The 57,671-nt window shown below is 35.1% G+C and carries 58 protein-coding genes and 1 other RNA gene (2 of these 59 cut by a window edge); 47 read left to right on the top strand and 12 right to left on the bottom strand.

Annotated features, from left to right (window positions below):
- The 4 genes from uvrA to CHSO_RS26640 form a co-directional block, all read left to right on the top strand.
- Nucleotides 1-1,662 carry the 3' portion of an excinuclease ABC subunit UvrA gene (gene uvrA / locus CHSO_RS14340; RefSeq protein WP_045497229.1) on the top strand. The gene continues 1,170 nt to the left of window position 1, outside the view, so the window shows 1,662 of its 2,832 coding nt (coding positions 1,171-2,832); its start codon lies off the left edge, out of view; the stop codon is at nucleotides 1,660-1,662.
- An 87-nt stretch (nucleotides 1,663-1,749) separates the two neighbouring features.
- Nucleotides 1,750-2,574 (top strand): hypothetical protein, encoded by an 825-nt coding sequence (locus CHSO_RS14335; protein WP_045497226.1) that lies wholly within the window; start codon nucleotides 1,750-1,752, stop codon nucleotides 2,572-2,574.
- 326 nt (nucleotides 2,575-2,900) lie between these two features.
- Nucleotides 2,901-3,305, top strand: a complete 405-nt coding sequence (locus CHSO_RS14330; RefSeq protein WP_045497223.1) for a hypothetical protein — start codon at nucleotides 2,901-2,903, stop codon at nucleotides 3,303-3,305.
- A 119-nt stretch (nucleotides 3,306-3,424) separates the two neighbouring features.
- Nucleotides 3,425-3,559, top strand: a complete 135-nt coding sequence (locus CHSO_RS26640; protein ID WP_084220996.1) for a bacteriocin-like protein — start codon at nucleotides 3,425-3,427, stop codon at nucleotides 3,557-3,559.
- Here CHSO_RS26640 and CHSO_RS14325 read toward each other — a convergent pair.
- On the bottom strand, nucleotides 3,547-4,137 hold the full coding sequence (locus CHSO_RS14325) for a DUF3828 domain-containing protein (RefSeq protein WP_045497220.1): 591 nt from the start codon (nucleotides 4,135-4,137) through the stop codon (nucleotides 3,547-3,549). The genes CHSO_RS26640 and CHSO_RS14325 overlap by 13 nt on opposite strands.
- A gap of 170 nt (nucleotides 4,138-4,307) precedes the next feature.
- Between CHSO_RS14325 and CHSO_RS14320 the strand changes: the two genes are divergently transcribed.
- The 6 genes from CHSO_RS14320 to CHSO_RS14295 all read left to right on the top strand — a co-directional run bounded on the left by CHSO_RS14320 (nucleotide 4,308) and on the right by CHSO_RS14295 (nucleotide 12,050).
- On the top strand, nucleotides 4,308-6,260 hold the full coding sequence (locus CHSO_RS14320; protein WP_045497213.1) for a type VI secretion system Vgr family protein: 1,953 nt from the start codon (nucleotides 4,308-4,310) through the stop codon (nucleotides 6,258-6,260).
- Nucleotides 6,261-6,270: 10 nt separating this feature from the next.
- Complete coding sequence (locus CHSO_RS14315) at nucleotides 6,271-8,184, top strand: phospholipase effector Tle1 domain-containing protein (protein WP_045497210.1); 1,914 nt, start codon at nucleotides 6,271-6,273, stop codon at nucleotides 8,182-8,184.
- Entirely contained in the window at nucleotides 8,159-9,355 is a 1,197-nt protein-coding gene (locus tag CHSO_RS14310; protein ID WP_171817649.1) for a DUF2931 family protein, read from the top strand. Before CHSO_RS14315 ends, CHSO_RS14310 begins: the two co-directional genes overlap by 26 nt.
- Before the next feature lie 9 nt (nucleotides 9,356-9,364).
- Entirely contained in the window at nucleotides 9,365-10,531 is a 1,167-nt protein-coding gene (locus tag CHSO_RS14305) for a DUF2931 family protein (protein WP_045497204.1), read from the top strand.
- A gap of 11 nt (nucleotides 10,532-10,542) precedes the next feature.
- Complete coding sequence (locus CHSO_RS14300) at nucleotides 10,543-11,694, top strand: DUF2931 family protein (RefSeq protein WP_171817648.1); 1,152 nt, start codon at nucleotides 10,543-10,545, stop codon at nucleotides 11,692-11,694.
- 164 nt (nucleotides 11,695-11,858) lie between these two features.
- A complete protein-coding gene (locus CHSO_RS14295) occupies nucleotides 11,859-12,050 on the top strand; it encodes a hypothetical protein (RefSeq protein ID WP_045497196.1) in 192 nt (63 codons plus the stop codon).
- Between the two features lie 49 nt (nucleotides 12,051-12,099).
- Here CHSO_RS14295 and CHSO_RS14290 read toward each other — a convergent pair whose 3' ends face one another.
- A complete protein-coding gene (locus CHSO_RS14290; RefSeq protein ID WP_045497192.1) occupies nucleotides 12,100-12,453 on the bottom strand; it encodes a winged helix-turn-helix transcriptional regulator in 354 nt (117 codons plus the stop codon).
- Nucleotides 12,454-12,633: 180 nt separating this feature from the next.
- Between CHSO_RS14290 and CHSO_RS14285 the strand changes: the two genes are divergently transcribed.
- The 5 genes from CHSO_RS14285 (at nucleotide 12,634) to CHSO_RS14265 (ending at nucleotide 14,789) form a co-directional block, all read left to right on the top strand.
- A complete protein-coding gene (locus tag CHSO_RS14285) occupies nucleotides 12,634-13,053 on the top strand; it encodes a DUF6640 family protein (protein WP_045497189.1) in 420 nt (139 codons plus the stop codon).
- Between the two features lie 116 nt (nucleotides 13,054-13,169).
- Nucleotides 13,170-13,682: a DUF421 domain-containing protein gene (locus CHSO_RS14280; RefSeq protein WP_045497188.1), complete on the top strand. Its 513-nt coding sequence runs from the start codon at nucleotides 13,170-13,172 to the stop codon at nucleotides 13,680-13,682.
- A 4-nt stretch (nucleotides 13,683-13,686) separates the two neighbouring features.
- Nucleotides 13,687-14,178, top strand: coding sequence for a GNAT family N-acetyltransferase (locus tag CHSO_RS14275; protein WP_045497185.1), 492 nt, complete (start codon nucleotides 13,687-13,689; stop codon nucleotides 14,176-14,178).
- Nucleotides 14,179-14,304: 126 nt separating this feature from the next.
- On the top strand, nucleotides 14,305-14,490 hold the full coding sequence (locus CHSO_RS14270; protein ID WP_045502608.1) for a hypothetical protein: 186 nt from the start codon (nucleotides 14,305-14,307) through the stop codon (nucleotides 14,488-14,490).
- A gap of 83 nt (nucleotides 14,491-14,573) precedes the next feature.
- Complete coding sequence (locus CHSO_RS14265; RefSeq protein WP_045497182.1) at nucleotides 14,574-14,789, top strand: hypothetical protein; 216 nt, start codon at nucleotides 14,574-14,576, stop codon at nucleotides 14,787-14,789.
- Nucleotides 14,790-14,834: 45 nt separating this feature from the next.
- Here CHSO_RS14265 and CHSO_RS14260 read toward each other — a convergent pair whose 3' ends face one another.
- The gene (locus CHSO_RS14260) at nucleotides 14,835-15,149 is read right to left on the bottom strand and encodes a DUF4286 family protein (protein WP_045497180.1); all 315 of its coding nucleotides are present in this window, start codon (nucleotides 15,147-15,149) and stop codon (nucleotides 14,835-14,837) included.
- A gap of 148 nt (nucleotides 15,150-15,297) precedes the next feature.
- On the opposite strand from CHSO_RS14260, the gene gyrA reads away from it, so the two are divergent.
- Both gyrA and CHSO_RS14250 read left to right on the top strand, forming a co-directional pair.
- Nucleotides 15,298-17,907: a DNA gyrase subunit A gene (gene gyrA, locus CHSO_RS14255; protein WP_045497179.1), complete on the top strand. Its 2,610-nt coding sequence runs from the start codon at nucleotides 15,298-15,300 to the stop codon at nucleotides 17,905-17,907.
- 27 nt (nucleotides 17,908-17,934) lie between these two features.
- Nucleotides 17,935-18,969 carry a hypothetical protein gene (locus tag CHSO_RS14250; protein ID WP_045497175.1) on the top strand — a complete coding sequence of 345 codons (1,035 nt, stop codon included), beginning with the start codon at nucleotides 17,935-17,937 and terminating at the stop codon, nucleotides 18,967-18,969.
- A 155-nt stretch (nucleotides 18,970-19,124) separates the two neighbouring features.
- On the opposite strand, the gene CHSO_RS14245 is transcribed toward CHSO_RS14250, so the two are convergent.
- Entirely contained in the window at nucleotides 19,125-20,462 is a 1,338-nt protein-coding gene (locus CHSO_RS14245) for an IS1182 family transposase (RefSeq protein WP_045494754.1), read from the bottom strand.
- A 223-nt stretch (nucleotides 20,463-20,685) separates the two neighbouring features.
- Here CHSO_RS14245 and CHSO_RS14240 point away from each other — a divergent pair, with 223 nt between their 5' ends.
- From CHSO_RS14240 to CHSO_RS14225, 4 genes are all read left to right on the top strand, one after another.
- Nucleotides 20,686-21,522: a 1,4-dihydroxy-2-naphthoyl-CoA synthase gene (locus CHSO_RS14240; protein ID WP_045497172.1), complete on the top strand. Its 837-nt coding sequence runs from the start codon at nucleotides 20,686-20,688 to the stop codon at nucleotides 21,520-21,522.
- A gap of 72 nt (nucleotides 21,523-21,594) precedes the next feature.
- Complete coding sequence (gene menA, locus CHSO_RS14235; protein ID WP_045497163.1) at nucleotides 21,595-22,524, top strand: 1,4-dihydroxy-2-naphthoate octaprenyltransferase; 930 nt, start codon at nucleotides 21,595-21,597, stop codon at nucleotides 22,522-22,524.
- Nucleotides 22,525-22,541: 17 nt separating this feature from the next.
- On the top strand, nucleotides 22,542-22,988 hold the full coding sequence (locus tag CHSO_RS14230) for an SRPBCC family protein (protein WP_045497160.1): 447 nt from the start codon (nucleotides 22,542-22,544) through the stop codon (nucleotides 22,986-22,988).
- 141 nt (nucleotides 22,989-23,129) lie between these two features.
- Nucleotides 23,130-23,816 (top strand): metal-dependent hydrolase, encoded by a 687-nt coding sequence (locus tag CHSO_RS14225; protein WP_045497157.1) that lies wholly within the window; start codon nucleotides 23,130-23,132, stop codon nucleotides 23,814-23,816.
- A gap of 117 nt (nucleotides 23,817-23,933) precedes the next feature.
- On the opposite strand, the gene ffs is transcribed toward CHSO_RS14225, so the two are convergent.
- Nucleotides 23,934-24,031: signal recognition particle sRNA small type (gene ffs, locus CHSO_RS25385), an RNA gene on the bottom strand.
- Nucleotides 24,032-24,162: 131 nt separating this feature from the next.
- Here ffs and CHSO_RS14220 point away from each other — a divergent pair.
- The 21 genes from CHSO_RS14220 (at nucleotide 24,163) to CHSO_RS25075 (ending at nucleotide 45,585) form a co-directional block, all read left to right on the top strand.
- Complete coding sequence (locus tag CHSO_RS14220; RefSeq protein ID WP_045502605.1) at nucleotides 24,163-24,765, top strand: DUF4199 domain-containing protein; 603 nt, start codon at nucleotides 24,163-24,165, stop codon at nucleotides 24,763-24,765.
- Nucleotides 24,766-24,781: 16 nt separating this feature from the next.
- The gene (locus tag CHSO_RS14215; protein ID WP_045497155.1) at nucleotides 24,782-25,732 is read left to right on the top strand and encodes a glycosyltransferase family 2 protein; all 951 of its coding nucleotides are present in this window, start codon (nucleotides 24,782-24,784) and stop codon (nucleotides 25,730-25,732) included.
- Nucleotides 25,732-26,133, top strand: coding sequence for a rhomboid family intramembrane serine protease (locus tag CHSO_RS14210; protein ID WP_045497153.1), 402 nt, complete (start codon nucleotides 25,732-25,734; stop codon nucleotides 26,131-26,133). The genes CHSO_RS14215 and CHSO_RS14210 overlap by 1 nt, the downstream gene beginning before the upstream one ends.
- A gap of 110 nt (nucleotides 26,134-26,243) precedes the next feature.
- Nucleotides 26,244-27,212, top strand: a complete 969-nt coding sequence (locus tag CHSO_RS14205) for a hypothetical protein (protein ID WP_045497150.1) — start codon at nucleotides 26,244-26,246, stop codon at nucleotides 27,210-27,212.
- 273 nt (nucleotides 27,213-27,485) lie between these two features.
- Nucleotides 27,486-28,718, top strand: a complete 1,233-nt coding sequence (locus CHSO_RS25380) for a DUF4280 domain-containing protein (RefSeq protein ID WP_084220995.1) — start codon at nucleotides 27,486-27,488, stop codon at nucleotides 28,716-28,718.
- Nucleotides 28,719-28,723: 5 nt separating this feature from the next.
- Nucleotides 28,724-29,356 carry a hypothetical protein gene (locus CHSO_RS14195; RefSeq protein WP_045497146.1) on the top strand — a complete coding sequence of 211 codons (633 nt, stop codon included), beginning with the start codon at nucleotides 28,724-28,726 and terminating at the stop codon, nucleotides 29,354-29,356.
- 98 nt (nucleotides 29,357-29,454) lie between these two features.
- Nucleotides 29,455-30,423 carry a hypothetical protein gene (locus CHSO_RS14190; protein ID WP_045497145.1) on the top strand — a complete coding sequence of 323 codons (969 nt, stop codon included), beginning with the start codon at nucleotides 29,455-29,457 and terminating at the stop codon, nucleotides 30,421-30,423.
- Nucleotides 30,424-30,443: 20 nt separating this feature from the next.
- On the top strand, nucleotides 30,444-31,448 hold the full coding sequence (locus CHSO_RS14185) for a hypothetical protein (protein WP_045497143.1): 1,005 nt from the start codon (nucleotides 30,444-30,446) through the stop codon (nucleotides 31,446-31,448).
- A 35-nt stretch (nucleotides 31,449-31,483) separates the two neighbouring features.
- Nucleotides 31,484-32,773: a T6SS phospholipase effector Tle1-like catalytic domain-containing protein gene (locus tag CHSO_RS14180; RefSeq protein ID WP_232509075.1), complete on the top strand. Its 1,290-nt coding sequence runs from the start codon at nucleotides 31,484-31,486 to the stop codon at nucleotides 32,771-32,773.
- A gap of 55 nt (nucleotides 32,774-32,828) precedes the next feature.
- Nucleotides 32,829-33,887 carry a DUF2931 family protein gene (locus tag CHSO_RS14175; RefSeq protein WP_084220993.1) on the top strand — a complete coding sequence of 353 codons (1,059 nt, stop codon included), beginning with the start codon at nucleotides 32,829-32,831 and terminating at the stop codon, nucleotides 33,885-33,887.
- A gap of 28 nt (nucleotides 33,888-33,915) precedes the next feature.
- A complete protein-coding gene (locus tag CHSO_RS14170) occupies nucleotides 33,916-34,938 on the top strand; it encodes a DUF2931 family protein (protein WP_045497135.1) in 1,023 nt (340 codons plus the stop codon).
- 383 nt (nucleotides 34,939-35,321) lie between these two features.
- Complete coding sequence (locus CHSO_RS14165; protein ID WP_045497129.1) at nucleotides 35,322-36,023, top strand: GIN domain-containing protein; 702 nt, start codon at nucleotides 35,322-35,324, stop codon at nucleotides 36,021-36,023.
- A 449-nt stretch (nucleotides 36,024-36,472) separates the two neighbouring features.
- Entirely contained in the window at nucleotides 36,473-38,188 is a 1,716-nt protein-coding gene (locus CHSO_RS14160; protein WP_045497126.1) for a phospho-sugar mutase, read from the top strand.
- 18 nt (nucleotides 38,189-38,206) lie between these two features.
- The gene (locus tag CHSO_RS14155) at nucleotides 38,207-39,103 is read left to right on the top strand and encodes a hypothetical protein (RefSeq protein ID WP_045497123.1); all 897 of its coding nucleotides are present in this window, start codon (nucleotides 38,207-38,209) and stop codon (nucleotides 39,101-39,103) included.
- A 27-nt stretch (nucleotides 39,104-39,130) separates the two neighbouring features.
- A complete protein-coding gene (locus tag CHSO_RS14150) occupies nucleotides 39,131-40,384 on the top strand; it encodes a pyridoxal phosphate-dependent aminotransferase (RefSeq protein ID WP_045497122.1) in 1,254 nt (417 codons plus the stop codon).
- A gap of 151 nt (nucleotides 40,385-40,535) precedes the next feature.
- The gene (locus CHSO_RS14145; protein WP_045497120.1) at nucleotides 40,536-41,126 is read left to right on the top strand and encodes a hypothetical protein; all 591 of its coding nucleotides are present in this window, start codon (nucleotides 40,536-40,538) and stop codon (nucleotides 41,124-41,126) included.
- A gap of 132 nt (nucleotides 41,127-41,258) precedes the next feature.
- Nucleotides 41,259-42,248, top strand: coding sequence for a phosphatase PAP2 family protein (locus CHSO_RS14140; RefSeq protein WP_045497118.1), 990 nt, complete (start codon nucleotides 41,259-41,261; stop codon nucleotides 42,246-42,248).
- Nucleotides 42,249-42,480: 232 nt separating this feature from the next.
- Nucleotides 42,481-43,203, top strand: a complete 723-nt coding sequence (gene kdsB, locus CHSO_RS14135; protein ID WP_045497115.1) for a 3-deoxy-manno-octulosonate cytidylyltransferase — start codon at nucleotides 42,481-42,483, stop codon at nucleotides 43,201-43,203.
- 168 nt (nucleotides 43,204-43,371) lie between these two features.
- Complete coding sequence (locus CHSO_RS14130) at nucleotides 43,372-44,037, top strand: hypothetical protein (RefSeq protein ID WP_045497112.1); 666 nt, start codon at nucleotides 43,372-43,374, stop codon at nucleotides 44,035-44,037.
- Nucleotides 44,038-44,074: 37 nt separating this feature from the next.
- Nucleotides 44,075-44,650 (top strand): glutathione peroxidase, encoded by a 576-nt coding sequence (locus tag CHSO_RS14125; protein ID WP_045497109.1) that lies wholly within the window; start codon nucleotides 44,075-44,077, stop codon nucleotides 44,648-44,650.
- Between the two features lie 62 nt (nucleotides 44,651-44,712).
- On the top strand, nucleotides 44,713-45,585 hold the full coding sequence (locus CHSO_RS25075) for a tetratricopeptide repeat protein (protein ID WP_052480605.1): 873 nt from the start codon (nucleotides 44,713-44,715) through the stop codon (nucleotides 45,583-45,585).
- Nucleotides 45,586-45,628: 43 nt separating this feature from the next.
- On the opposite strand, the gene CHSO_RS14115 is transcribed toward CHSO_RS25075, so the two are convergent.
- The gene (locus CHSO_RS14115; protein ID WP_045502596.1) at nucleotides 45,629-46,288 is read right to left on the bottom strand and encodes an NAD(P)H-binding protein; all 660 of its coding nucleotides are present in this window, start codon (nucleotides 46,286-46,288) and stop codon (nucleotides 45,629-45,631) included.
- A 162-nt stretch (nucleotides 46,289-46,450) separates the two neighbouring features.
- On the opposite strand from CHSO_RS14115, the gene CHSO_RS14110 reads away from it, so the two are divergent.
- Together CHSO_RS14110 and CHSO_RS14105 are read left to right on the top strand one after the other, a co-directional pair.
- A complete protein-coding gene (locus CHSO_RS14110; protein WP_045497106.1) occupies nucleotides 46,451-46,804 on the top strand; it encodes an MmcQ/YjbR family DNA-binding protein in 354 nt (117 codons plus the stop codon).
- A 101-nt stretch (nucleotides 46,805-46,905) separates the two neighbouring features.
- A complete protein-coding gene (locus CHSO_RS14105; protein ID WP_045497103.1) occupies nucleotides 46,906-47,388 on the top strand; it encodes a hypothetical protein in 483 nt (160 codons plus the stop codon).
- A 104-nt stretch (nucleotides 47,389-47,492) separates the two neighbouring features.
- Here CHSO_RS14105 and CHSO_RS14100 read toward each other — a convergent pair whose 3' ends face one another.
- Entirely contained in the window at nucleotides 47,493-48,413 is a 921-nt protein-coding gene (locus CHSO_RS14100) for a bifunctional riboflavin kinase/FAD synthetase (protein ID WP_045497101.1), read from the bottom strand.
- Nucleotides 48,414-48,620: 207 nt separating this feature from the next.
- Here CHSO_RS14100 and atpD point away from each other — a divergent pair, with 207 nt between their 5' ends.
- From atpD to CHSO_RS14085, 3 genes are all read left to right on the top strand, one after another.
- Nucleotides 48,621-50,129, top strand: a complete 1,509-nt coding sequence (atpD, locus tag CHSO_RS14095; protein WP_045497098.1) for a F0F1 ATP synthase subunit beta — start codon at nucleotides 48,621-48,623, stop codon at nucleotides 50,127-50,129.
- Nucleotides 50,130-50,210: 81 nt separating this feature from the next.
- The gene (locus tag CHSO_RS14090; protein ID WP_045497091.1) at nucleotides 50,211-50,492 is read left to right on the top strand and encodes a FoF1 ATP synthase subunit delta/epsilon; all 282 of its coding nucleotides are present in this window, start codon (nucleotides 50,211-50,213) and stop codon (nucleotides 50,490-50,492) included.
- 90 nt (nucleotides 50,493-50,582) lie between these two features.
- Entirely contained in the window at nucleotides 50,583-51,401 is an 819-nt protein-coding gene (locus CHSO_RS14085) for a hypothetical protein (protein ID WP_045497089.1), read from the top strand.
- A gap of 625 nt (nucleotides 51,402-52,026) precedes the next feature.
- Here CHSO_RS14085 and CHSO_RS14080 read toward each other — a convergent pair.
- The 5 genes from CHSO_RS14080 to CHSO_RS14060 form a co-directional block, all read right to left on the bottom strand.
- Complete coding sequence (locus CHSO_RS14080; RefSeq protein ID WP_045497086.1) at nucleotides 52,027-54,222, bottom strand: B12-binding domain-containing radical SAM protein; 2,196 nt, start codon at nucleotides 54,220-54,222, stop codon at nucleotides 52,027-52,029.
- 1,350 nt (nucleotides 54,223-55,572) lie between these two features.
- Nucleotides 55,573-56,313, bottom strand: coding sequence for a hypothetical protein (locus CHSO_RS14075; RefSeq protein ID WP_045497083.1), 741 nt, complete (start codon nucleotides 56,311-56,313; stop codon nucleotides 55,573-55,575).
- A gap of 72 nt (nucleotides 56,314-56,385) precedes the next feature.
- Complete coding sequence (locus CHSO_RS14070) at nucleotides 56,386-56,760, bottom strand: DUF4870 domain-containing protein (RefSeq protein ID WP_232509074.1); 375 nt, start codon at nucleotides 56,758-56,760, stop codon at nucleotides 56,386-56,388.
- Nucleotides 56,761-56,835: 75 nt separating this feature from the next.
- Nucleotides 56,836-57,573, bottom strand: coding sequence for a LytR/AlgR family response regulator transcription factor (locus CHSO_RS14065; RefSeq protein ID WP_045497077.1), 738 nt, complete (start codon nucleotides 57,571-57,573; stop codon nucleotides 56,836-56,838).
- Nucleotides 57,574-57,576: 3 nt separating this feature from the next.
- On the bottom strand, nucleotides 57,577-57,671 hold the 3' portion of the coding sequence (locus CHSO_RS14060) for a sensor histidine kinase (protein ID WP_232509073.1). It continues 1,852 nt past the right edge of the window; only the last 95 of its 1,947 coding nucleotides appear in the window; its start codon lies beyond the right edge, outside the window; its stop codon occupies nucleotides 57,577-57,579.

Genomic DNA, 57,671 nt, shown 5'->3' with positions numbered 1-57,671 from the left:
AGAGAATCCTATGAAGCTATTTTGCTGGAAAGACATTTCACTACGGAAGAAACATGTCCGGAATGTGGAGGAACCCGTCTTCAGCCTTCAAGTTTAAGTTTTAAAATTGACGGAAAGAATATTGCTGAGGTCAATGGATTAAGCTTAGCAGATTTGAAAGAATGGCTGGCAGACGTTAAAGATAAATTTTCAGAGAAGAATAAAATCATTGCTCACGAGATCTTAAAAGAAATCGAAACCAGACTTCAGTTCTTACTGGATGTAGGATTGGATTATCTGAGTTTGAGCAGAAGTTCAAAAACCCTTTCAGGAGGAGAATCACAAAGAATCCGTTTAGCAACACAAATTGGTTCTCAGCTTGTGAATGTTTTGTACATTTTAGATGAACCAAGTATTGGGCTTCACCAGAGAGATAACGAAAGACTGATCCATTCCCTAAAGAATCTTAGAGATATCGGTAACTCTGTTTTAGTAGTAGAGCACGATAAAGACATGATTCTGGAGGCCGATGAGGTATTGGATATTGGTCCAAGAGCCGGAAAATTTGGGGGAGAAATCCTTTGGCAGGGAAAACCAAAAGATCTTTTAAAAGCAGATACCATTACCGCTCAGTATATCAACGGAAAAAGAAAAATTGAAATTCCGGCTGAAAGAAGAGTAGGAAGCGGAAAAAATATCGTTCTGAAAGGAGCAACAGGAAATAACCTGAAAAATGTAACTCTGGATGTCCCTCTTGGAAAACTGGTAGTGGTAACGGGAATTTCAGGAAGTGGAAAATCTTCTTTAATTAACGGAACCTTATATCCAATCCTTAACAAACATTTTTACAGAGCAGTTCAGGAACCTTTACCATATAAAAAGATCGAAGGGCTTGATAATATTGATAAAATTGTAGATGTAGACCAAACTCCGATCGGAAGAACACCACGTTCAAATCCGGCAACGTATACGGGAATGTTTACAGACATCAGAAACCTTTTTGCAGAATTACCGGAAAGTAAGATCCGTGGGTATAAACCGGGAAGATTCTCTTTCAACGTAAAAGGTGGAAGATGCGAAACTTGCCAGGGTGGTGGATTAAAAGTAATCGAAATGAACTTCCTTCCGGATGTATACGTGCATTGTGAAACCTGCAACGGAAAACGTTTTAACAGAGAGACTCTTGAAGTTCGTTACAAAGGAAAATCCATTTCCGATGTACTGGACATGACGATTGATGAAGCGGTAGATTTCTTCCAACCGATTCCTAAGATTTTTGCTAAAGTGAAAACATTGCAGGATGTGGGATTAGGGTATATTACGCTGGGACAACAGTCTACAACCCTTTCAGGAGGAGAAGCTCAGCGTATTAAGCTGGCAACAGAACTTGCTAAAAGACAAACCGGAAATACCCTTTATATTCTTGATGAACCTACAACAGGGCTTCACTTTGAAGATGTAAAGATTCTGATGGAGGCCATTAATCAATTGGTAGAATTAGGAAACTCATTCATCATTATTGAACATAATATGGATGTGATTAAATTAGCAGACCATATTATTGACGTAGGTCCGGAAGGAGGAAAATATGGCGGACAGATTGTTGCACAGGGAACTCCGGAGGAAATTGTAAAGTCTAAGAAAAGCTTGACTGGGAAGTTTCTGAAGAGAGAATTGGAATAAAATATATAAACTTAAGTATACAAAAGAATTTGCGAAAGCAGATTCTTTTTTTATTTTTATCCCCAATCAAATCCAAGCTATTTAATCATGAAAAAATATATCATTCTGGCAGTGCTTCCACTTCTTTTATCCTGTAAAAAAGATAAAACGACAACTACTGCAGCTACAGAAACTACAGCTCAAAAAAAAGATAGTGTTAGTGTAGTTGAACCGGACTTCAAACTGGATAAGAATTCTGTTTTTGGGGTGTTTCAGCTTACCCATAAAGATATAGCGATCTGTATTCCCGTTCAGTTTGGTGACCAGGACGATCCGTTATCAAAAAAATATGAAAATTTCCTTGTCAAAGATTCTATTCCGTGGATGTATGGCAGGGAGATGAAGGATTATAAATATTACGATACCCTATCTGTAGGCCCACTGTACTACAACAAAAGGTTTGAAGATACCTTTAAAAAAGAAATGAAAGACTCTTATTTTGTGTATGGAACCAAGTCTTTTCAGAACTGTACCATAAAGCGCGTAGTGTTCCAGTCTACAGAATGTGGAAACGATTATATCGCTTACATCCTGAATGTTGATAAAAATATTGTTGGAAACCCGCTTATTGCTTCAGAAAAAGAGATTCCACTGAAATATAGTAATAATTACTCGGAAATTAATCGATCCATCAAAAAATCGGCAGCGAAAGGAAGTACAGAAAACAATTACGGGTTCGGAAACTACAACCCAATCGTTTACGGAAATTATAAGAATCTCTATTTCACGTACTATGATGATTTTAAATGGTATGATAAAAAAGCAGGATCTAATTGCCAGTTTCCAGAAAGGGCCATTTTTGAATTAGATAAAGGGAAAGTAAAACTGCTTTGGAGTTCTGAAATGGATCTTCTCGGTTTGCCTTGTCTTTAATCTTATGATCCATAAACTGGATAATCTACATCTATGCATTTTAAAATATAAACCGCTTATTGTAGGCGGTTCTTTTGTTAAGAATACGCTCTTTTTGATATTAAATTGAGACTGATTTAGCTTATTTATTAGAAATTTAAGCAGATAAATTATGGTTCAATATTAAATTTTCATGTATTATTTAAAAATAAAACACTGTAAATCATAATGTTATCATTCAATGTTAACTTAATGTTAACTCAAAGTGAATTTAATATGAATTATTTTTAATAACTTTGGTTTAGAGATACAAATCAATTTATTATAATATTTAAAACCAGATAGTTATGAAAAATAAAATTCAAATATTGATAGCTTCCCTTTTCGTTACCGGATTAGCTGCTGTAATGAATCAAGCTAAAGCACAAACTACAGATAAAAATACAATACAGGCAATTCAGTTGAGCAAAAGCGAGACATTTAGCGATATAAGAAATAAGCTAATAGCAAACTTTGATCTGGATAATCCTGAATATAAACAAGGGACTGTAAATTCAGTTGTAAAATTTGATATTGCAAGAAACGGAAAAATTGTAAACGTCCATTCTAAGGGTGATTGTAATACAGTAAGTAAAGAAATTGAAACGGTCTTGAGCGAATTGGATTATAAAGTAGATCGTAATAAGTTGACGGATAATATGGTAGCTTACACTTATGTGATGCCTGTTACCGTAGAAATTCATAATCGATAATATTTATAGACTAATGAATTCTGTTAAAAAGTGTGAATAATGAAAATTATAAGTATTAAACTGTAATAATACATAAAAATATTCGTTTTAATTTTACAAAACCATAAAATTAAAGCTATATGAAAAATTTAAAGAAACTGACTAAAGTAGATTTGAAGTCAGTGTACGGAGGACAGCCAAAACAATATTGTACATATTGCGAGTGGGCAAATAAAGTGTTTTGCAGCGAAATTCCAATCGTTCAGTGTCCATAAAAAATCAAGCCGCTTTTGAAGCGGCTTTTATATTGTTTTGTATATTGGATGAAATCGATTAGGCTCTTTTTAAGATCCTTCGAATGGTTAATTTTTTTATCAAAAATAATATTATCAATTTTCCATCCTTTATCAGAATCAATAAGTTGTATTCTATCAGTCCATGATACCTTTGGAGAGGCCATATTATATTCAAATAGTATAAGCGCTTCTGCTGTTTTGTTGTGAACAGTAATACTTTTGATGGTGTAGCCAGTATATCCTTCATATAAACTTGAAAATATAGCACCTTCAAAGATCAAAGGCTTCTCATCCGGATGATCGCTGTTTTTAACTTTCTCAATATCAGCTTTTGAAGCATTGATTGCAGTTTCTAATATATTTTTCAATTCCGGAGAAAATAGATCCTTCGAAATAGGCTGATGATACACTGCTTCATTAGATTTTCCATATTGATTGTAAAGCTGATTTACTTTTTCTGTAATCAGTTTTTTTTCAGTGGATGGAGGAGGTGTTGTTTTACTGCAGGCAATAAAACAGAAGATGAAGCTTGCATATAGAAAAAGTGGTCGTATCATATATAGAGAATATTATTTTTTTGAAAACTCAAAAGATGTACCAAATCATTAGTTGCTGGCTATTTTTGAAGTATTCTATAAAATAACTGTATATCCCTTTGTTTGGATTTAATTTTAAAATATTTTTTATATTTGTAATCATTATATCCAGAATAACACAAAAATAAGGCATGAAAAAAAATACGACTTCAGAACGCGTATCCTTTAATGATGGATACCGTGCACCTGATAATGCTCAGGCAGTAAAAGAAAATAATACAGCAGGAATCAACCGCATTGTCAAACTTTCTGCAGTAATCAACGGAGAAATCATTTCAAGTTTTAAACATTTTAAGTTAAAGCAAAGCACTGTAACCCATCACGAATTTGAGTTAACGCTGGCTCATGATGCCTTATCTGAAAAACAAGGACATCAGTTGGAACAGGCCAATACATTCTTAGGAAAACGTCTGACCATTAAAATTGCTTATAAAGATTTTGAAACAAAAAATAGCCCTGAGAGAGTTTTTGTGGGAATCATTACCAAAGTAGGTTTTAGTCAGGAAGCTCATAGTTTGGGAAATATTGTTTTAAAAGGCTTCAGTCCTACCATTCTTTTGGATGGTGCTCCCCATACCCAGAGCTTTGGAGGATCTCAGCCTGTGAATACAGGAATTATAGCCGATGAGGTAATCAAACAGGGGATAGATCCGTTCTGGTATGATTTTAGGGTAAATGCCAAAGCCTCGTCGCAAATTGTCTACAGCTCCCAGTACAATGAAACACATTATAATTATTTATGCAGATTGGCAGAAGCTTATGGGGAACAGTTTTTCTATGACGGAGAAGTTCTGCATTTCGGAAATATGCCCGCTCCGGCAACTCCTCTTGAATTAATAAGCGGAAGTAATGCCTCAAATATTCATACTGAACTTAGAGCACTTCATACCCAGCCTGGTTATTATGGATATAACAGCAGTAAAAATGCCATGCTGACTTCAGGAGAAACCCCTTTAAAGCATATGGGAAGTCTTGCCAAAACCGCTTATACAAATAATGAAAACATTTTTAAGACCCCTTCACTTCAGCCGGCTCCCATTAAGGCAGCTACCGATATGGATGTGGTGAATTCCCAGACGGGTGCATGGGGCAGTAAAGGGGTAGATGTGTTTGTAGTATCCGGTGATACCACAATACCGTTTCTATATCCGGGCTGTACAGCAGATCTTTATCTGAGAAAGCCAGATTCCAGCAAAACAGGGTATTTCACAAAACTCATGATGACAGAAGTTACCCATGAAATAGATACTTTAGGACATTATAAAGGAAGTTTTGAAGCCATAGCCTCAGATACTGGATATATTCCCAAACCTGAATTTACAACTCCTTTTGCAGAAACACAGCCGGCAGTAGTGATCTCCAACGAAGATCCTTTGGGACAGGGACGTGTACAAGTAAAATTTCTGTGGCAGCTTAATGAAACTACAGACTTTATCAGAGTGATGAGCCCGGATGCAGGCGGAACAGATCAGATCACTCAAAACAGAGGCTATGTAGCCATTCCTGAAGTAGGAGATCAGGTAATGGTAGGATTTGTACATAACCATCCGGATCGTCCTTTCGTGATGGGCGGAATGTTTCACGGCGGAGTTGCCCTTGGCGGTGGAGTGAATAACCATTTAAAATCTATTCAGACCAGAAGCGGTATTCGTATTCTGATGAATGATGCAGAAGGAAGTGTGAATATTGTAGATCCAAGTGGTAACAACTATTTCATGGACGGCAAAGGAAACATCACTGTATCTGCACCTAATGATATCAACTTCAATGCAGGAGGAAACCTCAATATCAATGTGGGACAAAATATGTCTACCAGCGTTGGGATGAATAAAACAGATACTGTGACAATGAACCATAGTGAAAGTGTGGGCATGATAAAAACCTCTTCTGTGATAGGAGATTCCCAGGTTTTCATTACAGGAAAACTCACTGAATTTATAGAAGGAGATGTGCACAGTGAAGTAAAACAGGAGCGTAATGAAATTTCAAGAAAAGAAATGAATTTCAGTACAGAAGAAAATTTTACAAGCCATACGAAAAGTTCAATCTTTATGAATAGCGGCGAAAAAGGTCATAATCACTAATATTTTTCCTATGAGCAGAACAAGAATTGTTAACGGGAAATATACCAAAGTAACCGAAAAAGGGTATAACCTATACTCTGAAGGAAATACCAATATTAATGCATTAGGTTTGAATAATCTGAATGCAGATAAAGATATTCATCATGGATCCGCAGTGGAAAAAGCTCCGGCATATCAGCCTAAAGACTCTGTCAATGTTTTTATCGGGATGTTTTTTGATGGCACAGGAAATAACAGGTATAATTCTGATAAAACCTATTACAGTAAGATTAATTCCGGAGAAACCTATTATAAAAATGATACCGTTCCCCAGGAATATTACGAAACCATAAAAGATCCCAAAACCGGAAAGCAGAAAAAGATTAAAATCTCAGACCGCGACAGCTACTGGAATCCCTATTCTAATGTTGCAAAACTTTTTGACCTCTATAAAGAGAAATTAGAAGCAGCCAAAGATGATGAATATCCGGAATATGGAGAATATGCTATTTTGAAACAGTATGTAGAAGGAATAGGAACGAAACAGGATAAGGAAGACGATATTGCAGGTTCCTGTGCAGGGAGAGGAGATTGGGGAGTAATTGGCAGGGTAGAGGAAGGGATTAAAACTGTAATAGAAAATGAGTTTAAGGGTATTTCTAAAAATAAAAAAATTAATAAGATTGTATTTGACGTTTTCGGATTCAGCCGGGGAGCTGCAGCAGCAAGACATTTTTGTAATGAAGTCAAAAAGTCTGCAAAATACGATACGGCGATGCGGGATGAAATGGATATTAAAATGGGACGCCCCAAGATCTCTTATGTTTCAGAACATGCAGGTGGTCTCTTTGGAAAAAGACTGCGCAAAGCAGGATATCAACCAGTGGGAGAGACCTTTACCATAGAAATCCGTTTTCTGGGGGTATTTGATACAGTGGTTTCCGATATGGTCGTGAAAGAAAATATAGGATATAAAGTAGCGGGAGTTTTGATTAAAAATCCTTTAACTGTTCCTTATAGTATTGCCGCATTTCTGGGACAAGCTTCGCTTCAGGACATTAAAACGAAAGTATCAGGATTGGGAATCAAAAAGATTTTCCATATTACCGCCCATAATGAATGGCGGAAAAATTTTGCATTAACTCCCACAGAAGAAGGCTATACTATATCGATGCTGGGCGCCCATTCGGATATAGGAGGCGGCTATGCCCATCTGGATAAATACACTGCCGTTTTGGATTATTTTGATGTGAAAGTAGGAGATGATAAAACCCTTAAAGAAAAGGAAAAAATAAGACAGTTTTATATCAATCAGCGCATCTCTACGGAAAAAGAGATTGCATTTAGAAATACGTACGATCATGTAAAAGAAACAACAATAACGAGTGCAGGAGTGGGAACACGGGAGATCAAAGCAGAGCCGGATTTCCCGGATAAAGAAAAAACAGTATCCAAAAGTTCCTATTACCAAATATTTCAAACCAAAGAATCAGACCATTATATTCTGGAAGATTCCCGATATATTTCTAATAAATACAGTTTAGTGGCCATGTATATGATGTTGCAGAAAGGAATAGATAATAAAGTACCTTTTTATAAAGACTATAAAGAAGCTATAGCTAAAGGTAATAAAGTTGACCATCCTTTTGAACATGAAATCCCAGATACGGATAAATATAAAGACTTGAAGCAATATATGGATCTGATGCTGGAGGAAAGTAAAAAAGAAGGGGTTGGAAATTATACGGTCCCTTCAGAAATATATCAACATATCTGTAACCATTATATCCATCTTTCTGCTAACTTTGGAGGACTCGCTGCAATAGGTGTTAAAACGGGAGATCATCATCTTCTTGAAAACGTAGGTTTTGTCAACCAACCCGTAGTACCTAAAGTGGATAAAGATGGTAATATTTATTATGAAAGAGAAAAATGGTATCCTTAGATCGATAATAATGATAAACAGAATAAAAGATATAATAATAATTTCATTGGGTCTGTCTTTAGTAGTAAGTTGTCAGCCAAAGGATAAATTTGAATGGAATGCTGCATGGTCAGCACCTAAATTTTATGGAAATGGAGGTCCATTTGTTGAATTTTTTTATCAGGGAAAAAGTATCGCTGGAGCCTCTGCAAGTATTGGTGCAGATCCTGGTTGGGGCTTAACGAGTGGCGGTTATGCAGGGGGAGACATTTTTAAACCTGTTCCAGATAGTGTTTTTGTAAAATGGATTTGTGCTATAGATGGTTATCGTTATGAAGGTGGATCTAAGCTTCCCAAAGATAAAATGTTAGACTTGTTTAAAAATGGCAGAGATTCTAAGGAAGAAAAATATAGTCAGATTATTGCAGGCTTTGCCCCAGGGGGAAATGTAACAGTTTGGATGTCTGGGCAAGGAAATAATAAAGAAATAATAAACTTTAAAGCCGAAAACAAAGGAGTTTGGAAAGAAAGTGAAGAGGCAGAAAAGATTGAAAAAGAGATTCTTTCTTCAGAAAAATTTATTAATTCAGAAGTTAACATATATCGTTATCTGCATGGTGTACCTTATTCAGTTTGGGAAAAAGGCGAAAAGACGTACAAATATGATATAGGATTTAGCAGTGAAGAGAATCGTGATTTTTACGAATCAGTTACAGCTTTTTCAAAAGACGGTAGTTATATATTTCTAAATGAGAATCAATTTATTATTCCTTACAAGGATTGGTTATCTAATCATATTATGGACGGTGTGAAAGAAGGCAAGCTGCCTGTTCATACAGTAGTTCAATGGATCTCAGAAGATGATAAACAATGGTATAAAGGAGAGATTGTTTTCCCTGTTGATTTTCAAAATACTTTTGAATCGTTTTATCAGAAGAATAAAAATGTTCATATTGTGTACGTAATGGATAAGTTGAATGCTTCTGGAAATTACACATTTGGAACAATCTGGCTACAAAGTTCAACTTCAAAAGAATGTATTATGAAATTCCGATTAGCTAAACTCAATAATGAGACGAGAAAATATGATGTTTCAAAATATACTCTTCCCAAAGGTTTTGTAGTTCCGAAATGGGAAGGCAGAATCCCCCTTCAAAAGCCAACAGATTTAGAATATTGGCAGGAAGAATAACGTTTTTCAATGAGGAATAAAATAAAAAACATAGTATTATTCTTACCAAATTTATTATTAATAATAAGCTGTGGGCCTAAGGATAAATTCGAATGGAATGCAGGAATTTCCGCACCCATATATTATGGAGCATCAGGTCCGTTTGTAGAATATTTTTATAAAGGAAAAAGTATTGCTGGGGCTTCTTCTGGGGGAATAGAACCTGGTTGGGGTTTAACGAGTGGAGGGTATACAGGTGGTGATATTTACAAATCCGTTCCGGATAGTATATCAGTAAGTTGGATTTGTGATGCAGATGGAATTCAATATAAAGTTGGTCATAAATTACCAAGAGAAAAAATGCTCAACTTGTTTAAAAATAGAGTAGTAGATTCTTATGGTGAAAAATTAGCTTATAGTCAGATAGTTGCAGGTTTTGCCCCAGGAGGGAATGTAACAGTTTGGATGAGAAGAGGAGGTTCAGGTACCGAGGTTACTCATTTTAAGGCAAAGAATATAGGAATATGGAAAGAAAACGATAAGAGTTATAAGAAATATGTTGAAGAACATGAAAAGGTATCCGAAGGATTTAAAATTGCCAATATATATAGGTATTTTCATGGTATTCCATATTCAGTTTGGGAAAAAGGCGAAAAGACGTACAAATATGATATAGGATTTAGCAGTGAAGAGAATCGTGATTTTTACGAATCAGTTACAGCTTTTTCAAAAGACGGTAGTTATATATTTCTAAATGAGAATCAATTTATTATTCCTTACAAGGATTGGTTATCTAATCATATTATGGACGGTGTGAAAGAAGGCAAGCTGCCTGTTCATACAGTAGTTCAATGGATCTCAGAAGATGATAAACAATGGTATAAAGGAGAGATTGTTTTCCCTGTTGATTTTCAAAATACTTTTGAATCGTTTTATCAGAAGAATAAAAATGTTCATATTGTGTACGTAATGGATAAGTTGAATGCTTCTGGAAATTACACGTTTGGAACAATCTGGCTACAAAGTTCAACTTCAAAAGAACGTATTATGAAATTCCGATTAGCTAAACTCAATAATGAGACGAGAAAATATGATGTTTCAAAATATACTATTCCCAAAGGTTTTGTAGTTCCGAAATGGGAAGGCAGAATCCCACTTCAAAAGCCAACAGATTTAGAATATTGGCAGGAAGAATAATGGTTTCTACGATGAAAAGAATAAAAAACATAGCATTATTGTTGCTAAGTTTATTGTTAATAATAAGCTGTGGGCCTAAGGATAAATTCGAATGGAATGCTGCATGGTCAGCACCTAAATTTTATGGAAATGGAGGTCCATTTGTTGAATTTTTTTATCAAGGGAAAAGTATTGCTGGTGCTTCGGCTAATATTGGAGCAGATCCTGGCTGGGGGACTACTAGCGGAGGTTATGCTAGAGGAGACATTTTTAAGCCTGTTCCGGATAGTGTTTTTGTGAAATGGATTTGCGCCATAGATGGTTATCGGTATGAAGGCGGATCTAAACTTCCTAGAGAAATGATGGTTGAATTATTTAAAAATGGCTGGAATTCTAAGGGAGAAAAAGAAAATTATACTCAGATTATCGCAGGTTTTGCTCCTGGAGGGAATGTAGCGGTTTGGATGTCTGGGCAAGGAAATAATAAAAAAATAATAAACTTTAAAGCCAAAAATAAAGGAATTTGGAAAGAAAGTGAAGAGGCAGAAAAGGTTGAAAAGGAGATTCTTTCTTCAGATAAATTTATTAATTCTGAAGTTAACATATATCATTATTTGCATGGAGTACCCTATTCAGCTTGGGAAAAAGGGGATAAACAATATAAATATGATCTAGGTTTTAGCAGTGAAGAAGATTATAAATATTCAATCACTTATTATTCAAAAGATGGAAGTGTTTATTTTTTAGATTCTACACCTTACTTTTTAAAATGGTCTAATCGTTTTGCCAGTTATCCCAAAAATCCTAATCCATCACATCAGTTAAAACTCCCTGTGCAAATGGATTTGATTTGGCATTCTTATGATAAAGAATCACGTTGGTTTGAAGGAAGTGTGGTTTTGCCACAAAATCTTCAGGGAACATTTGAAAAAGGCCATTATGATCGAATGATTGTGACAATTCCTAAAGATACTGGAGGTGACTTTGTTGAAGGGGTTGTTTATTTTGTTAACAAGCAGAAGCAGGATCAGGTGATGCGTTTTCGCTTAGGAAGATTTAATGATGAACAGAAAAAACTAATGTCTCCCAAATACACTCTTCCCAAAGGTTTTGTAGTTCCGAAATGGGAAGGCAGAATCCCCCTTCAAAAGCCAACAGATTTAGAATATTGGCAGGAAGAATAATTTTTTTTAATGATGAAAGAAATAAAAAACGCACAGATCAAAAACAACTATTTGAAAAGTACCTGAATCCGGAATTGATAGGAGTAGATGTTGAAACCTATTCTTTAGATTTATCTTCAGATACCAGTCTGTAACTCAGCGGGAAATATTTAGAGGGCTCAAGTATGTTGGCTTATTATGAGGATGAAAGCCTCATTCCTCCAGCTCACGCTCCAGGATATCTTAATCTTGTTTTTTATCTTAAGGGGAAACTAAAAGTAAAAGGAGAAGATGAGTATAAGTACAGTAAACATTTTGTAGCTTTCTATTTGGGAGAAAGTGGTGGCTGTAAAGACAAGTCGAATACTTATTATTGATTTATCAAAGATGTAGACTAGCTCAGCAGGATAAAAAGATAAAGAAAGACTACCAATCTTCAATGATTTTCTTTCTGTGAACTTTTCCCCAATCGATCATAGATATAAATACAGATCTTAAAGTGGTGGTATGCAGGGTAGGAGTGTACTCAATGATCGTAAGTAAATCATCCTGAATAGTTCTGTTAATAAGTTTATTTTGCTCCAGGTCTCTTAATTCCTTCGCTAAAACTTTTCCACTAATCTTAGGAATACTATTCTTTATTTCTTTGAAACGTTTATTACCATTCATGATAGAAAAGAGAACCAAGGTTTTCCATTTTCCATGGATTGCTTCCAGCGTATCCTGTAAATAAAGCATTCCTGCTTCACAATCCTTATGTGTTTCTTTTTTACTGTTCATCGCTCCAAGAATTTTGTAGTTGAGGTCTCATTTAGATTACCTTTTGGTAACCAGCTCATAAAGCATATACAAAAGTAAGTAACTTTATCTTATGAAAGGCTGAAGTGTAATTCTCAAACAGCCTTTTTTCCAAATTAAAAGATCTTATAACTTAACCCTAACAAAAATAATTTACTAAAAATGAAATCAATAACAACAGGGAAATTACTTGTAACATTCGTTGCTCTAGCCACTCTTTTTGGAGCATATATTGCTGATTGGAATCATACCCATATTTTCAATCCCCGCTGGCCTCCGCATGCAAAATTTCATAATGCGCAGACTATGCTCTTCGGTGCCGTACTGGGGCTCTTGTCATTGTGGTTTATTTGGGTTCAGAAAGGTGATAAATGGGATGTTTTTAGACTGTCAATCATCTTTGCCAGTCTTTATTGGATAATGCAGGCAATGTCTATTTTATTTCCGGGAACAGCCTTGTTTGATCCTGAGTTTTCCTACCCCGGTCAGTGGCCTATACAGTTCATCTTAGATGGTGCTATGTTTTTACTACTTATAATAGCCTATTTTTTAGAATCAAAACATTCAGATAGATTAAAATAATTCATTATTAAAAAAGTAGAAATCTGATTATTATTTCTTTAAGGATTAGCAAAAAATCAACTCAACTATAAGTAATGAATGATAAAAATCAATACATTTGAACAGATAAAAAAATTGTGGATTCTATTCTTAATGTTGCGGTTCGTTCCCTTTGCGTCTACCTTTTTATGGTAATCGCCATCCGTTTATTTGGAAAAAATCAGCTTTCGCAGCTCAATGCCGGAGATGTTGTTCTGCTGCTATTGATCTCGAATGCTGTTCAGAATGCAATGGTAGGACCGGATACTTCATTGCAGGGCGGTATTGTGGCAGCACTGGTTTTATTTGCCGCTAACTTCCTTTTGAAGAGACTCATGTTTTCCAGTCGCTCCTTTGAATCCTTTATGCAGGATGAACCCGTTATTTTAATAAGAGACGGAATTGCAGATCAGACAGCCTTAAATCGGGTGAAAATTACCGAAAGTGAACTGGAAGAAGCGATAAGAGAACATGGTATAGAAAATATCAAAGATGTTAAATTATCTGTATTAGAAGTAGATGGGAATATCAGTGTGGTCTCTCAGGATGAGAAAAGCAAACAAACCCATTATGCAAGAATAAAAAGAAAGAATAAAAGAAAATATCATTAATCCTATGAATTACGAATTAAGAGAAATGCTTCCCAATGATGAAGTAAGAGTACTGGATATCTTCAGGCAGGGGGTAGAAAGTGGTATTGCTACTTTGGAAACAGAAGTTCCTACTGCAGAAGCCTGGAGTATGGAATATTTCAATGACTGCCGTTGGGTGTTGGAAAATGAAAATAATGAAGTGGTAGGATGGTGTGCCTTAAAACCTGTGAGTAAAAGGGAAGCTTTTAAAGGGGTAGCAGAAGTAAGTATTTATTTCGATAATGAATACCAAGGCAAAGGATTGGGTTCGGTGCTGCTTAAAAAGATTATTCTGGATAGCGAAGACCATGGATTCTGGACATTGCAGACCAATCTCTTTTCCGAAAATGAAATGGCCATCAAATCTCATCAGAAAAATGGCTTCAGAATGGTGGGTATCCGTAAAAAAATAGGAAAACTTAACGGAGTATGGAAAGATCTGGTTATGATGGAAAAAAGAAGCGAGATCATTTGATGAGTAATCAGCTTGCGAAGGAGACAGATCATAGAATAGCAATTTTAAATACTCAACATTGAGTTTTTACCATTTGGCCTAAACCTTGTTATACTCTATCTATATAAGTTGGAAAAAGTAGAAATAATGAAAAATTTAATAAAGATTACAGGAGTTCTGGTAGTAATATCTATGCTTACCTCCTGTGTAGCATATGATAATGGCGGATATTATCAGACCAAGAAACTTCCACCGGGACAAGCCAAAAAAATATATGGCGGAAGCGCAAAAGACTATGCTCCGGGACAGGTTAAAAAGAGAGGCGGGTATTAAAAAGGGGGTAAAACGGAAATTAAACAACTTTTTTTGGCACTAAGCTTGATATATTTCGCTTCTAAGTTTGAAAAAGTGAAATAATGAAAAGTATGTTGGAAATCGTAACAGGAGGTGTAATAGCATTGGTGTTGTCATCTTGTGTTGTTCATGATAGAAGGGGAATGCCTCCCGGTCATGCAAAAAGAGTGTATGGTGGAAGTGCAAGATATTATGCACCCGGACATGTGAAAAAAGTATATATTTATGACGATCGCAGTCATCATCACAGAGGCCATGGCCACAGACATCACAGATAAAAATTAAAAAAGCACTGAAATTTTCAGTGCTTTTGCTTTGTATCATTACAGCCTCAATTTTTTCGGATTCAGAAGCGTATCAAAGATCAATACCTCCTGTCCGAATTGAGTTTCAATTCGTTCTGCTATATTTTTTAATTCACTTTCAAGAAAATCATTTCTCAGTTCATCATTATCAAAAATCAGAAGAAGATTATAATTCTTTCCTTCATCAATATAATCGCTGTGAACTTCAGATAAAATATACTGGTTAACATCCATCAGATTTTCAGTCATTAAAATCAGGGTTTCATCAATATAATTTTCCCATTCTTCCAGATTATTTTTCGTACAGTGGAAAGTTATACTTAATACGCTCATATTTTAAGAATTTTTAAGATTTTGTGGATAAATTCTAAGGCAAAAATCGGCATTTTTTTCGTAAATTAGCCCGTTAATAAAAATTCAAAATAAATAATTTTCAGACTTCCAGCTAAGGGTCTGACTATCATTATAATAAAATTTGTTTATGCAAAAAGAAGGAGAAAGACTAATTCCTATCAACATTGTTGATGAAATGAAGTCGTCTTATATCGATTATTCGATGTCTGTTATCGTTTCAAGAGCGCTACCGGATGTAAGAGACGGCTTGAAACCCGTTCATAGAAGAGTACTTTATGGTATGTATGGACTAGGGGTTTTTTCGAATAGAAAATATTTAAAATCTGCGAGAATTGTTGGGGACGTTTTGGGTAAATATCACCCGCACGGAGACTCCTCTGTTTATGACGCGATGGTGAGAATGGCTCAGGAATGGAGTTTACGTTATCCTCAGGTAGACGGACAAGGTAACTTCGGTTCCATGGATGGTGACCCGCCGGCAGCAATGCGTTATACTGAAGCAAGACTGAAAAAAATCTCAGATGAGGTTCTTTCTGACCTTGACAAAGAAACTGTTGACTTCCAGAATAACTTCGATGATAGCATGCAGGAGCCAACTGTAATGCCTACTAAGGTACCTAACCTTTTGGTAAATGGAGCTTCAGGTATTGCTGTTGGGATGGCAACAAACATGGCACCACACAACCTGTCTGAAGCTATAAATGCTATCTGTGCTTATATTGATAATAGAGAAATTACGATCGATGAGCTGATGCAGCATATTATTGCTCCGGATTTCCCTACAGGAGGTATTATTTATGGATACGACGGAGTAAGAGATGCATTCCATACCGGAAGAGGTAGAGTAGTTCTTAGAGCGAAAGTTAATTTCGAAGAAATCGGAAACAGAAATGCGATTATCGTAACAGAAGTTCCTTATCAGGTAAACAAGGCGGAAATGATCGCCAGAACTGCGGAACTTGTTAAGGATGAGAAAATTCCTGGGATCCACGAGATCAGAGATGAATCAGACAGAAACGGACTTCGTGTTGTTTATGAATTGAAAAACGATGCGATTCCAAATGTAGTTCTGAATCTTTTATATAAATATACAGCCCTTCAGACTTCTTTCAGCGTTAATAATATTGCGTTGGTACACGGAAGACCGGAACAGTTGAACCTTAAGGATATCATCCATCATTTTGTAGAGCACAGACATGAAGTGATCGTAAGAAGAACTCAGTTTGAGCTTAAAAAAGCAAAAGAAAGAGCACACATCCTTGAAGGTTTCATGAAGGTAATTGGAACTCAAGATTCTTTAGATAAAGCAATTTCAATTATTCGTCATAGTGCTAACCCTCAGGCAGCTAAAGAAGGCTTGATCGAAGCATTCGAACTTTCAGAAATTCAGGCTCAGGCAATTCTGGATCTTAGATTAGCTCGTTTAACAGGAATGGAGCTGGATAAGATCCGTGATGAGTACGACACTATTATGAAAGAGATCGCTAATTTAGAAGATATCTTAGCCAATGAGCCGAGAAGATTCCAGATTATTAAAGACGAATTGATCGAAATCAAAGAAAAATATGGTGATGAAAGAAGAACTGAAATTGATTACTCGGGAGGAGAAATGTCTATTGAAGATATCATCCCTAACGAATCTGTAGTTCTTACTATTTCTCACGCAGGATATGTGAAGAGAACTTCGCTTTCTGAATACAAAATTCAAAGTAGAGGTGGTGTAGGAAATAAAGCAGCTACAACAAGGGATTCGGACTTCCTTGAATATATTGTATCGGCAACCAACCACCAATACATGTTGTTCTTTACAGAAAAAGGTAGATGTTACTGGTTAAGAGTATTTGAAATTCCTGAAGGCTCGAAAACAGCAAAAGGAAGAGCAGTACAAAACCTTATCAACATTGAACCGGATGATAAGATCAAAGCATATATCAGAACTAACAACCTAAAAGACTCTGAGTATGTAAACCAAATGAGTGTAGTGATGGTAACTAAAAACGGTACGATCAAGAAAACATCATTGGAGGCTTATTCAAGACCAAGAGTAAATGGGGTAAATGCTATTGAAATTAGAGATAATGACCAATTATTAGGCGCTTACCTTACTAATGGTACTTCTCAGATCATGATTGCTACCAAAAATGGTAAATGTATCCGTTTCCCTGAAGAAAAAGTAAGAGAAGTAGGTAGAGGTTCTATTGGAGTTCGTGGTATTGCCATGGAAGACAATGATGAAGCTATTGGTATGATTGTTGTGAATGATGTGGAGAACGAAACAGTTCTTGTAGTATCTGAAAAAGGATATGGTAAGAGAACTGCAGTAGAAGACTACAGAATTACGAACAGAGGAGGAAAAGGAGTTATCACCCTAAACATTACCGAAAAAACAGGAAATCTGATTGCTATTCAAAACGTAACAGACGAAGATGGATTGATGATTATCAATAAATCCGGTGTTGCCATCAGAATGGGAATGGATGAAATGAGAGTGATGGGTAGAAATACACAAGGGGTAAAGCTAATCAACCTTAAGAAGAATGACGAAATTGCAGCTATTGCAAAAGTAGAAATGGATAAAGATGTAGAAGAAGACTCTGAAGAGATTGATGGAATTGAAGGAGAAGAATTAGCTGAAGGAGAAGTTCAGGAAGGAATGGAGTCTTTATTTGATAACCTTGAAAATGATAATGCAACACCTCAGGGTGAGGAAAATGAGAATTCTGATTCTGAAGAATAAATGTACAATTAATATAAAATAGTTATTATGAAGAAACTAATTTTAGGTATGGCTATCGTAGCGTCTGCTTTTGCATTTGGACAGAAAGGAGATGTAAATGCTCAGCTTCAGACTGCCAACAAAGCAGCTATGGATGCATATAACGCAAAAAATTATGCAGTTGCAGCGCCTAAGTTTGTAGAAATTTACGACTTATTGAAAGCCAATGGCCAGGACAACAAGATATATATGTATTATGCAGGACTTAGTCATGCATTAGCCAACAACAGCGATCCGGCTATTAAAATATATACAGACCTTGTGAATTCTGGATTTACAGGAGTAGAAACTACTTATACTGCTAAAGAAAAGAAGAGCGGGCAGGTAGTAAATTTAGATAAAGCTACCTGGGAGCTGATGAAAAAGAATTCTGAGTATTCAGATTTCAAAACAGAACAGTCTGCAGGAGTAGAAGTAGATTTATACGAAACTTTATCTTTATTGCTTCTGAATGCTAAAAAAGCAAATGAGGCTCTTGTAATCATCGAAAAAGGGTTAGCTAAATATCCAAACAATGCTAAGTTGAAAGAAAGCCAGACTACGGCTTATCTTCAGTCTGGAAATATGGATAAATTTGTTACCAATTTGAAAGATCAGTTAGCGAAGAATCCTAATGATGCAACCAACTGGTACAACCTTGGGGTAATGCAGGCAAAAACACCGGCTACGGTTAATGACGCTTTAGAATCATTCAAAAAAGCAGTTGAACTTAAGCCTGATTTTGCAAACGCGTATCAGAATCTTGTATACACTACCATTGGAGATGACTCTAAAATTGTAGCTGATATCAATGCATTGAGAAAAGACAAACCGGATGAGGCTTCTAAATTAATTGATGCAAGAAGAGAAAGATTTGCAAAAGCTTTACCATTTGCAGAAAGCTGGTATAAAGTAGATCCTAAAAATATTGATGCAGTAAGCACTTTGAAAGAGATTTACATTGTAACTAAAAATCTGGATAAAGTGAAAGAAATGAAAGCTAAACAAGTTGAGCTAGGCGCCGCCGCTGCACCAGCAAAATAATCATTTTATAACTTAATAATAAAAAGAGGCTGTCTCAAAAGACAGTCTCTTTTTTATTGCAATTTTTTGTGAGGGACTTAGTTTTGTATTTTAATTATTTAGGATTTAGTTTTTTGATGAGTTGTGGATGTATTTTTTTTAAAAAAGAGCAGATTTTACCCTGCAAGCGCTAATTTTCTTAGATTGTGAGCAATAGCAACCAGGCCGATTTCTATTTCGACTTTATTTTGTCCTCTAAGCATAAATCTTTTAAATCCTTTGTTATGTTTGATCTGAGCAAAAACAGGTTCTACATCGTGGCATCTTTGTTTTCTAAGCTTTACTCCACGTTTGGTATTAAGAAGCTTATGAGCCTTATGCCGGAGCTTTGAAAGTTTTGGATTAGAAGGTGAAGAAGTTATGGTTTTAGTTTTCTGGTCTTTATCAAAGTAATTATACTTGATATAGGCTTTGACTTTTCTCTTTTGAAGAAAAATATAATTCTCTTCTGATCCATATCCTGCATCAGTCACTATCTCCTTGGGAGTTTTACGATAAAGATGTTCAAAATTATCAATATGAGGGAGCAGTGTTTTAGTGTCCCCAGGATTAGGATGCAGCGTATAGTTAAGGATAAACTGATTCTCGGTACTGAGCTGAAGATTGTAAGCGGCTTTAAGCTGTCCGTTACCCATATGATCCTCTTTCATACGCATGAAAGAAGCATCAGAATCTGTTTTTGAATAGCTGTTCCTGCCCCGGAGAATTTCCTGCTGTTTCTCATATTTTTCAAGGTTATCCGGCCAGTTTTTTTTTGCATAATTAATCTTCTGACGGACTTTAGGACAGATTTTCTTCTTTCTCAAAGTAGAGTCTATCGTTTCTATAGCAGATTTTATTTTTTCTTTATCCATAGACTTAAAGGTTACCTCAGAAGTATCTTTCATTTCTTCCCCAGCTATTTCCTGAGTGTAATTCCACAAATCTTCAAGCTGGGACTCTATACGTTCTTTATTCTTTTTGATCGCCTTTCCCCATACAAATGTATAACGATTGGCATTGGCTTCTATTTTGGTACCATCGGTAAAAATAGTCTGAAGGCTTACCAGCCCTTCTTTCTCTAAATACACTACAATTTGTGCGAAGATCTCTTTGAGTTCTCCTTTTAATCTTTCACTTCTAAAACGGTTCAAAGTATTATGATCAGGACGATTCATGGCACTGAGCCACATAAAATGAACATTTTCTTTGAGAGCCTGTTCCAGCTTTCTGCTAGAATAAATATTACACAAATAGCCATACACCAATACTTTCAAAAGCATTTTCGGGTGATACACCGATGTGCCCCCTGGTTTATAATTACGGATTAAATTACTGATATCCAGACCGTCTATAACTTCTGAAACAATTCGTACAGGATGATTAGCTTCTATTAACTCCGATAAATTCGGAGGAAATAGAAAATTTTGCTTGGGATTGTAATCTTTAAAGACTACCTTTGAATTACTTAACACACAGCAAATTAATCAATTTGCAAATATTAGGAAAGCAAAAGCTTTCCTTTTTTTATGCTTGCAAAAAAAGACTGCCTCACTTTTGAGACAGCCTCTTTTGTTTTTTTTTGTAAAATATCATTTATTATGTATTATCCATTGCTCATTATTTATCATTTACTGTCTAAATTTCATCCCTAGAAATTCTCTGTAATTCCGTATCTTTGAGAAAAATTTTACCAAAATGATCGAGTGGAAAACCGCTAAGGAATACGAAGATATTACCTATAAAAAATGCAATGGTGTAGCAAGAATCGCTTTCAACAGACCAGAAGTGCGTAATGCTTTCAGACCAAAGACAACTTCAGAATTATACGATGCTTTTTATGATGCCTCTGAAGACCCTTCAATAGGCGTTGTTTTACTTTCAGGAGAAGGACCAAGCCCTAAAGACGGAGGCTGGGCTTTTTGCAGTGGTGGAGACCAAAAAGCAAGAGGTCATCAGGGATATGTAGGAGAAGATGGAAGACACCGTTTAAACATTCTTGAAGTTCAGCGTTTGATCCGTTTCATGCCGAAGGTAGTTATTGCTGTGGTTCCGGGATGGGCTGTAGGTGGCGGACACTCACTTCATGTGGTTTGTGATCTTACTTTAGCAAGTGAAGAACACGCCATTTTTAAGCAAACCGATGCGGATGTAACAAGTTTTGACGGTGGTTACGGATCTGCTTACCTGGCAAAAATGGTAGGACAGAAAAAAGCCCGCGAAATTTTCTTTTTAGGAAGAAACTATTCCGCTCAGGAAGCTTTTGAAATGGGAATGGTAAACAAAGTTGTTCCGCATGCGGAATTAGAAGATACAGCCTATGAGTGGGCTCAGGAAATCTTAGGAAAATCTCCAATGTCTATCAGAATGCTGAAGTTTGCGATGAACCTTACAGACGACGGAATGGTGGGCCAACAAGTATTTGCAGGGGAAGCAACCCGTTTAGCTTATATGACGGAAGAAGCTCAGGAAGGTAGAAATGCATTCTTAGAAAAAAGAAAACCGAATTTCGGTGACGATAAGTGGATATCTTAAAAATATAATTGATAATTGATAGGTGATAATTGATGTTATCATTTATCAATTATCGTTTATCAATTATACATTATGACTGATTGGATAAAAGCCGCAAGGCTCAGAACTTTACCGCTGTCATTAAGCGGAATTATTATGGGAGCTTTCATTGCAAAATGGAGACTTTACAGAGAAGGAGGAATTTGGGATTGGAAGATTTTTGCACTGGCACTTTTAGTAACCCTTTTGTATCAGATTTTATCAAACTATGCTAATGATTATGGCGACGGAGTAAAAGGAACGGATGCAAAAAGAATTAATGAAGCAGAAGCAAGAGCAGTAGCCTCAGGAAAAATTACAGCTAAACAGATGAAAAATGCTGTGATTCTTTTTTCAGCATTATCTTTCATTGCCACCATTGCTTTGTTATATATAGCTTTCATTCCAAATTATATGAATGAATTCTACATTTTCATAGGTTTGGGACTAGCAAGTATTTTGGCTGCAATTGGATATACAGTAGGGAAGAAGCCTTACGGGTATATGGGATTGGGAGATATCTTTGTGTTTATTTTCTTCGGATTGGTTTCCGTATGCGGAAGTTATTTTCTGTTTACAAAAACATTCAGCTGGGATATGCTGTTGCCGGGAACTGCAGTAGGAATGATGAGTATGGCTGTTTTGAACCTGAACAATATGAGGGATATTGAAAGTGATAAACTATCGGGAAAAAACAGTTTTGCATTAAGAATCGGATTCAAAAATGCAATGATCTATGAAATGGTCCTGTTGCAGCTTCCTTTGATATTGATCTTTGCTTTCCTGGGAATCAATGGATTTTTTCAGGAACAAAACTATTATGCTTTTATTGTAATGATTCTAATGTTTCCTTTGATGAAATTGAGAAGAAGTATCATGTCCGTAAAAGAACCGAAAGAATTAGACCAGTATTTAAAGCAGGTTGGAATTATGACATTTATAATGGCTATTCTTACAGCAGCCGGACTTAATTTGTTTAACTAAATCTAAAATAGTATATCATGAGTTCCGATGTCTATGTTGAAGCACAAATGCTTATCAGAAAACCGATTGAAGATGTTTTTGAAGCATTCATCAATCCTGAAGTAACCACTAATTTCTGGTTTACAAAATCTACCGGAAAATTAGAAGAAGGGAAAACAGTAACCTGGGAATGGGAAATGTATGGCGTGAAAAACGTTGTAAACGTTCATCGGATTATTCCCAATCAACTGATCAAAACAGAATGGCGAGTACCTTCACTCAACGTAGACTATGAGTTTAAAACTATGGAAAAAGGAACTCTTGTTGTCATTAAGAGCTATGGATTCAGCCAAACAGGTGAAGAACTCCTAAGACAAATTAATGACAATACAGGTGGTTTTACAACGGTTTTAGACGGTTGTAAGGCTTATTTGGAACATGGGATCAATCTGAGACTTATTGAAGATAAATTCCCGTCTAAATAATTAAAGTAAATAAACAACGCTTAGCGTTTAAAAAAAATACGGATGGCACAAATGCTTTCACTTATGTCACTACCTTTATTGTGTCGTTTTTGAAACTGTTTGAGTCATTTGTGTTTCATCATAATTGAAATTAAATTTACAATGAAAATACAATTCTTAGGGCAAAATTGTTTTCTGTTCACGTACAAGGACAAAACAATTTTAAGTGACCCTTTCTACAACTACAAAAAAGCGGAATCAGGTTTTGATATTACCGTTCAAAAAATCGATTACATTCTGTTGACCCATGCCCATGGAGATCACATTGCAGATGTAGCAGAAGTATTGCAGCATTATCCGGAGGCAACCGTGATTGGAGTACCGGAAGTATGCGGATACTTTACACAGGCTAAAAATAAAGATGATGTGAACTTAGGAGGGTCGGCAAAAATCGACGATCTTAAAATTTCCATGGTTCCGGCTCATCATACAAGTTCTTTTCCGGATGGAAGCTACGGAGGCGTTCCTGTAGGGTATATTTTCAGACTTCCTGAAGGTAAGAACATCTATTTGGCTGGAGATACAGGAGTAATGGCAGATATGGAGCTGTTCCCAAGATTATATGGGAATATTGATCTTTCTATCCTTCCCATCGGAAGCCACTACACCATGTGCCCAAGAAAAGCGTCTTTCGCTGCAGCAGAATTATTAAAAACTCCAAAAGTAATCGGATGTCACTTTGATACATTCCCTGCTATCGAGATCAATCATGAAAGTGCATTAAAGCATTTTGCAGATAAAAATGTAGAACTTGTTTTACCAAAATTGGGAGAGACGTTCGAATTTTAATCAATAACAAGAAAGAAGTAAACTGAAAATTAGAAAAAATGGAAATGATGCGTAAGGTATTAAAAACAAAAAAAGATAATTATCAAATTACCTCTCTTCTCACTTTAAACCAAAAAAAAATGGCAAGCTACCTAAATCACACCGCTACGACCAATTACCTTTGCTGCGTTCCCACCCTGGAGGATTCTCAGGAGCTGGTTGTTTAGGACTTGCCGTTGCAAAGGTAGGAAATATTTGTAAACTTCAAAACTTTATCAAAGAAAATTTGTTGAAAAAATGCAGTATTAAAGCTAAACGGCTGACATTTAAGGGAATAATTTTTCAACTTTTTTCTAAAAAATTTAACATGACGAAAAGTCCATCAACACTAGGAATTATACTTTTTATTGCTACAATGATCGTTTTCTTTGTAGTATACACTTTTTTTTCAGGAATCAATTATTTTGATATTTCACTGAAAACCAATGCTTTCGTGTTGCCAATTCTTTATGCCGGAGCAGCATTCTGGTCTGTAAAAACCTATTGGAACAACCATAGAGTGGTAACTTTTAAAGAAGCTTTCAAAAGAGCATTCATTCCGATGTTCATCGGAGGGATTCTTTCGATATTCAGTATTTACGCTTTTTTAAACTTTGCAGATACCGATGCAAAAAAGCTTTTGAACTACCAATATGTTCAAAGACAGAAGTCGGAATTGGATACGGAATATACTTCTGCAAGAAAAATTATGAAGCATCAGAAAGATATTGACGAGCTGGATCAGAAGTATAAAGAAAGGGTTCAAAGCTTTAACCCGGAGGCTGTAAAAGGAAAAGATATGCTTACTGCAAGTCATTTTTCAGGATATTTTGCAGCAATTCTTATATTTTACGTAGTTTTGTCGGTGTTTTTCGGAGCATTTTTCAGAACAAGAAGTGTCTATCAACCCGAAGAAACAAATCAAGACTAATTTTTATTAAAATTAAATGAACTTATCTATAGTTATTCCGTTACTGAACGAAGAAGACTCTCTGGAAGAGCTTTTTTCAAGAATTGATAAAGTCTGCCAAACCAGTAATTTATCTTACGAAATCTGGTTTGTAGATGATGGAAGTACGGATTTGTCGTGGAGTATTATTGAGAACTTAAAAGTACAGTATCCTCAGATCCACGCTATTAAATTTTCCCGAAATTATGGGAAATCTCAGGCGCTTCATGCGGCTTTTGAAAGAACAAACGGAGATGTGGTGATTACCATGGATGCCGATTTACAGGATTTTCCGGAAGAAATCCCGGAACTGTACAATATGGTAATTCATGACAATTACGATATTGTTTCCGGTTGGAAGAAGAAGCGTTTTGATAATGTAATGACCAAAAATATTCCGTCAAAACTATTCAATGCAGCAGCTAGAAAGGTTTCAGGAGTTTATCTTCACGACTTCAATTGCGGCTTGAAAGCTTACAAGAGACAGGTTGTAAAATCTGTAGATGTATACGGAGATATGCACCGCTACATTCCGGTATTGGCTGCCAATGCAGGTTTCAGAAGAATTACAGAGAAAGAAGTACAGCACCAGGCAAGACCTTACGGAACTTCAAAATTCGGAACAGAAAGATTTGTAAGAGGATTTTTGGATCTGGTAACCCTTTGGTTTGTAAGTCGTTTTGGAGGAAGACCTATGCATTTCTTCGGAGCGGTAGGAACTTTAATGTTTATCTTCGGTTTCCTTTCAGCCCTTTGGCTGGGAATATCAAAACTGATTGATGTAGCCAGAGGAATTTATGGTCATTTAATCACCAATAATCCTTGGTTCTATATTGCTTTAACGATGATGATTATGGGAACATTGCTGTTTGTAGCAGGATTCCTGGGAGAAATGATTATCAGAACCAATCGTGAACATAAGAACTATAATATCGATGAAGTGATATAATGGAAGAGAAATTACCCAAAATTTATTCTAAAAAGGCTATTTTAGGATTTTCTATTTTTCTGTCTACACTTTTCGGTGGCGTGCTTTTGTTTCAAAACCTGATAGATGTCAACAAGAAAAAAGAAGCCTATATGGTGTTGGGTGTTTCTATTGTAATAACAATACTTACAGCTATTATTGTTAATATTCCCGAAAAACCCATTAGTGCACTTGCTTATATTTGTGGGTTCGCAGGAGGAGCATTATTATCCAATTATTTTGTTCCAAAATATTTTCCTAATGAAGAACAATATCCAAAGAAAGCAATATGGAAACCTTTAATTATTGGAATTATTATTGTGGTTATTATTGTTGCATTAGCTATATATTCTGCTTCAATCGAAAATAATCAGGGTTACTGATTTTATTGATATATTATAGAATACCTCGGAAAGTGATAGGCTTTTCGAGGTATTTTTTTTGATTCCTTAATTTATTTTCCGATCTTAGTGTAAGATGAAAAAAAACATAAATGGAAAGTATTAGAATCGAAATCGAAAATCTGATGGATCTGGAAACCTTGTCTCAGGAATTTGATATTCCAAAACAAGAACTGATCGCCTTTCATAACCAACATTGTGCCCTGCATGAAACACTTCCGGACCAGCTTCCAAAATATATAAAGTACCTGTATATCCCTGCAGATAAGAAAAGTTTGTGGAAAGACAACCATCTGCTTCATTCCAGAATTGATCTTCCCGATACTCCTGCCGATCTTACCTATGGTATATTGATAAAAGAATCATTATCACAAATTCAAATGCATTATCTGATCGATATCCGGAAGGGAATTGAAAACAGAATCTCCATTACAAAAAGAAAAATGTATGTAAATGACCAGGAGTTGGAAAAGATGATGGAAAAACTGGCAGAAACGGCATCGGAAGCCCTTTATCCATTAGACTTTTCGTTGAAAAAAAACGGAAGCCCTGATAAAATTTTAAATGGAAAAGATATTCAGGAGCGCTGGAAGAAGGAATGTTTACCCAGAATAAAACAATACTATGTTGGAATCATAGCAGATGAATTTATAGGAAAGCTAGACCGTTTTTATGAAACCGTGGACGATGATCCTGCTGAACTTTATGGCAATATTTTTTATCCTGTTTTCTTTTTGCCATTATATACTTCGTATCCTGATTATCAGAAAACAGAGCCTTTAAGCTTTTATTTATCATCAATTGATGAATCTGTTTCTTATGATGCCCAATTTTTACTGCATGATACCTTTACAGAACATGATAAAATTTTAATTCATATAAAAGGAGAAGAAAAAAACGACGGAGAAGTAGGAAGGAAACAGGGATACCTGAATTTAGAATACAGACTGGATAGGAATACAAAATATATTTCTTCTGTAGAAGGAGAATTATCAACTTTCTATCAGAATGAAGAAATCAGGATTTATATTGAAATTTATCAGCAGAAATCCTATATTTGATTTACCAAATCATTAAAAATAGTTATCATGAAAACATTTTCTCTCTTCAAAAAAGAAAAACATACCTGAACCTTATTGTTATTTTCTGTGGTTTAGAATTACAATTCTATTGGATTGAAAAATTCAGCTGCAGTGTTTATTTACATTCCTGATGTTTGATGTCAGGATGAATTCGGTCTTTTACACTGAATAATAGTGGTTTGTAATACCTTGATTAATAAATATATTCAAGGATAAATTGATTATATGCACTAAAAAAAACACAATAATACAATGAGCGAAAAACATCTGGTATGCCAGGGGGCTGTCTGCCGTTGCGATTTCGGAACAACTACAGATAAGCTTATGGTGAAAACCCAAAGTAAACGATACATCAACGATAAAGACGGTAAGAAAAAGCTAATGGCCACCCATGTTGACATTGGTGCCACCTTCGAAAACAATTCCTTCGGAAGCTGTAAAAAGCTGAACAATGGACCTTGCGCTCCTGTTGTAACGAAATGGGAGGGATTCTACGATCAGATTATCGTACAGGATAATAATGGGAAAGCTCTTCTTGAAGATTCTAAAGCGACCTGCGCGGTAAGCAATGCTTCCAGTATAAAAATTATATTTCACGGACAAACTGCTGAACCTACCCAGCAGAATGTAAATAATGCAAGGCCTGAGGTGTTGGCACAGCTGGTACCTTTGAAAGAGGATAATAAGGAATATGTTTATTATACAAAGGATGGAACTTATTTGGGTGGTTTAGAGAATAGTACAAAGGTATACCTGTCTTCTCAGGAGGATTATGATAAAGCTAAGAATCAACAAAAATGGGGTTTATTAAACCAGGACAACCTTTTATTAAAGGAAAATGGTAAAGAAATTTCAAATAATGAATTTAGTAATAATGCTTATTTAGTCTGGCATGAAGCTTCTTTAACAGGCAACAAGACAACAGCTTTTTGGATCGCTCATACCGTAAATAATGCTTTGAGTTCAAAATATAAACGAGGAAAAAAGAATTTTAATGAATTATTCAAAACTGGATATTCCTCTGTGGCTGCTGCTGATAAACTTAAAGTAATAGGTATTAAAGCAAAATCAGATAATGAGATTTATGCAAGGGCTGCTGTGATTGATGTTCTCCAAAAAAGTCCTGACCCAACCGGATCTGCTTATTTTTGGGATGGATTAGACTTATTTACAAAAAAAAGTGAATTGGCTCATCCCAAATTCAAGCAATATAAATCTGTCTCCATAAAGAATGCTGATTTAAAAACAGCTCTGACATTTTGGGGAGATAAAGAGAACAAGAGAAAAGTAAATGCCGGAGCCACCATAAATGTGGTTTTCGAAACGGCTACACCTTTAAAAAAAGTCACGGATGGTACGGTACAGAACGACAGTACAGGTTTTGTAGGAGCCAGAACAGATTCTCAGAACAATTCAAAAGTATCTGAACATTTAAGTTCAACAGGGTTTCATGGTGGAACTATGTTTTGGACAACCAGTAAATAAAAATTATGAAGAATTTATCTTTTTATCTGATAATATGTACCTTATTTTATTATTGCAAAAAAAATAATAAGTCTGAAACATTTCAAACCTCAATAAAGGAAGATACTATTTCTGCGCCGGCAGGATATCATCCAAAAGAGGAAAGTTGTAAGAAAGCGATGAAGGGATTTACCAGAAGATATTCCGTATTGCTCTCTGATTTTTATTCTCCGGAAAAAAGTTTGGTCTTCAATACCAAAGACAGTGTGATGATAGCCAAACCTTTTTATACTCAGGTTGATGCTTATGGGGACTGTTTTCCTGAAGAAGCTTATGGAAGTTTACTTTTAGTATATAATCATTCTTCACACAAAACAAATGGGTATAAAAATGCATTGTATGATGATGAACCCAATACGTTTCAGGAAATATTACTGGAATCAAAAGGTTTTGTAATTTCTGCAGAAAGAGGAAACTCATCAAAAATATATGCAAAAGTTAAAGTTGTTTATAAAGGCAGTGATTTATATGTGGATAATATTCAACTGGAATCCTGGGGGATGAAGCAGTATAAAAAGAAGTATGCATTTAAAAATTTGAAACTGAAAAATTATTCTGTAAAGATGATAGATTCTTTACAGGTTGTTAATGATAAATAGGATACACCTGGGGCTGGTAATAAACATCAGAAGAGTGATAATGTAACTGGGAATAATATACTTTTAGAACCAAAAGGTATTAATGATAAATAAGATATATGGACAAGTACATCAGGTATATTTTTATATTGGTTTTACAGCCATTCCTGTTGGGGCAGTCTTATCATCAAGTGGGAATTTCGGAAAAGTATCAGGTAAAAGAAGTTCGGGATGCTGATGAAGTTACTGATGAGAAATATGAAAATACCTCATACTTTGTATACTCTTATCATGATCAGATGGATAAAGTTCTGGTTTATTTTAAAAGTACACCGGACCAGGAGTCGGATTTTGAATGTACAACGTATAGTCTGCATTATAAATCAGCCAATGAGCTGCTATTGGCTATTAAAAAAGGAACAGAAGTAGAGCATTTGAAAATTAGTTTTTTTGATGAAAATTTTTCTATTCGTATAGAAGATTTACATTTTTTTCTCAATAAAGCTTACTATTCATATGAAAAAGAAAAACTGCTCAAAGCAAGAAATATAGGATCACTGATTGATCTTATGGATGATTTTTTACAGGAATACAGTTTTAATTTAGATCACCTCAGATATCTGAATCCCAGGGTGAAATATAAAAACAGAAATTTTAAAATTTTAAAAGCAGAAATGACTACAGTTAATGGACAAAATGAAAGCATTATAACCAATTGGAAGATTTATTATTCCTATAAAAACGGAATTCTATTTTCTGTAGAACAAAAAACAAAAGATGAGACAAGGTTTAAAAAAGAACTGATAAGAAAGAATGGTTCTATTTTCTCTTATAAAGTGTATTGGCAGGTAGATGAAAGGTTTTCTGATGATAAAACAGTCATTTTTGATACGGCAAAAGATCAACACTCAGAGAAAGGGACGTATTTTCAGGTGGGACGAAATAGGGAAAGTGATTATGAAACAGGTATAGGGAAAAATATACGCTTGTCATCATCTCAATTCGAATTGGATAACCGTGAACTCAACCGGATTTTTCAGGAATTGCATGTCCAACAAATGAAAAGAACGGCAAAAGATGAAAATTAATTTAAAAACACACATGTATTATGGTCATTATAGGAGATACACGTCCGCTTGCCAGTAAGAACTATACGTATACAATAAGCGGAGCTACAGGAAAGCCAAAGGTAAAACAATGGAAGGTAGAGTATGCAGGTAAAGTACTTGCGACCAACACCAACGGCGTTTTTAATTTTACCCCTTCTATGGCTGGGAAAACAGTGAAACTGACTGTGGTGGTAGATATGCATGGTAAAGACATGGATTATTTCATCAACCTGCAGATTCTCGCAGCAATGCCGGTTATAGAAGAACTGTATTGGCTGGATATCAATAATGAAAGAATCGGAAAACGTATTGTAGGCTATCTGGATACCGTAAAACTGGTTATCAAAACGAAAAATATCCCTGTCAATGATAAAATAAAAGTAACCATTTATGAGGATGAATACGTTGACGGACATGATGAAGATTCCTCAAGAAACATGGGAACCTATGAACCTTATGTAGATAAGAAAGGGTATGCTTATTTAACTTTTAATAATATAAAAGTCTATCAGAAAAAACTGAACAGCATGGATTATGTGGACGAAAGCGTTCACGAATTTTATGCTAAAGTGGTCTACAGTAATAAGATCAATCAAATAAAAGATACCATACAGCTTCAGGTAAAAAATGAACTCCGTAAACTGGTACCACCTAAGGTAGGGAGTAATCCTGTTGTAGTGGGGAAAACGGATTCTGTAGCTAAGACTAAAAAAGCTGCTGTTAGTTTTACGTTTGGAGTTTTTCTGGATGGTACTCTGAATAATATGTATAATACAGAGATCAGACAAAAAGTAACCGGTAGAGAAGTAATAAAAGCTGAAGTATCTGGAATAACAGATACTGAAGCACAGAAAATTTATAAGAAAAAAGGTGGAGCTGTAGATGGAGATCCTTCTAAAGGAGAAACAAGTTTTGAAAATGACCTTTCTAATCCGGCTATTCTATTTAAGAATTATAATAAAAATAAAAAAATAAAATATTTAGGATTTATACAGAAGGAATAGGAACAAATAGTAGCCCTGAAAGTTATGGAGATAAATTGGACTCGAGTAGTTATAAAAAAGATGATATGATGATGGGGCCGGCCTTTGGAATGGGTGCTGCTGGAATTATGGATAGAGTAAGGAAATCTATAAATGATATTAAAGCAGAGATATCTAATAACATAGTTAAAGGGAAAGAAGTTGTAGGGACTTTAACATTTGACGTATTTGGATTTAGTCGAGGGGCTGCGGCGGCAAGACACTTTGTACATGTTGTGACTCAGGGAAGTTATAACGCACGTACAACAGCGTATAAGGAAGGTTTTATTGTTAAAGATATGTTTGGATATAATATATCACAGTCTTATGCTAATGGAGTAATGCCTGCCTTTGGATTTCTGGGGCAGCTGCTTGCTGAATCAGAACTAATGGATGAGCAGACAAAAATTAAGATTAGGTTTGTAGGGATTTATGATACGGTACCCCATCATGGATTATTTCAATCGAATGACTCCAAAGATCTAGGTTTAAATAATGTAAACAGAGCAGATTATGTAGTTCATATGGTGGCAGCAGATGAACATCGTGCGAACTTCAGTTTAGTGGATATTTCTTCTGTTGCTAAAGTTTCTCCCGACAGTGGTAAAAAAGGCGGCATTGAGCTACATTATCCAGGAGTACATTGTGATGTTGGAGGTTCTTATGTAGAAGGATGGAAGGATAATCCGAAAAGAATAGATGCAACTATTCTCAAAGATTCCTTATATCCATTGTCTCAGGAACTTATTAAACAAGGGTGGTTTCTTCCTGATGAGCTTACCATCAAAACAGATCCTTTCTATAGGTTAACTGTTAATAATTACAGACTTGAAGGTGAGCGAAAGCTTAGTAACCAATACAGCTTTATTCCATTACATTTAATGGTTGAATTTTGCATTAAAAAATGTATACCTGTTAATGATGGAGGTGTACTTGATGATTATAAGTTTCAGACTAACTGGATTTCTGGGAATGTTAGGTTCTTGGAAGGTATTAAAGAGAAATTAAAGAAGTATACCTTTGAAGGAGGATCGCCTTTGGTATTTATGGAGCCTGAAGTATATAAGGAACCTGCTATTGTACATGCTACGGGTGACCGAAAAGCTGTTGCAGAATGGGAACAACGACAGTTAGAGGGACAGAGACGTAATGATGCAGAAGCAGAGAAAAAGAACAAAGACATTAAATTTTTGAGAAATCATTACCTGCATTGGAATGCTACCTACGGACAATCAGGGTCTGATCTTATTACCCAGAAAAATTATCCTAATATTGTGGATGGAAAAAGAAAACGGACAGTGTATTAATATATTTACATGTCGTAACAACTAGACGAGGATGGACGTTAAGAAAAATAAATAAATGAAAATATATATTCTCAGTATGATGTGCAGTATATTTCTACTGCTGGCATGCAATAAAAATGATAAGCCGAAGATGAAAAACAATCAACAAGATGAATTTTCTTATATGGTCACAATGACTGCACCAGAAGAATATCCCGTAGAAGTACATATCGGAGTATTAACAGATGCTAAAAAAGAATTGATCTGTGGAGTACCCAAAACTGGTGTTGAAGACGGTGGTTGGCAATATGATGGAGATGCTGGTGGTCAGGGAGGGAATAAAATCCCGTCTCATCTGGACCTTACTTATATCAGCTATGCGGAGAAAAAATTTTGGCAGGTAAATGCCGATTTACCAGGAGAGAAAATACTTCAATTATTTCAAGAGGGATTTATGATCCAGGGAAATCCTGATGGCAATGGCAATTTTCTATGGGAAAAAAGTACCTATGACAGAATTACTATAGGAGCAGCTCCAGGGGGAGTGGTTATTGTATGGTTATCAGGGAATCACCACCGTAGAGAAGTTTGCCGTTTACAGGCTAAGGAAATATTTGTAGATAAAAATAAATTTAGACCCCATCCACAATATGATGAAACTCAAGAGCAGTTTTTTGATAAAAAATATTCAATAAATGTTTCTGATAGTGCAAAAATAGGAATTACAAAAAACGGGATTCCATTTGGGTTATGGGATAAATATAGAGAAAAATATAGTTACCGTTTTGTGTTAGTACCTTACGATGATAAAGACAAAATTACAGGATTATATCGCATAAATTATAATGGTGAATCTGAATTTTTAATGAATGCTAAGTCTGTTGAGGCTTACAAATCAGATGGTATTCCTTACGATGTTAATTTTTATTTTGCTAAATACAACGCAGAAATTTTTTTTAATGATGAAGAAATGCTACAGGTTTTTGACACATTGAGAAAATCATTCCCTGAGCAGCCTATAGATATTGTATTGGTTCCCGGTTTTATGTATAATGATTTTAAAGTAGTGGTACAGTGCAAAGATAAAAAGATAGCTTTAGAGAAATTTAAAGTGAAAAGAGTCTGGGGTGGTTAGAATTAATACCATAAAGTTGATTATCAGTATGGTAATCTTATTATCTTTATTACAGAATTGTAGTAAAGAAAATAAGACTGTACAAGAAGAGTTTTCTTATATGGCAACAATGTCAGCTCCTAAGGAATACCCTGTAGAAGTTCATATCGGAGTATTAACGGATGATAAAAAAGAGTTAATATGTGGAGTTCCTAAAGCAGGAGTTACCACAGGAAGCTGGCAATATGATGGAGTTGAAGCGGGTCAGGGTGGTAATAAAATTCCATCTCATTTAGATCTAACTTATGTAAGCTATGCAGAGAAAAAATTCTGGCGTGTGAATGCTGATGTACCTAAAGAAAAAATACTTCAATTGTTTAGAGAAGGTTTTATGGTGGAAGGAAATCCGGATAGTAATGGTGAAATCCCTTGGGAAGAGGGTACATACGATGAGATTACTATAGGAGCTGCTCCTGGTGGAGTTATAGTCATTTGGTTGTCAGGAAACCATCACCGCAGAGAGGTTTGCCGTTTACAGGCTAAGGAAATTTCAGTCAATAAAGATGAATTTATGAGAAGAGTTGATCCTAAAGAGACTCAGGAGCAATTCTATGAATTATCATATAAAATATTAGTTCCTGATAGTATAAAAACTGCGATTGCTCAAAATGGTATTCCTTTTGGGCTGTGGGACAAATACAGAGAAAAATATAGCTATCGTTTTGTATTGGCTCCTTATGATAATAAAGATAAAATTACAGGGCTGTATCGTATTAATTATAATGGGGAATCTGAGATTTTAATGGATGCTAAATCTGTTGCAACTTATAAACCGGACAGTATTCCTTATGATATTAATTTTGATTTTACAAAATACAATGCAGAGATTATTTTTAATGACGAAGAAATGCTGAGGGTTTTTGGAGAACTGAAAAAATCATATCCAGATCAGCCAATAGATATTGTATTGGTTCCCGGTTTTATGTATAATGATTTTAAAGTAGTGGTGCAGTGTAAAGATAAAAAGATCGCTTTAGAAAAATTTAAAGTGAAAAGAGTCTGGGGTGGTTAGACTAAATATAAAAATGAAAGGAAAGGTATATTGTCGATGAGGTTTATATGAGAATTGCTTAGTAAAGTCTAGTAGATCGAATCCATTTTTCAATTAAACTTAAAAAATAAGTGAAATCATCACTATAAAATAAAAACATCCATTCATTGGATGTTTTTTTATTAATATTTACATAAAATAGAAACAGGATAAAAGAATAAAAAGCAAAATACAACTTCTTGGTAAAAAGCAAAAAATTGAAAATTATCAGGTATTTTATTGCCAAAAGACAAAGATTTTTAGAAATTTTAATCCTATTTTTGTTAAAAGATATTCTTGAAAGCCCGGAAAACTTTCAGGAAAGCAGATCATAATGATCGTTAGTAGAATATTTAAAATTAAATATGAGAAAAGTACTTTACACATTAATGTTGGTTGCAGTAGTTTCCTGTGGAAAAGTTTCCCCAAAAGGAAATATTGAAAAGAAAGATGTGGACGTTCCGGAATTCGTTAATCTGGATCTTAACGGAAAATTCCGTGTATTTTACGCCAGAGGAGAAAAGAACTTTGTGGAGATAGAAACCTATCCTAATGTTGCCAGTAATTTGGACGTAGATGTAAAAGATAAAACCCTGTTCATCAAAGAAAAAAGAGGAACAAAAGGGGTAGATTTTTACAATGTAACCATCTACTCAAAATATAATCTTGAAAAAGTAGCCGTTTCAGACTCGGTAGAAGTAAATATTTCAAGCGAAATTAAAACCGATAATTTCAGACTGAATATGAAGAACAATGCAAGCTTCATGGGATCTGTCAACACAAGAAGGGCAGAGGTGGAAATGCATAACAGAAGCCGTGCTAACTTTTTAGGGTTATCAAAAGATGCAGTGATAAAAATTTCTGATACGGCAAGTCTTATTGCACCTTACTGGAAAATTACCAACCTGAATATCGATTCCAAAAACGGAAACTATGCTGAGGTAAACGTAAAAGATTCTCTGAAAGGGAATATTCAGAACACTGCAAAATTTATCTACTATAATGACCCGATCAGAGCATTTAAAGTAGATAAGACAACGAAAGTTGAGAATAAGAAATTAGATTAGAAGGTGGGAAGGTGGAAGCCGGAAGCTGGAGGCTATTTTAGTTGACCGAACGTCATTTTCACTTTTTAATTAAATAAAAATATAGAAAATAACCCGTTGTGCATTTTTAAAGAAAAATACTCTTCTAAAATATTTTTAATGAAAATCGCGTCATAAATGATTATGTAATATAGATTGTATTAATCAAATAATCGATATCAATTGATTATTGTAATTAAAGTTAATCATAAATGATGGTTTTTATACTAAAATTGCCAAAATGCACAACGGGTAGAAAATAATAAAAAGGCAGAAGTCTGAAATTGGGAATGTAATATCTTCCATCTCCCAGCTTCCTACTTCCAGCCTGATAAAATAAGACAAAATAATAAATCAAAAAGCTGAACGGCTAAACTGGGACAAAAACAACCCTCCCTCTTCCAACCTCCAGCTTCCAAACTAAACTAAATATGAACACATTAGAAAAAGCGAAACTTTGGTTAAGTGAGACTTTCGATGAAGAAACAAGAAAGGCAGTACAGGCATTAATCGACAGCAATTCCCCGGATCTGGAAGATTCTTTTTACAGAGAACTGGAATTTGGAACAGGAGGGATGCGTGGAATTATGGGAGTAGGAACCAACCGCTTAAATAAATATACATTAGGACAGGCAACTCAGGGACTGGCTAACTATATGCTAGAGCAGTTCAAAGGAGAGGAGATCAAAGTAGCTATTGCTTATGACGTTCGCCACAACTCAAAAGAATTCGGAAAACTGGTAGCAGATGTTTTAACAGCAAACGGAATTAAAGTTTTGCTTTTCAAAGATCACAGACCAACCCCAGAGCTTTCTTTCACTGTTCGTGATAAAAAATGTAACGGAGGAATCGTACTAACAGCTTCTCACAATCCACCTGAATATAACGGATACAAAGTATATTGGAATGACGGAGCTCAGATTGTTCCGCCAAATGATGAAGCCATCATCAAAGAAGTATATTCTGTAAAATTTGAAGAAATCAAATTCAACGGAAATGATGATCTGATCGAATGGGTAGGAGAAGAGCAGGATGATGTTTATATTGATGCATGTATTGAAAACTCCACTTACCAGAATGAAGGAAAAGGAAACTTAAATATTGTTTTCACTTCTATCCATGGAACCACTTATACTACCATTCCTAAAGCTTTAGCTAAAGCAGGTTTCAAAAAAGTGGACCTTGTCAAAGAACAGATGATTCCAAGTGGAAACTTCCCTACAGTAGAATCTCCAAACCCGGAAGAACCGGCAGCGTTGGAAATGGCCATGGATCTTGCAAAAATTACCAATGCAGACATCGTGATCGGAACAGACCCGGATGGTGACCGATTAGGAATTGCCGTAAGAAATCTTGATGGTGAAATGCAGTTGCTGAACGGTAACCAAACCAATACAATCCTTACGTATTATATCCTGAACGAATGGAGAAAGCAGGGAAGAATTACCGGAAAAGAATTCATTGGTTCTACCATCGTTACTTCCGATATTTTCTATGATATCGCACAGAAATTTGGGGTTGAATGTAAAGTAGGACTTACAGGATTCAAATGGATCGGAAAAATGATCCGTGAAGCAGAAGGAACTCAGAAATTCGTATGTGGTGGAGAAGAGAGTTTCGGTTTCATGACCGGAGATTTTGTTCGTGATAAAGATTCTTGTGGAAGTATCCTTGTAGCTTGCGAAATTGCTGCTTGGTGTAAAGCTAACGGCAAAACAATGTATCAGTACATGATCGAGATCTATGAAGACCTTGGAATGTATTATGAAGGATTAATTAATATCGTGAGAAAGGGAAGACAGGGGGCTGAGGAAATTCAGAATATGATGAAAGACTTCCGTGAAAACCCTCCAAAAGAATTGGCAGGTTCATTAGTGGAAGAAGTAAAAGACTTTAAAGAACAGACAATCCTTACCATTTCATCAGGGGAGAAAAAAGTAATGAACGAAATTCCACAGTCTAACGTATTAATTTACTATACGCAGGATGGAACTAAAGTTTGTGTAAGACCTTCAGGAACAGAACCAAAAATTAAATTCTATGTTTCAGTAAAAGATTCTATCTCTTCTGAAGCAGATTTTAAAGATAAACTAAAATCATTAGAAGCTAAAATTCAGGCCGTTAAAACAGACTTAAAACTGGATTAATCACCTGAAAAGCAAACCATGATAAAAAAAATTATAGCAGTTTGCATACTGTCTGTAGCTGTAGTTTCCTGTAAAAAGGAAACTGCGGTTTCTGATGTAAAGCCTGCAAACGACTCAATCGCTAAAAACGAAGCTAAAGAGGATCAGTACAAACCTATTGACACAGCATGTTCTTCAGATAATAAAACAGAAGATTATATTACAGCTTTGCAATGGTATCGTACTAAAATAGATAAAGAGATTGCAGAAAACAGTCCGGAGCAGAACAATAAAGTGTATGAAGATTATGTGAAAATCAGAGATAAATACACCGATTGTTTTAATGATTCTCAAACTGAGATACTCGACAAATATGTTGATTATCATACAGGACCGGATACCTATAATCTACCGGATAACATAAAGAAAATGGCGGCCGAACTGAATAAAGCAGGTCTTGAGTTCCGTGTGATGGGAGAAGGGCTTACGGAAATTCATTCATTGCCGGGCTATTATGAATCTATCTTCAAGAATAAGGTAACGCCTGATTATGCGGCTTATATCTCACAGATGGCAAAAGATAATAAGGAAAATTATGCCGTGAATGGTGGACTTTTGATTACCTGGGAAGAATTGGGAGACCGATTGATCGTCTGGGAGAATTTTATTAATAAGTATCCTAAAAGCTCATTGATAAACAAAGCAAAAGATAATTATCATAACTATCTGCTAGATTATCTTCTGGGAATGGATAGTGATAGGATCTATGATAGTGAAGAAGGGAAAATTTATGATGATAAAAGAGAAGCATACAATGCTCTTATCAAAAAATATCCAAACTCTGCTACCGCAAAAAAAACCAAAAAACTAATAGCCGCTTATGATGCCCACACACCCGTGGATCAAATAGAAAACAAAATTAATCTGAGAAGATAATATTAGTAAATTTTAAATAAGAATAAAGTGAAAGTTTCAAAATTAGCAGCGAACCTGATCGGTTCTGAAATTGTAAAAATTGGTAACGAAGTAAATGATCTAAAAGCAAAAGGTGCAGAAATTGCCAATCTTACTATTGGTGACCTGAATTCTAATATCTATCCTATCCCAGCATTGCTGAAGGAAGAAATTCAGAAAGCCTATCAGAATAACCTGACAAACTATCCACCTGCCAACGGACTTTTATCTTTAAGAAAAGAAGTTTCCAAAGACCTGAAAAACAGATGGAATCTGGATTATTCTCCAAACGATATTTTGATTACAGCAGGATCAAGACCATTAATCTATGCCGTATACAAAACCATCGTAGACGAAGGAGATAAAGTAGTATATCCAACACCATCATGGAATAACAACCACTATGCTTACCTTACTTCTGCCAATGCTGTAGAAGTTAAAACAAAACCTGAAACGAACTTCCTTCCAACTGCAGATGATTTAAGACCTCACTTGGATGGTGCGGTTTTATTAGCACTTTGTTCACCACTGAACCCAACAGGAACAATGTTCACAAGAGAACAGCTTTCAGAAATCTGTGAGTTGGTGATTGCTGAAAACAAAAAAAGAGGAGCAGATGAAAAACCGTTATATTTAATGTATGACCAAATCTATTCTAACCTTACCTTTGGAGCAGAACATGTAGATCCGGTTTCTCTTTTCCCTGAAATGAAGGACTATACAGTATATATTGATGGTATTTCAAAATGCTTGGCTGCAACAGGAGTACGGGTAGGATGGGGATTCGGGCCTGCTCATATCATTGATAAAATGAAGGCGCTTCTTACGCACGTAGGAGCTTGGGCACCAAAACCAGAGCAGGAAGCTACTGCTAAATTCTATGAAAACCCTGAAAATGTAAACGTATTCGTAGAAGATTTCAAAGGTAGATTAGAAGAAAGCTTAAAAGTTCTTCACGGTGGTATTCAGGAGCTGAAAGGAAAAGGTTTAGCGGTGGACAGTATTGAACCAATGGGCGCTCTTTACCTTACGATCAAATTAGATTATATCGGAAAAACAAAACCTGACGGAGCTGTTATCGAAAACTCTTCAGATCTTGTATTCTATTTAATCAATGAGGCAGGTGTTGCTTTAGTTCCATTCTCAGCATTCGGGGAAGACAAATCTGAACCTTGGTTTCGTGCTTCCGTTGGAGGATTAGCTGTTGATGAGATCAAAGTAATGCTTCCAAAACTGGAAAACGCTTTGAATAATCTGAAATAATTAAGCTTACTTAATTGATAAATGTACCAGTGTACCGGTTTACCAATTTTTATATTGGTGAATATTGTTACACTGGTACATTGTTATATTGATACATTATAACAATGTCACGCTGAGCGGAGTCGAAGCGTTTTTCAATACCTTATAAACCATGAAGCTCCCCAGAAAATATTTCCTTGAAACAAAATTATTGAGCTTTTCCACCTTGGCTATTATCATTTTAGTCATTGTAAGCGTTTGGTTTTCAGGAAAAGGCGCTCATCGGTCTTTATTTCAAAACTCAATTTTATCAACATCTATTTTAGCCGGAGCACTTTTTTTGTTTATCAGCTTAGGACTGTATTATGGATTGAAACTAAAAGATAACGTCGGAAACATTTTAAATAAAGAAAAATTTAAAAAATATACAGATAAAACACCAGCAATTGATGGTTTTGATTTTGATCCACCTGCTGTAGGAGATGGAATAGAAGGTGCTATCCTTTCTGTTATTGCATGGTTTATATTTTCTATTCTTCTGATATTTTTTTCTTACTTTTTTGGACTTTTTTTTTGGTCTGCCATATTATTTCTGGTTGCGATGTTATATTGGATTTTCTTCCGAGCATTGCGTCATGTCTTTAAAAACTCTGGGAAATGTAAAGGAGATATAGTAAAAAGCTTTGGATTAGGCTTTCTATACTCATTTCTCTATATTTTCTGGATCTATGGAATTATTTTTTTAATCAATTATATAAACTGAGACAGGTCACTCATTTTATAAAAAAATTAAATAAAAATTAAAAATTAAATAAACATTTTGTAGAACAGTCAACAAGGAATTATCTTTGGGACTTTTATAAGCTAAGAATAAACAGGGTTGAAAACAACAACGATGAAAAAATTGAGATTTTTGCTATTGCCAATGTCTATATTGGTATGTTCGCAGGAGGTAGATACATTGCAGGTAAAAGAATTATCACCTATAGCACCGGATTTACCCAAAGTGCAGACTTACACTTTAAAAGACGGTTCTGTGCGAACATATCCAAAACCTAAACTGCTGGATTTTGTAACCAAGCTTCCCCGAAATTTTATTGACACTAATAAAGATTTTGTAGCAAAAGATCATGCCTACTACTTAGGAGGTGCTGTTGCTTCAACCTTGATCCTTCTGCCTTTTGACCAGAAATTAATTGATAACTCAAGAGAGTTGGGAGAAAGATGGGGGATGGATAAAGATAACAATTATACCAAAGTAGGGGGTGTTTTCAAAATCCCTAAAGATATCGGATCTACATTATATCTCATTGGAAACGGATCTACGTTGGTATTACTGGGAATCGGTTTCGGAACCTATGGTTTAATTAAAAATGATTACAGAGCGCAGGCTACAGCCAGTGGATTAATGGAAAGTTTAATTCTTTCAGGAGTTTTCACCCAAACCCTCAAAAGGATTACCGGAAGAGAAAGCCCGTTTATAGCAGAAGAAAATGGCAATAAAGGCGGTGCGTGGAATCCTTTTCCAAGTTTTTCAGCATTTGGTAAATATACTTCAAACTATGATGCCATGCCATCCGGCCACTTAACAACCTTTATGGCTGGAATCACCGTTATTGCGGACAATTATCCTGATTCACGATGGATAAAGCCTGTAGGATATACATTAGCCGGAGCTTTATGCTTTCAAATGATGCAAAGTAAAGTTCACTGGGCTTCAGATTATCCGTTAGCCTTGTTAATGGGGTATTTTATAGGAAAAACAATCTCAAAAAGCAGATATACATCCTCAGAAGGCACCATAGGAAAAACAAAATACAAATTCGACCTTATGGCATCCCGCCAATGGGAATATAATATGGTAGGGGTGAAGTTATCCTTTTAATACATTGACTCATTTAAAAATCTATACCCGATTCTCACATTTTCATTGAAGATGTGGGAATTTTGTTTTTTTACAAGTATGAAAATCGAAGAATTTAAAACTAAAGTTGGATAGAATACCTTATTTTATGGGGTAAACTAAAATAGTTTTCACTATTTTTGATCTGAATAAGGCAGATCATTCACTTTTTTGGAAATGATGGCTTGAAAAGACTTAATTAATATTGTACTGAATGAAAATAATCGCTGTTATCCCTGCACGTTATGAGGCAAGCCGTTTTCCCGGAAAACTGATGCAGATATTGGGAGAAAAAACCGTTATTACCACCACCTACCAGAATGTAGTGGAAACCGGACTGTTTGATGAAGTATTTGTAGCAACAGATTCTGAAATCATCCTGGATGAAATCACTAAGAATGGAGGTAAAGCTGTAATGACAGGGCAACATGAAACAGGAAGCGACCGTATTGCTGAAGCGGTACAGAACATAGATTGTGACATTGTTATTAATGTTCAGGGTGATGAACCATTCCTCAAGCTTGAACCTTTGAAGCAATTAATCGAAGTTTTTAAACAGGATGATCAACAGCAAATTTCCCTGGCTTCCTTAAAAATAAAACTCTCGGAAAAAGAAGAAATAGAAAATCCGAATAACGTAAAAGTAATTACAGATAATAATGGCTTTGCCCTTTACTTCAGCCGTTCTGCAATACCTTTCCATAGAGAAGTTGCCTATGATGTAACCTATTTTAAGCATATTGGAGTATATGCATTCAGAAAAGAAGCTTTATTGCAATTTTCAAAATTGGAGATGAAGCCTTTGGAAATATCCGAAAAGATTGAATGCATCCGCTACCTTGAATATGGAATGAAAATCAAAATGATAGAAACCAATTTTGTAGGAGTAGGCATTGATACACCGGAAGATCTCGAAAAAGCAAGGAAACTGATCTAATTTAAAAATTCAGAAGAAGATCGTTTGAGAATGTAATATCAATCATACTTTCTCAGCCTTTTGCTTTTTATCCCAATTCCCCTTATATTTGAATTGATAAATAAGTTTTAAAGAAGATCCGGGAATGATTTTTAACCCTTCTTTAAATAACTATTTTAATAAAATTAAATGAAAAAAATAATATACTTAGTCCTTTTTACCGTTACAAGTTCACTGTATTATGGCCAGACTGCAAAGGAAATTATAGATAAGAATATTGAATTATCCGGAGGTTTAACCAATTGGAAGCTTTTAAACTCCGTATTGTTACAGGGAAAAGTGGTACTGGGAGTTAAGGACGAGTATCCTATAAAAATTTACCAGCAGCGTCCTAATCTTACCAAAACGATCATTGTAATCGAGGGAAAAGAAACGGCAATTGAAGGTTTTGACGGAAACAAAGGGTATGCAATGAACTATGCAGCCAATAAACTTCAGGTATATCCGGAGTATGTACCGGAAAGTTTTGATAATGATTTTATTGACTGGGAAAACAAAGGGTTTGATGCCAAATATCTTGGAAAGGAAAAAGTAGGTGAGATCTACTGTCATAAAGTGGAACTTACCAAGAATGTAAATAAGAATATGTATTATTTTGATGCCAAAACTTATATGCTTTTGAAGGAAATTAAAAAAGATGAAACCTTGGTATATTCCGATTATAAAAAAGTAGGAAACCTTACCATGCCTTTCAGAATAGAATCTTCAAGCACTAAAAAAGATGGTGATTATGTAATGCTGCTTAACAGAGTAGACATTAACAAGGTGTTCCCTGCTAATATTTTTAAGTTTTAATTCATCTGCAGTTCAGGCTGCATAAAATTTATAAGAAATGAAAAATATTTTTTTAATGCTGCTTTCTTTTATCGCATTTCTGCAAAGCTGCACCAATCAAAAAACTGAGATTTCTCAAGCAAAAACCAAAGAACTTATGGGAAAAACAATATATGATTTTAAAGTAGAAAGCCTTGACGGAAAGGAAATCAACTTTGCAGATTTCAAAGGGAAAAAGATTTTGATCGTTAATACCGCTTCAGAATGTGGGTTTACTCCTCAGTATGCCGATCTTGAAAAAGTATATGAAGAATACAAAGACAAATTGGTGATTGTAGGTTTCCCAGCCAATAACTTTGGAGGACAGGAGCCAGGAAGCAATGCTGAAATCGGAACATTCTGCCAGAAAAACTACGGAGTAACATTCCCAATGGCGGCTAAAGTATCTGTAAAAGGAGATGATACTGCTCCTATCTTTAAATACTTAACAGAACAGGAATTAAACGGTGTGAAAAACACGACCATTCTTTGGAACTTTACCAAATTCCTGATTGATGAAAACGGAAAGCTGATTGATAGTTTTGTAAGTACAACAAAACCTACAAGTGAGTCAATTACAAAATATTTGAAATAAAAAATAAAAAAGTATATTTTTACAAAGTGGATGGATGCATCCACTTTTTTTGTTTTTGCACCATGAAAAAACTATTAACAATTTTTATACTGATCCTTTCTGTGAAAGGATTTTCACAAAGTTATTTTTCAGGAAAATTCAACTATTGTACCCCTAAAAAAGAAGAATCTAAAAAGAAATTTGATGCAGTAATCAAAGCACTGCAGTTTCCAAACCTTTATGAGAAAGCAAGTTATACTATGGTGAAAGTTGCATCCCAGGATTCCACTTATTGTGATGCATATTTTATGGCAGGATATCTTTTCAGATTACAGGACAAATATGAAGAAGCTATTGCTTACTATTACGTAGCAGACAGCTTAGCTAAAAATAAATCTCTGGAATTTAAGCAAAATTTAGCTACTGAAATGATGAGAGCCGAACGGGCTGATTTGGCAAGAGAAAAGTATCAGGAAATGGTAAAATATTTTCCTAACAGTCCGGAAGGCTATTATGGTGTAGCCAATACTGCAATTGTTTTGAATGATTTTGACAATGGATTAAATAATTTGAAAAAGGCTGAAAAATTGTATGAAAGCTCTGGAGAAGTAAAGGATGATGTAAAATATATGTACGGAATGTTGAATTGTCTTAAAGAAAATTACGAGGAAGCATTGCCTTATTTTGATGAAGTATATTCTACATATAAAAAAGATATAGGGTATTTATCCCTTTATGCACTTACCCTAATAAAGGTTGGAAAGAGCAGGAATGATGGAAAAATTATTAAAAAAGCCTGGAAAACTTATGAGAAAATAAAAGATGTACAGGTACCTGAAGACCTTGCTAAAAAAATAAAACAAGAATTCTCCTCAAATGAGATTCTGACTTTTAAAGAGAATACAAGCCAAAGTCAAGCATCTGTGCAAATCTGCGAAAATCTGTGGTTGAAATAAATAGTTCCACAGATTCTACGGATTTCCACAGATGTTTTTTTAATTATTGGTCAATTGTTTTTTCTGCAAAACAAAAAATATTCCCAAGCTTGATACTGGAGTAACCGTTGCTTTTAATTTTAGAAGAATTAATCATAGCCTTTGCCAGAATATCCGTAGGTAAAGGTCTCTGACTCTCCAATAATCCAAGTTTATTGGCAAATTTTATAATTCTGCTGCCTAGAACTTCACCTGTTCTTTCAGAATTTTTCCTTTCAAGCATTCCAGGTTTAAAAATGGTAATTTTGTTGAAATGTAACTGTTTAACAGCTTCTTCCAGTTCTCCTTTCATTTTAGAATAAAAAATCTTAGACTTTGGATTGGCTCCATAGGCCGAAACCAGAATATAATCTTCCACATCATTCTCTTTGGCTGCTTTTGCAAATTCATATTGGTAATCAAAATCTACTTTTTTCTGGGCGTCTTTGCTTCCGGCATCCTTCAAAGTAGTTCCAAGACAGGAAAAAGCAACATCTCCTTTCACCATTTCTTTCCATTCTTCAGGCTTTTCAAAATTCACAACATGCACTTTAAGCCTATCATTCTTAATATCAACAGGTTTTCTTACAAAAATATCAACTTCCTCAAAAGCCTTATCATTGAGTAACTGATTGACTAAATCCTTTCCTGTAGCGCCTGTAGCACCAATTACTAAAGCTTTCATAATAATGGGTTTTGATGTGATGGTATTTTCTTTCTTAAATTTACTAAATTTGGATAAAAGATAAAAGATAAAAGATAAAAGATAAAAGATAAAAGATCTTATCATTAAACATTTCTTATATCAGCCATTATTAATCATATTACTCATTACTCATAAAAAACTATGGATGCCAACGAAATATTAGACTATTGCCTTGCTAAAAAAGCAGTTACGGAAAGTTTTCCTTTTGACAATGAAACCCTTGTATTAAAGGTAGATACCAAAATGTTTCTCCTGATGGGGCTTGAAAGACAACCTTTGTCCATCAATGTTAAAACAGATCCGGAATGGAGCGCCGAACTTCGCGAGCAATATCCTCAGATTACAGGAGCCTACCATATGAACAAAACCCATTGGAACTCAGTAGCGGTGGATGGCTTAAAAAGAGATCTGATTTTAAAATTGATAGATCATTCCTATGATCTGGTATTTAAATCGCTTACCAAAAAGGTTCAGAATACCATTAATAATTTTTAAAGGCTTTCCATTCATATTTTGAAGTAAAATATATTCAGGTACGGATTTTGTTATCAAACACCTGTGAAATATTAAACTTACAATAACCAAAATAAGAATATATGAAAAACCACCTTTTATTATTCATGACAGCAGGTGCATTAGCTTTATCAAGCTGTAATAAGCCTGAGAAAAAAGATCAGACAGTTACTCCCGAAAGTACAGAGAATGTGAAGTTAGAAAATCTTAAGATAGAATTTACGGGAACTGATCCATTTACAATTAAAAATTCAAAGCTTAAAGTAAGTTTATACGGAGTGAGCGAAGGTCTGCAGGACGCACCGGCAACATTAATTACAGAAAATGAGTTTGAAGTAAAAACAATCCCTTATACTATTGAATTGCCAATACCGGAGGATGCCGAAAGTAAGATCAATCCAAAGCCTACAAATGGAGTAAAATATTATATCGCTACCGAATGGGATTCTGATGGTAATGGAAAAGCCAATGAAAAAGGAGATATTTTTATTGATCACGATAAAGCATTTCCTAATGTGAAACTAAATAATGAGACGCAAAAAATCTACGTAAAAGTTTTAAAATAAAGAATAAAGGAGATTCTTCGACAAGTTCAGAATGACCGGAATCTCTCTTTTGAAATGGAAAACTAAAAGGCTATTCATCACTGAATAGCCCTTTGTTTTATATCTTAAAAATTAAATTCTTCTGTTAATCTCTTGTCTTCATCAAGTCGCTCAATAAGCTTTTCCAATCCTTCAAACTTGATTTCATCATGAAGGAAGTCTCTGAATCTTACAGTGATCTTTTCTTCGTAAATATCATTTTCAAAATCAAGGATATAGACTTCAACTGTTAATTTTTCTCCATTTACTGTAGGGTTTGTTCCGATGCTCAGCATTCCTTTATATTGCTGGCCTTTTACTTCTACTTCCACAATATAAGCCCCTTTTTTAGGCAAAAGTTTAATAGATTCCGTATCAATATTAGCAGTGGGGTAGCCGATTGTTCTTCCGATCTTCTTTCCGTGAACTACCGTTCCGGAAACAGGGTAAGAGTAGCCCAACATTTCATTAGCTTCTTTAATATTCCCTGTTAAAAGAGCATTACGAACCTTGGTAGAACTGATGTTATTCTCATGAATATTAATGGCTTCCATCTGTTCCACTTCAAAATTAAGCTCTTTAGAAAGTTTTTGAAGAAGTTCAAAATTTCCGCTTTTATTTTTCCCAAAAGAATGATCGTATCCTATGATAAGGTATTTTACATTGAGTTTATCAATCAGGATCTGACGTACAAATTCCTCGCCGGTAAGATTTCTGAACTCTTCATCAAATTCTTTAAGAAACAGATTATCAATGTTATATTTTTCAATACGTTGTTGCTTTTCCTCTATGGTATTCAGCAGTTTTAAATCTTCATTAGGATTAAAAACAAACCTCGGATGTGGCCAAAAAGTAAGGATAGCAGTTTCCAGATTGTTGTCTGTTCCTACTTTAATGAGCTCATCGATAATACTTTTATGTCCAAGATGTACCCCGTCAAACATACCTAAAGACAGTGCTAGAGGCTTTTGAGAGGAATAATCTTTAAAATTCTTGAAAACTTTCAAAACGGGAAAAATTTGACTGCAAATATAGATATAATGTAACAATCTATCAATATAACAATGAATCAATATTTTTTTCAGGGAAATAGGGCTGTGAGATTGATAAACTGTTGCACGGGTTAATTTGTAAAAAGCATGATAAAAATCTTTTTTTTACCAATTGCGGGTTTACGAAGAATCACTATATTTGCACCAAGAAAAAATTTAGCAATGGCAAACCAAATTAAAGGTAAAATTTCTCAAATTATTGGTCCGGTAATCGACGTTGTCTTTAATGATGTGGAAGCAATTCCAGCAATCTATGACGCGTTAGAAATTACAAAAGAAAACGGTGAAAAAGTAGTTTTAGAGGTAGAACAACATATTGGCGAAGATACAGTAAGATGTATTGCAATGGACGCTACTGATGGTCTTAAGAGAGGTCAAGATGTAATCGGGTACGGAAATCCTATTACTATGCCAATCGGAGAGGCTGTAAACGGAAGACTATTCAACGTAGTTGGTGATGCTATCGACGGACTTCAAGATATTTCTAAGGAAGGTGGTCTTCCAATTCACAGACCAGCTCCAAAATTTGATCAATTATCAACTTCAGCAGAAGTTTTATTTACAGGTATTAAAGTAATCGACTTAGTTGAGCCTTACGCAAAAGGAGGTAAAATTGGATTGTTCGGTGGTGCTGGTGTAGGTAAAACAGTATTGATCCAGGAGTTGATTAACAATATTGCAAAAGGACACGGAGGTCTTTCTGTATTCGCCGGAGTAGGTGAAAGAACGAGAGAAGGAAATGACCTTTTGAGAGAGATGTTAGAATCAGGTATTATCAAGTATGGTGATGATTTTATGCACTCTATGGAAAATGGAGGTTGGGATCTTTCTAAAGTAGACCTTGAGGTTATGAAAGATTCTAAAGCAGCATTCGTTTTCGGACAGATGAACGAGCCGCCAGGTGCAAGAGCAAGAGTAGCCCTTTCTGGTCTTACTTTAGCTGAGTACTATAGAGATGGTGGAGAAAGCGGACAAGGTAGAGACGTACTTTTCTTCGTAGATAACATCTTCCGTTTTACACAGGCTGGTTCTGAGGTATCTGCACTTCTTGGTCGTATGCCATCTGCAGTAGGTTATCAACCAACACTAGCTTCTGAAATGGGTGCGATGCAGGAAAGAATTACTTCAACTAAAAATGGTTCAATTACTTCAGTACAGGCGGTATACGTACCTGCGGATGACTTAACTGACCCGGCTCCTGCAACTACGTTTGCTCACTTGGATGCAACTACGGTACTTGACAGAAAGATTGCTTCATTAGGTATTTACCCAGCGGTAGATCCATTGGCTTCTACTTCAAGAATCCTTTCTCCGGAAGTTATCGGTCACGATCACTATAACTGTGCTCAAAGAGTAAAAGAAATTCTTCAAAGATATAAATCACTTCAGGATATCATCGCGATTCTTGGTATGGAAGAACTTTCTGAAGAAGATAAATCAGTTGTTTACCGTGCAAGAAAAGTTCAGAGATTCTTATCTCAGCCTTTCCACGTAGCAGAACAGTTTACAGGTATTCCAGGATCATTAGTAGATATCAAAGATACTATCAAAGGATTCAACATGATTATGGATGGTGAATTAGATCACTTACCAGAAGCTGCTTTCAACTTGAAAGGAACTATCGAAGAAGCGATCGAAGCTGGACAAAAAATGTTAGCTGAAAACGCTTAAATTATTAACAATTTGAGATTTGAAATTTGAGATTCGACGAGTAATTTCAAATTTCAAATATCAAATTTCAAATTTGTTTCTATGAATATAAAAATTTTAACACCAGAATACGTAGTTTTTGAAGGAGAAGTAAGCTCAGTATTATTGCCTGGAAAAAATGGTGAATTCCACATCATGAAAAACCACGCAGGAATTGTTTCTTCTTTAGTTGGTGGGAAAGTGAAACTTTTTACAAATTCTGTAAACGAAGCTTTCGCTAAAAACCTAACCAAAGAAAATGATAAAGACTCTGTTTTTTCATATTCAATCAAAAGCGGTGTTGTGGAATTTAATCATAACAAAGGAATTATCCTTTGCGAATAATTAAATGAAAAGCTAAATATATTTTCAAAAAAGTGTAACTTTGGTTACACTTTTTTTATTTTATTTCAATTCATGTAAAAATCTGATTCTATGAAGAAAAATATAATCATATTCTTTACAATTTTGGGTACTTTCCTCAACGCCCAGAATATTAAAACCAAAAGAGGAATTATCAATTTAGACGGGATCCCGGTGGCTAAAATCTCCAACAAGTCCAATGAGTACACTTTCATGGACTTAAAAGAAACACCTTTATACACCATAAAATTTATTGATAAAAGTATTGTAGACTCTGTTAGAGACAGCTATATTCAGATCAATAGAGTGTATAACAGAGATAAAACCATCGAGGTAGATTATTCTTCACCTTCAGCATTTTCCGGAGAAGAAAGATCAGCGGTTTATACTTCTGTGAAAGATTTTAAGATCATTGATAATAAAGGAATCAATGTGAAAACTTTGGATGAACTGTTTTCAAATGTTCCTAAAAGAAAACTGGATAACAAAACCAAGGATGCTTATACGATCAGAAAAAAGATCGATAAAATGAATCTTGAAGTGAATAAAGTAGGAGAGATCCTCAGCAATGGAGTTCCTGTGGGGTATTTCACCAATTTACCAGTCAGCTTTGGTTCAGATGATAAAATCATGGAAAAAAGCTTTATTGATATTGAGATCTATGATGCAAAAAGCAAATTCATTGGTAAATATATTACGACTACAAAGCAGCTGAAAACCGCTGGCGGAAAATCTTTCACTCTTTTCAAAGAAATGTCCGGAAGAGCTTCAATTTTAAAGTATCCAACCTATAAAGCTCTTGCAGAACGTATGGCCATTATGGATCCAAATTTTATTAAAGTTCAGGAAAAAGTAACTGTAGGACCTGTTACAAAAGACATTCCTAATTAAAACCTGCTAAAAGTAAATAAAACCTCAGAAAATAATTCTGAGGTTTTATTTTATCCACATCATTTTATAAGCTCCTGCTTATTTTATTTGTACATTCGTGGCATATATTTTTTGCTACGAATGCACGAATTTCTCTTTTTAGCTGTATAAAATCTTATAATTTTTATCTGCGAAATCCGTGAAATCCGTGGGAGATTTTTTCTGATCCCTATTCTGCCATTCCGAAAGAATCTAAACACTCTATGTTATCAACTAAATTCGTAAGAGTTTTATTTCCCACAGATTTCGCAAATTTACACAGATGCTTGGGGATAATTGTGTGAACATTAGTGGTATTGTTCTTATAAATAAAAACAATCGTGTTATCAGTTAAAGCCGGGCAGGATACAATTTGCGCCTTAAAAGCACTTAGATATTCCAAAAACAGCGTCCTTACGATTTCCAATTTGGTATTATTATATTAAATTGTATTGGCGAGAGTATATGAAAAATCAATAGAAATGGGCTTTAGCCTGTTTTACAATAAAAACATAAATTTCCATTGGCTTTAGCCAAAACTTATTTATCTTATAAAATGTAGCAAATTCTATTAATTTAAAAATCCCTGATAAAAATCTGAACAATTTTACAAACTCAAAATCACCCCATTTTCCTTTAGTTGCTGCATGGGTTTTGAGAACCAGAATAATTCAAAATCTTCTAAATTTTCCTCAAACTGATTCTTAAGTTGCTGAGCTGTAGTTTTTTTCTGATTATCGATAGAATGTTCATTCAAAATATCCATCAGCCATTCTGCTTTGTCCTGTTCCATTTCAACCTTAACAATATTGGTTTTTAGGTGGAATGTAAGAAGCGTATATGTACCAGAATATTTCTTTTTATTTTTTACGCGATTCTCAGCAATTACGTTTTTGGTTAAAAAAACAATTTTTGAATTTCCTTTAAATTTAAAATCTTCATCTTCCAATAAGCTGTCATGAATATAATCGGGGTGAATAGTCGTTCTTGGAATTTTAAAATCAAACCACTCCTGAAGGGGAAGGTCAAAATTAATTCCATGCATATAGTTGAACAAAGATTTTTTTAAGCCTGAACTGAATTTATCATGATTGATTCCAGTTTTGTCTGTAAAATCAATATCATTATTAGCAAATAGAATTTCCTGCTTAATTGGGGTAACTCCAAACTCTTCTGGGTTTAATCCAACAGGTGAATGGGCGGTCATTGCGAACTGATGCCAAAAGCCACTTTGTAGAATTCCCATTTCAAATAACTGACGAACCATTTCCATAGAATCAATCGTTTCCTGGATGGTTTGCGTTGGGTAGCCATACATCAGATAAGCATGGATCATAATTCCGGCTTCCGTAAAATTTCTTGTTACTTTTGCAACCTGTTCCACAGAAATTCCTTTATCAATTAATTTTAATAAACGATCACTGGCCACTTCCAATCCGCCGGAAACAGCGACACAACCTGAAAGCTTTAATAAATAACATAAATCACGGGTGAAGCTTTTTTCAAAACGAATATTGGTCCACCAGGTAACTACAAGATTTCTTCGAAGAATTTCAAGGGCAACCTCTCTCATCAAAGCAGGTGGTGCTGCTTCATCTACAAAGTGGAAACCGGTTTCACCTGTAGTTTTAATGAGTTCCTCCATTCTGTCTACCAGAATTTTGGCGGAGATAGGTTCGTAGATTTTAATGTAATCCAGAGAAATATCGCAGAATGTACATTTTCCCCAATAGCATCCGTGAGCCATGGTTAATTTATTCCATCTTCCATCGCTCCATAAACTATGCATTGGGTTGGCAATTTCAATGACTGAGATATATTGATCCAGTTTTAAATCCGTATAATCCGGAGTACCTATATCTGCCTGCTTAAAATCGTGTCTCTTTGAATTATTCTTATAAACAACTTCTTGATTTTCAAGTAAAAAAGTTCTTTTGTACTGAGATTCTCCATTTTGCCCAGGATGAAGAATATTCTCACATAGAAGTTCAAGAGGAAGCTCACCATCATCCAATGTTATAAAATCAAAAAACTCAAAGACTCTCTGATCCTTGATCTCTCTTAACTCAGTGTTAGGAAAGCCGCCACCCATTGCAATTTTAATGTTCGGGAAATTTTTCTTTATCAACTGAGCACATCTGAAAGCAGAATATAAGTTCCCTGGAAAAGGAATCGAAAAACAAACCAATTTAGGCTGTACAGATTCTATTTTTTCTTGAAGAATAGTTAAAGTAAAATCATCAATAAATGTTTGTTGGTCGGATAATTTTGAATACAGTTCATCAAACGAATTGGCACTTTTCCCCAAGCGCTCGGCGTATCGGCTGAAACCGAAATCAGAATCAATATTTTCAACAATGTAATCTGAAATATCCTCCAGATATAAAGTAACCAAATGTTTGGCTTTATCCTGTAAACCCATATTTCCGAATGCAAATTCCATATCATCCAATTGGTTGAAACGGGAAGCTTCCGGTAGAAAGTTCATACTGCAGATCTGTCTCGCCAGCGTTGGGCTTTTTCCTTGTAAAAAGGGAATTACCTGATCTATAGTTTTTAAATATTCTTCTCTTAAAGCATAAATTCTCTGAGTATTTTCAGAGGCACTCTGAAGATCAATTTCTTTACTGAAAACCTTTTGTAATCCACCTTTTGAAAATAACTCCAAAATAACATCTATTCCCAAGTCCATCTGATAACTGGAAATATTTTTAGTATTTAAAAATCCTTTAATGTAAGCTGTTGCCGGGTAAGGAGTGTTAAGTTGGGTAAAAGGCGGGGTAATAAGAAGCAGGTCTTTCAACAGAAATTTTTTGCAAAGTTATTCTAAAGTTTTTTGAGAAAAAAATTTTTTGCTCTGATTATAAACAGGTCTAAATAATGTTATCTATACCTGCTGTTTTTCTCTTAGGATTATTCTCCCGCAGATGTCACAGATTTCGCAGATAAAATGCAAGGAGATATTTTTAGACGCAAAGGTTTATGATGCATACCGTTTATGTTTTAAGGCAGCAAAGTGTGGAATCAATTTCATTGATTCTTTCTAAGCGTGCGTTATCCATACAGCTTCTTCGGCGACAAAGTCGCTCTTCTTTGCTTGCTAAAGTAAAGCATTAGAATCCTTAAAACTTTGCGTTTAAAAATGTATTTCTACTACTTCATTAAAATGGTTTCTCTCCTGTAGATCTCACAGATAAAATGCAGTGAGATATTTTTTAGACGCAAAGGTTTATGATGCATAGCGTTTATGTTTTAAGGCAGCAAAGTGTGGAATCAATTTCATTGATTCTTTCTAAGCGAACGTTTCCATACAGCTTCTTCGGCGACAAAGTCGCTCTTCTTTGCTTGCTAAATAAGACATTAGAATCCTTAAAACTTTGCGTTTAAAAATGTATTTCTAGTACTTCATTAAAATGTTTTTTTCCTGTAGATCTCACAGATAAAATGCAGTGAGATATTTTTTAGACGCAAAGGTTTATGATGCATAGCGTTTATGTTTTAAGGCAGCAAAGTGTGGAATCAATTTCATTGATTCTTTCTAAGCGAACGTTTCCATACAGCTTCTTCGGCGACAAAGTCGCTCTTCTTTGCTTCCTAAATAAGACATTGAAATCCTTAAAACTTTGCGTTTTAAAAATGTATTCCTAAGCTCTTTACAGTGTTTTATTAAAATGTATTTTCTCCCGCAGATGTCACAGATTTCGCAGATAAAATGCAGTGAGATATTTTTTATGCAAAGCTTTATGATGCATACCGTTTATGTTTTAAGGCAGCAAAGTGTGGAATCAATTTCATTGATTCTTTCTAAGCGTGCGTTATCCATACAGCTTCTTCGGCGACAAAGTCGCTCTTCTTTGCTTGCTAAAGTAAAGCATTAGAATCCTTAAAACTTTGCGTTTAAAAATGTATTTCTACTACTTCATTAAAATGGTTTCTCTCCTGTAGATCTCGCAGATAAAATGCAGTGAGATATTTTTTAGACGCAAAGGTTTTTGATGTAAACCGTTTATGTTTTAAGGCAGCAAAGTATGGAATCAATTTCATTGATTCTTTCTAAGCGTGCGTTATCCATACGGCTTCTTTGGTGACAAAGTGGTTCCTCTTTGCTTCCTAAAATAAAGGGTTATAATTATTAGAACTTTGCGTTTAAAAATTATTTAAATATAGCATCGGGTGGATTATTATTGATGAAATTGAGAAAAGAATCTTCTTCAAAATATCCGTTTTCATCTAGGATTTCAGGGTTTAAAACTTCTGCTTCATTGGATCCATCCAATATTGTTTTTTCAATATTTCGTCCTGATTTTCCTTCAATTTCATTATGGAGACTTATTAGGTATTGGGAATGTATATTTCCTTCAGCAACAGTGTAATGCCCGTTTTCTGCAATAAGAACTGAAGATATATTTCCCTCAAAATAAGTTTCATTATCATTGCCCGATGCTCCAAACAATACATCACAGGAAAGGTTTCCTGTACAGTAGAGTGAACCGTTAACAATTATATTTTTTGCCTGTATATTTCCCATAACAATAAGAACAACATAGTCTTCAACAAAAAGGTTTCCGGGAAGGTTAATGTCTTTATCAAACAGAATTACTTTGTATCCTTCACCATCCTCAGTGACTAAATCAAGAAAGGTTGAACCTTCATGTTCTGCAAGAATAATTGTAGGTATATCATCTTCATCCGGTTGCGAAGAAGCTGCTTTTACCTTTTCTGCAGTTTCCGGATCCAGCATTTCTAGGAAATCAGAAAGGTCATCTTCATCTAAAGAATGATCTCCAAACAAAGTGAAATCTAGAGCTGAAGTAACAGTAGAATAAAAATTTTCTGATTGATTTTTAAGATAGATATATAACTGATCCTTTGTGAGTTGTTGTAATTCTTTCATGAAATTTAGCAATATTGCACCTACTTATTCCTTATAGAAATAGATAGATGCAATATAGGAAGATAAGTTTTGCTATGCCAGAAAACCGAATTTATTCTCAAACATTTTTCCTACCACCGGAATGGGTTTTTTCTGTTCATTAGCAGCATTGATGATTCCGAATACCCATAAAATCAATAAGAGCAATCCTATATAATTCAGAAAAGATAATACAGGAAGAATAGGAATTGTTATTGAAAGAATAATATTCACAACAACGGTTAACAGAAAGAAGCCCAGCCCTTGTTCAAGATGATAATTGGCGAGATCATTTTTAACGGTTAAATCTTTACTTTTAATATAGGCGATAATCCAGCCAATAATGGTTACATAGCTTAAAATAGAAATAGTTTTACTGTTCATATTGAAATATTTTCCGTCAAAAGTAGAACGCTGACCTATATCCATCAACAGTTGATTGACCAATTGCCACTTTGAATTGGTATTCAGTAGGTCCTGACCGGAAATTATATTTCTGCGATTTTATTCTTCCTTCATAAGCTTGAAGAAAGCTTCTTTTTTAGCTCTGGATATCGGGATACTGACTCCGTTTTCCATTTCAATCATTCCTTCTCTGGAATAACTCACGATATAATTGGTATTGATCAGGTAAGACTGGTGTACCCGAAAGAAATCAGGAGGAAGAAGAATACTTTCGTAATTTTTAAGAGGTTTGGAAATCATGATTTTCTTTCCATCATTCAGATAGAATGTAGTATAGGAGCCGGATGTTTCACAATGCATGATCTGGTTGATCTTCACTACGTGCATAGCCTCCTGAGTAGGAAGAATAATTCTTTGTGGTGCTTTGTTCATATTGTAACTAAGTTCACTCACCTGTTTTTCTTCAAGAAAACGTTCTTTTAAGTTTGGAATTCTATCAACAGCTGTTTTAAGCTCTTCAGCATCAATAGGTTTTAACAAGTAATCCAAAGCACTGAACTTAAACGCCCTAATGGCATATTCTTCATAGGCTGTTGTAAAAATTAAGTGAAACTTTCGGTAAGAAATCTGATGCAGAACATCAAAACCGGTTCCATTTTTTAACATGATATCCATGAATACAAGATCCGGCTGAAGTCTGTCAATAAGTTTTGCCGCTTCATCAGCACTTTCGGCATAGCCAATGATTTGTACTTTATCCGGAGCCATCATCTCCAGCATAATAGACAATGCTTCCCGCAAGTGGTATTCGTCTTCTATGATTATTGCTTTATACATACTTTACAATATAGGAATATATAATGTTACCATACAACCTTGTTGCCCATCGTGATCAAGTGTCAGTTCTCTGACTTCAAGTTTTGCCTGAGAATTAT

This window comes from Chryseobacterium sp. StRB126 (assembly GCF_000829375.1).
In the GTDB taxonomy this organism is placed as follows: domain Bacteria; phylum Bacteroidota; class Bacteroidia; order Flavobacteriales; family Weeksellaceae; genus Chryseobacterium.
This window is presented reverse-complemented; position numbering and strand designations above follow the sequence as displayed.

Coding starts and splice junctions, on each gene's coding strand:
- CHSO_RS14285 (WP_045497189.1), top strand. CDS start 12,634: ATGAAATCAATAACAACAGGGAAATTACTTGTAACATTCGTTGCTCTA.
- CHSO_RS14160 (WP_045497126.1), top strand. CDS start 36,473: ATGAACACATTAGAAAAAGCGAAACTTTGGTTAAGTGAGACTTTCGAT.
- CHSO_RS25380 (WP_084220995.1), top strand. CDS start 27,486: ATGAGCGAAAAACATCTGGTATGCCAGGGGGCTGTCTGCCGTTGCGAT.
- CHSO_RS14170 (WP_045497135.1), top strand. CDS start 33,916: ATGGTAATCTTATTATCTTTATTACAGAATTGTAGTAAAGAAAATAAG.
- CHSO_RS14305 (WP_045497204.1), top strand. CDS start 9,365: ATGAGGAATAAAATAAAAAACATAGTATTATTCTTACCAAATTTATTA.
- kdsB (WP_045497115.1), top strand. CDS start 42,481: ATGAAAATAATCGCTGTTATCCCTGCACGTTATGAGGCAAGCCGTTTT.
- CHSO_RS14075 (WP_045497083.1), bottom strand. CDS start 56,313: ATGAAAGAATTACAACAACTCACAAAGGATCAGTTATATATCTATCTT.
- CHSO_RS14070 (WP_232509074.1), bottom strand. CDS start 56,760: ATGGATATAGGTCAGCGTTCTACTTTTGACGGAAAATATTTCAATATG.
- CHSO_RS14300 (WP_171817648.1), top strand. CDS start 10,543: ATGAAAAGAATAAAAAACATAGCATTATTGTTGCTAAGTTTATTGTTA.
- CHSO_RS14125 (WP_045497109.1), top strand. CDS start 44,075: ATGAAAAATATTTTTTTAATGCTGCTTTCTTTTATCGCATTTCTGCAA.
- CHSO_RS14260 (WP_045497180.1), bottom strand. CDS start 15,149: ATGAGCGTATTAAGTATAACTTTCCACTGTACGAAAAATAATCTGGAA.
- CHSO_RS14330 (WP_045497223.1), top strand. CDS start 2,901: ATGAAAAATAAAATTCAAATATTGATAGCTTCCCTTTTCGTTACCGGA.
- CHSO_RS14085 (WP_045497089.1), top strand. CDS start 50,583: ATGAAGAAAAATATAATCATATTCTTTACAATTTTGGGTACTTTCCTC.
- CHSO_RS14215 (WP_045497155.1), top strand. CDS start 24,782: ATGAACTTATCTATAGTTATTCCGTTACTGAACGAAGAAGACTCTCTG.
- menA (WP_045497163.1), top strand. CDS start 21,595: ATGACTGATTGGATAAAAGCCGCAAGGCTCAGAACTTTACCGCTGTCA.
- CHSO_RS14185 (WP_045497143.1), top strand. CDS start 30,444: ATGGTCATTATAGGAGATACACGTCCGCTTGCCAGTAAGAACTATACG.
- CHSO_RS14130 (WP_045497112.1), top strand. CDS start 43,372: ATGAAAAAAATAATATACTTAGTCCTTTTTACCGTTACAAGTTCACTG.
- CHSO_RS14290 (WP_045497192.1), bottom strand. CDS start 12,453: ATGAACAGTAAAAAAGAAACACATAAGGATTGTGAAGCAGGAATGCTT.
- CHSO_RS25075 (WP_052480605.1), top strand. CDS start 44,713: ATGAAAAAACTATTAACAATTTTTATACTGATCCTTTCTGTGAAAGGA.
- CHSO_RS14105 (WP_045497103.1), top strand. CDS start 46,906: ATGAAAAACCACCTTTTATTATTCATGACAGCAGGTGCATTAGCTTTA.
- CHSO_RS14275 (WP_045497185.1), top strand. CDS start 13,687: ATGAATTACGAATTAAGAGAAATGCTTCCCAATGATGAAGTAAGAGTA.
- CHSO_RS14240 (WP_045497172.1), top strand. CDS start 20,686: ATGATCGAGTGGAAAACCGCTAAGGAATACGAAGATATTACCTATAAA.
- CHSO_RS14155 (WP_045497123.1), top strand. CDS start 38,207: ATGATAAAAAAAATTATAGCAGTTTGCATACTGTCTGTAGCTGTAGTT.
- CHSO_RS14190 (WP_045497145.1), top strand. CDS start 29,455: ATGGACAAGTACATCAGGTATATTTTTATATTGGTTTTACAGCCATTC.
- CHSO_RS14205 (WP_045497150.1), top strand. CDS start 26,244: ATGGAAAGTATTAGAATCGAAATCGAAAATCTGATGGATCTGGAAACC.
- CHSO_RS14230 (WP_045497160.1), top strand. CDS start 22,542: ATGAGTTCCGATGTCTATGTTGAAGCACAAATGCTTATCAGAAAACCG.
- CHSO_RS14110 (WP_045497106.1), top strand. CDS start 46,451: ATGGATGCCAACGAAATATTAGACTATTGCCTTGCTAAAAAAGCAGTT.
- CHSO_RS14325 (WP_045497220.1), bottom strand. CDS start 4,137: ATGATACGACCACTTTTTCTATATGCAAGCTTCATCTTCTGTTTTATT.
- CHSO_RS14115 (WP_045502596.1), bottom strand. CDS start 46,288: ATGAAAGCTTTAGTAATTGGTGCTACAGGCGCTACAGGAAAGGATTTA.
- CHSO_RS14265 (WP_045497182.1), top strand. CDS start 14,574: ATGAAAAGTATGTTGGAAATCGTAACAGGAGGTGTAATAGCATTGGTG.
- CHSO_RS14210 (WP_045497153.1), top strand. CDS start 25,732: ATGGAAGAGAAATTACCCAAAATTTATTCTAAAAAGGCTATTTTAGGA.
- CHSO_RS14320 (WP_045497213.1), top strand. CDS start 4,308: ATGAAAAAAAATACGACTTCAGAACGCGTATCCTTTAATGATGGATAC.
- CHSO_RS14315 (WP_045497210.1), top strand. CDS start 6,271: ATGAGCAGAACAAGAATTGTTAACGGGAAATATACCAAAGTAACCGAA.
- CHSO_RS14175 (WP_084220993.1), top strand. CDS start 32,829: ATGAAAATATATATTCTCAGTATGATGTGCAGTATATTTCTACTGCTG.
- CHSO_RS26640 (WP_084220996.1), top strand. CDS start 3,425: ATGAAAAATTTAAAGAAACTGACTAAAGTAGATTTGAAGTCAGTGTAC.
- gyrA (WP_045497179.1), top strand. CDS start 15,298: ATGCAAAAAGAAGGAGAAAGACTAATTCCTATCAACATTGTTGATGAA.
- CHSO_RS14295 (WP_045497196.1), top strand. CDS start 11,859: ATGTTGGCTTATTATGAGGATGAAAGCCTCATTCCTCCAGCTCACGCT.
- CHSO_RS14250 (WP_045497175.1), top strand. CDS start 17,935: ATGAAGAAACTAATTTTAGGTATGGCTATCGTAGCGTCTGCTTTTGCA.
- CHSO_RS14220 (WP_045502605.1), top strand. CDS start 24,163: ATGACGAAAAGTCCATCAACACTAGGAATTATACTTTTTATTGCTACA.
- CHSO_RS14335 (WP_045497226.1), top strand. CDS start 1,750: ATGAAAAAATATATCATTCTGGCAGTGCTTCCACTTCTTTTATCCTGT.
- CHSO_RS14195 (WP_045497146.1), top strand. CDS start 28,724: ATGAAGAATTTATCTTTTTATCTGATAATATGTACCTTATTTTATTAT.
- CHSO_RS14090 (WP_045497091.1), top strand. CDS start 50,211: ATGAATATAAAAATTTTAACACCAGAATACGTAGTTTTTGAAGGAGAA.
- CHSO_RS14310 (WP_171817649.1), top strand. CDS start 8,159: ATGAAAGAGAAAAATGGTATCCTTAGATCGATAATAATGATAAACAGA.
- atpD (WP_045497098.1), top strand. CDS start 48,621: ATGGCAAACCAAATTAAAGGTAAAATTTCTCAAATTATTGGTCCGGTA.
- CHSO_RS14140 (WP_045497118.1), top strand. CDS start 41,259: ATGAAAAAATTGAGATTTTTGCTATTGCCAATGTCTATATTGGTATGT.
- CHSO_RS14145 (WP_045497120.1), top strand. CDS start 40,536: ATGAAGCTCCCCAGAAAATATTTCCTTGAAACAAAATTATTGAGCTTT.
- CHSO_RS14270 (WP_045502608.1), top strand. CDS start 14,305: ATGAAAAATTTAATAAAGATTACAGGAGTTCTGGTAGTAATATCTATG.
- CHSO_RS14065 (WP_045497077.1), bottom strand. CDS start 57,573: ATGTATAAAGCAATAATCATAGAAGACGAATACCACTTGCGGGAAGCA.
- CHSO_RS14165 (WP_045497129.1), top strand. CDS start 35,322: ATGAGAAAAGTACTTTACACATTAATGTTGGTTGCAGTAGTTTCCTGT.
- CHSO_RS14225 (WP_045497157.1), top strand. CDS start 23,130: ATGAAAATACAATTCTTAGGGCAAAATTGTTTTCTGTTCACGTACAAG.